General features: G+C 67.8%; 52 protein-coding genes, 2 tRNA genes, 3 rRNA genes and 1 riboswitch (2 of these 58 only partly in view). Of the genes, 17 read left to right on the top strand and 40 right to left on the bottom strand.

Going from position 1 to position 55710, the window contains the following annotated elements; genetic code table 11:
- On the top strand, nucleotides 1–272 hold the final stretch of the coding sequence (locus tag FOZ74_RS13855) for an HD-GYP domain-containing protein (RefSeq protein WP_146913600.1). It extends 1069 nt beyond the left edge of the window; the window shows 272 of its 1341 coding nt (coding positions 1070–1341); its start codon lies beyond the left edge, outside the window; the stop codon is at nucleotides 270–272.
- Nucleotides 273–301: 29 nt separating this feature from the next.
- On the opposite strand, the gene hisA is transcribed toward FOZ74_RS13855, so the two are convergent.
- The 4 genes from hisA to hisC all read right to left on the bottom strand — a co-directional run bounded on the left by hisA (nucleotide 302) and on the right by hisC (nucleotide 3771).
- The gene (hisA, locus tag FOZ74_RS13850; RefSeq protein WP_146913599.1) at nucleotides 302–1045 is read right to left on the bottom strand and encodes a 1-(5-phosphoribosyl)-5-[(5-phosphoribosylamino)methylideneamino]imidazole-4-carboxamide isomerase; all 744 of its coding nucleotides are present in this window, start codon (nucleotides 1043–1045) and stop codon (nucleotides 302–304) included.
- A gap of 256 nt (nucleotides 1046–1301) precedes the next feature.
- The gene (gene hisH / locus FOZ74_RS13845) at nucleotides 1302–1970 is read right to left on the bottom strand and encodes an imidazole glycerol phosphate synthase subunit HisH (protein WP_146913598.1); all 669 of its coding nucleotides are present in this window, start codon (nucleotides 1968–1970) and stop codon (nucleotides 1302–1304) included.
- A 50-nt stretch (nucleotides 1971–2020) separates the two neighbouring features.
- Nucleotides 2021–2644 (bottom strand): imidazoleglycerol-phosphate dehydratase HisB, encoded by a 624-nt coding sequence (hisB, locus tag FOZ74_RS13840; protein ID WP_146913597.1) that lies wholly within the window; start codon nucleotides 2642–2644, stop codon nucleotides 2021–2023.
- A complete protein-coding gene (gene hisC, locus FOZ74_RS13835) occupies nucleotides 2641–3771 on the bottom strand; it encodes a histidinol-phosphate transaminase (RefSeq protein WP_146913596.1) in 1131 nt (376 codons plus the stop codon). Before hisC ends, hisB begins: the two co-directional genes overlap by 4 nt.
- A gap of 275 nt (nucleotides 3772–4046) precedes the next feature.
- On the opposite strand from hisC, the gene flhD reads away from it, so the two are divergent.
- Complete coding sequence (flhD, locus tag FOZ74_RS13830; RefSeq protein WP_146913595.1) at nucleotides 4047–4376, top strand: flagellar transcriptional regulator FlhD; 330 nt, start codon at nucleotides 4047–4049, stop codon at nucleotides 4374–4376.
- Between the two features lie 13 nt (nucleotides 4377–4389).
- Nucleotides 4390–4929, top strand: coding sequence for a flagellar transcriptional regulator FlhC (flhC, locus tag FOZ74_RS13825; RefSeq protein ID WP_146913594.1), 540 nt, complete (start codon nucleotides 4390–4392; stop codon nucleotides 4927–4929).
- 115 nt (nucleotides 4930–5044) lie between these two features.
- Here flhC and FOZ74_RS13820 read toward each other — a convergent pair whose 3' ends face one another.
- The 3 genes from FOZ74_RS13820 to ppc are packed head-to-tail and all read right to left on the bottom strand — an operon-like array spanning nucleotide 5045 to nucleotide 9267.
- Nucleotides 5045–5608, bottom strand: coding sequence for a FlgO family outer membrane protein (locus FOZ74_RS13820; protein WP_146913593.1), 564 nt, complete (start codon nucleotides 5606–5608; stop codon nucleotides 5045–5047).
- Entirely contained in the window at nucleotides 5605–6393 is a 789-nt protein-coding gene (locus FOZ74_RS13815) for a hypothetical protein (RefSeq protein WP_255437636.1), read from the bottom strand. Before FOZ74_RS13815 ends, FOZ74_RS13820 begins: the two co-directional genes overlap by 4 nt.
- Before the next feature lie 36 nt (nucleotides 6394–6429).
- Nucleotides 6430–9267 carry a phosphoenolpyruvate carboxylase gene (gene ppc / locus FOZ74_RS13810; RefSeq protein ID WP_146913592.1) on the bottom strand — a complete coding sequence of 946 codons (2838 nt, stop codon included), beginning with the start codon at nucleotides 9265–9267 and terminating at the stop codon, nucleotides 6430–6432.
- Between the two features lie 118 nt (nucleotides 9268–9385).
- Here ppc and hemC point away from each other — a divergent pair, with 118 nt between their 5' ends.
- The 6 genes from hemC (at nucleotide 9386) to FOZ74_RS13780 (ending at nucleotide 15408) form a co-directional block, all read left to right on the top strand.
- Nucleotides 9386–10324 (top strand): hydroxymethylbilane synthase, encoded by a 939-nt coding sequence (gene hemC / locus FOZ74_RS13805; RefSeq protein ID WP_146913591.1) that lies wholly within the window; start codon nucleotides 9386–9388, stop codon nucleotides 10322–10324.
- Nucleotides 10317–11138, top strand: coding sequence for a uroporphyrinogen-III synthase (locus FOZ74_RS13800; RefSeq protein ID WP_146913590.1), 822 nt, complete (start codon nucleotides 10317–10319; stop codon nucleotides 11136–11138). Before hemC ends, FOZ74_RS13800 begins: the two co-directional genes overlap by 8 nt.
- Nucleotides 11128–12216, top strand: coding sequence for a uroporphyrinogen-III C-methyltransferase (locus FOZ74_RS13795; protein WP_146913589.1), 1089 nt, complete (start codon nucleotides 11128–11130; stop codon nucleotides 12214–12216). The genes FOZ74_RS13800 and FOZ74_RS13795 overlap by 11 nt, the downstream gene beginning before the upstream one ends.
- A 12-nt stretch (nucleotides 12217–12228) precedes the next feature.
- Entirely contained in the window at nucleotides 12229–13494 is a 1266-nt protein-coding gene (locus tag FOZ74_RS13790) for a heme biosynthesis protein HemY (protein ID WP_146913588.1), read from the top strand.
- Between the two features lie 111 nt (nucleotides 13495–13605).
- On the top strand, nucleotides 13606–13935 hold the full coding sequence (fdxA, locus tag FOZ74_RS13785) for a ferredoxin FdxA (protein ID WP_146913587.1): 330 nt from the start codon (nucleotides 13606–13608) through the stop codon (nucleotides 13933–13935).
- Between the two features lie 28 nt (nucleotides 13936–13963).
- Nucleotides 13964–14056, top strand: a riboswitch (TPP riboswitch).
- 65 nt (nucleotides 14057–14121) lie between these two features.
- Nucleotides 14122–15408 (top strand): purine-cytosine permease family protein, encoded by a 1287-nt coding sequence (locus FOZ74_RS13780; RefSeq protein ID WP_255437635.1) that lies wholly within the window; start codon nucleotides 14122–14124, stop codon nucleotides 15406–15408.
- 82 nt (nucleotides 15409–15490) lie between these two features.
- Here FOZ74_RS13780 and thiD read toward each other — a convergent pair whose 3' ends face one another.
- Entirely contained in the window at nucleotides 15491–16345 is an 855-nt protein-coding gene (thiD, locus tag FOZ74_RS13775) for a bifunctional hydroxymethylpyrimidine kinase/phosphomethylpyrimidine kinase (protein WP_146913585.1), read from the bottom strand.
- A gap of 231 nt (nucleotides 16346–16576) precedes the next feature.
- Here thiD and FOZ74_RS13770 point away from each other — a divergent pair, with 231 nt between their 5' ends.
- The 4 genes from FOZ74_RS13770 to thiE are packed head-to-tail and all read left to right on the top strand — an operon-like array spanning nucleotide 16577 to nucleotide 19619.
- Nucleotides 16577–17695, top strand: coding sequence for an FAD-dependent oxidoreductase (locus tag FOZ74_RS13770; protein WP_146913584.1), 1119 nt, complete (start codon nucleotides 16577–16579; stop codon nucleotides 17693–17695).
- Nucleotides 17692–17889 (top strand): sulfur carrier protein ThiS, encoded by a 198-nt coding sequence (gene thiS, locus FOZ74_RS13765; protein WP_146913583.1) that lies wholly within the window; start codon nucleotides 17692–17694, stop codon nucleotides 17887–17889. The genes FOZ74_RS13770 and thiS overlap by 4 nt, the downstream gene beginning before the upstream one ends.
- 3 nt (nucleotides 17890–17892) lie before the next feature.
- Nucleotides 17893–18711, top strand: coding sequence for a thiazole synthase (locus tag FOZ74_RS13760; RefSeq protein ID WP_146913582.1), 819 nt, complete (start codon nucleotides 17893–17895; stop codon nucleotides 18709–18711).
- Nucleotides 18708–19619 carry a thiamine phosphate synthase gene (gene thiE / locus FOZ74_RS13755; RefSeq protein WP_146913581.1) on the top strand — a complete coding sequence of 304 codons (912 nt, stop codon included), beginning with the start codon at nucleotides 18708–18710 and terminating at the stop codon, nucleotides 19617–19619. The genes FOZ74_RS13760 and thiE overlap by 4 nt, the downstream gene beginning before the upstream one ends.
- Before the next feature lie 20 nt (nucleotides 19620–19639).
- Here the strand turns inward: thiE and FOZ74_RS13750 are convergent, their stop codons facing one another.
- From FOZ74_RS13750 to surE, 29 genes are all read right to left on the bottom strand, one after another.
- On the bottom strand, nucleotides 19640–21730 hold the full coding sequence (locus tag FOZ74_RS13750) for a type IV pilus assembly protein FimV (RefSeq protein WP_146913580.1): 2091 nt from the start codon (nucleotides 21728–21730) through the stop codon (nucleotides 19640–19642).
- A 150-nt stretch (nucleotides 21731–21880) separates the two neighbouring features.
- Nucleotides 21881–21993, bottom strand: a 5S ribosomal RNA gene (rrf, locus tag FOZ74_RS13745).
- A gap of 136 nt (nucleotides 21994–22129) precedes the next feature.
- Nucleotides 22130–25013, bottom strand: a 23S ribosomal RNA gene (locus FOZ74_RS13740).
- 377 nt (nucleotides 25014–25390) lie between these two features.
- Nucleotides 25391–25466: transfer RNA gene (locus FOZ74_RS13735), tRNA-Ala, on the bottom strand.
- 130 nt (nucleotides 25467–25596) lie between these two features.
- Nucleotides 25597–25673: transfer RNA gene (locus FOZ74_RS13730), tRNA-Ile, on the bottom strand.
- Nucleotides 25674–25841: 168 nt separating this feature from the next.
- Nucleotides 25842–27375, bottom strand: a 16S ribosomal RNA gene (locus FOZ74_RS13725).
- The 16S, 23S and 5S rRNA genes sit together here with 2 tRNA genes alongside, the layout of an rRNA operon.
- Before the next feature lie 365 nt (nucleotides 27376–27740).
- A complete protein-coding gene (locus FOZ74_RS13720; protein WP_146913579.1) occupies nucleotides 27741–28265 on the bottom strand; it encodes a phosphoribosyltransferase in 525 nt (174 codons plus the stop codon).
- Nucleotides 28266–28321: 56 nt separating this feature from the next.
- On the bottom strand, nucleotides 28322–29695 hold the full coding sequence (locus FOZ74_RS13715; RefSeq protein ID WP_146913578.1) for an adenylosuccinate synthase: 1374 nt from the start codon (nucleotides 29693–29695) through the stop codon (nucleotides 28322–28324).
- A gap of 38 nt (nucleotides 29696–29733) precedes the next feature.
- Nucleotides 29734–30882, bottom strand: a complete 1149-nt coding sequence (locus FOZ74_RS13710; protein ID WP_146913577.1) for an ATP phosphoribosyltransferase regulatory subunit — start codon at nucleotides 30880–30882, stop codon at nucleotides 29734–29736.
- Nucleotides 30883–30942: 60 nt separating this feature from the next.
- Nucleotides 30943–31128 (bottom strand): DUF2065 domain-containing protein, encoded by a 186-nt coding sequence (locus FOZ74_RS13705; protein ID WP_146913576.1) that lies wholly within the window; start codon nucleotides 31126–31128, stop codon nucleotides 30943–30945.
- A gap of 11 nt (nucleotides 31129–31139) precedes the next feature.
- Nucleotides 31140–32039, bottom strand: coding sequence for a protease modulator HflC (gene hflC, locus FOZ74_RS13700; protein WP_146913575.1), 900 nt, complete (start codon nucleotides 32037–32039; stop codon nucleotides 31140–31142).
- Nucleotides 32040–32048: 9 nt separating this feature from the next.
- The gene (hflK, locus tag FOZ74_RS13695) at nucleotides 32049–33443 is read right to left on the bottom strand and encodes an FtsH protease activity modulator HflK (protein ID WP_146913574.1); all 1395 of its coding nucleotides are present in this window, start codon (nucleotides 33441–33443) and stop codon (nucleotides 32049–32051) included.
- 57 nt (nucleotides 33444–33500) lie between these two features.
- Complete coding sequence (hflX, locus tag FOZ74_RS13690) at nucleotides 33501–34670, bottom strand: GTPase HflX (RefSeq protein ID WP_255437634.1); 1170 nt, start codon at nucleotides 34668–34670, stop codon at nucleotides 33501–33503.
- A 52-nt stretch (nucleotides 34671–34722) separates the two neighbouring features.
- Nucleotides 34723–34977, bottom strand: coding sequence for an RNA chaperone Hfq (hfq, locus tag FOZ74_RS13685; protein WP_146913573.1), 255 nt, complete (start codon nucleotides 34975–34977; stop codon nucleotides 34723–34725).
- Nucleotides 34978–35066: 89 nt separating this feature from the next.
- The gene (gene der / locus FOZ74_RS13680) at nucleotides 35067–36413 is read right to left on the bottom strand and encodes a ribosome biogenesis GTPase Der (RefSeq protein ID WP_146913572.1); all 1347 of its coding nucleotides are present in this window, start codon (nucleotides 36411–36413) and stop codon (nucleotides 35067–35069) included.
- Nucleotides 36414–36427: 14 nt separating this feature from the next.
- A complete protein-coding gene (bamB, locus tag FOZ74_RS13675) occupies nucleotides 36428–37564 on the bottom strand; it encodes an outer membrane protein assembly factor BamB (protein ID WP_146913571.1) in 1137 nt (378 codons plus the stop codon).
- The gene (locus FOZ74_RS13670) at nucleotides 37561–38220 is read right to left on the bottom strand and encodes a YfgM family protein (RefSeq protein ID WP_146913570.1); all 660 of its coding nucleotides are present in this window, start codon (nucleotides 38218–38220) and stop codon (nucleotides 37561–37563) included. The genes bamB and FOZ74_RS13670 overlap by 4 nt, the downstream gene beginning before the upstream one ends.
- Nucleotides 38221–38235: 15 nt before the next feature.
- A complete protein-coding gene (gene hisS, locus FOZ74_RS13665; RefSeq protein ID WP_146913569.1) occupies nucleotides 38236–39519 on the bottom strand; it encodes a histidine--tRNA ligase in 1284 nt (427 codons plus the stop codon).
- Between the two features lie 86 nt (nucleotides 39520–39605).
- Nucleotides 39606–40883 carry a flavodoxin-dependent (E)-4-hydroxy-3-methylbut-2-enyl-diphosphate synthase gene (ispG, locus tag FOZ74_RS13660; protein WP_146913568.1) on the bottom strand — a complete coding sequence of 426 codons (1278 nt, stop codon included), beginning with the start codon at nucleotides 40881–40883 and terminating at the stop codon, nucleotides 39606–39608.
- Nucleotides 40884–41831, bottom strand: coding sequence for a RodZ domain-containing protein (locus FOZ74_RS13655; protein ID WP_146913567.1), 948 nt, complete (start codon nucleotides 41829–41831; stop codon nucleotides 40884–40886). It abuts the gene before it with no gap.
- The gene (gene pilW / locus FOZ74_RS13650; RefSeq protein ID WP_146913566.1) at nucleotides 41824–42648 is read right to left on the bottom strand and encodes a type IV pilus biogenesis/stability protein PilW; all 825 of its coding nucleotides are present in this window, start codon (nucleotides 42646–42648) and stop codon (nucleotides 41824–41826) included. Before pilW ends, FOZ74_RS13655 begins: the two co-directional genes overlap by 8 nt.
- Nucleotides 42649–42677: 29 nt before the next feature.
- Complete coding sequence (gene rlmN, locus FOZ74_RS13645) at nucleotides 42678–43799, bottom strand: dual-specificity RNA methyltransferase RlmN (RefSeq protein WP_146913565.1); 1122 nt, start codon at nucleotides 43797–43799, stop codon at nucleotides 42678–42680.
- Between the two features lie 50 nt (nucleotides 43800–43849).
- On the bottom strand, nucleotides 43850–44275 hold the full coding sequence (ndk, locus tag FOZ74_RS13640; protein WP_146913564.1) for a nucleoside-diphosphate kinase: 426 nt from the start codon (nucleotides 44273–44275) through the stop codon (nucleotides 43850–43852).
- 70 nt (nucleotides 44276–44345) lie between these two features.
- Nucleotides 44346–45566 carry a 23S rRNA pseudouridine(2605) synthase RluB gene (gene rluB, locus FOZ74_RS13635; protein ID WP_432417484.1) on the bottom strand — a complete coding sequence of 407 codons (1221 nt, stop codon included), beginning with the start codon at nucleotides 45564–45566 and terminating at the stop codon, nucleotides 44346–44348.
- Nucleotides 45532–46179: an SMC-Scp complex subunit ScpB gene (gene scpB / locus FOZ74_RS13630; RefSeq protein WP_146913562.1), complete on the bottom strand. Its 648-nt coding sequence runs from the start codon at nucleotides 46177–46179 to the stop codon at nucleotides 45532–45534. The genes rluB and scpB overlap by 35 nt, the downstream gene beginning before the upstream one ends.
- 173 nt (nucleotides 46180–46352) lie before the next feature.
- On the bottom strand, nucleotides 46353–47339 hold the full coding sequence (locus FOZ74_RS13625; RefSeq protein ID WP_146913561.1) for an RluA family pseudouridine synthase: 987 nt from the start codon (nucleotides 47337–47339) through the stop codon (nucleotides 46353–46355).
- Nucleotides 47339–48196, bottom strand: coding sequence for a peptidoglycan DD-metalloendopeptidase family protein (locus FOZ74_RS13620; protein ID WP_146913560.1), 858 nt, complete (start codon nucleotides 48194–48196; stop codon nucleotides 47339–47341). Before FOZ74_RS13620 ends, FOZ74_RS13625 begins: the two co-directional genes overlap by 1 nt.
- Nucleotides 48197–48223: 27 nt before the next feature.
- Nucleotides 48224–49015, bottom strand: coding sequence for a protein-L-isoaspartate(D-aspartate) O-methyltransferase (locus tag FOZ74_RS13615; RefSeq protein WP_146913559.1), 792 nt, complete (start codon nucleotides 49013–49015; stop codon nucleotides 48224–48226).
- A complete protein-coding gene (gene surE / locus FOZ74_RS13610) occupies nucleotides 49012–49785 on the bottom strand; it encodes a 5'/3'-nucleotidase SurE (RefSeq protein WP_146913558.1) in 774 nt (257 codons plus the stop codon). The genes FOZ74_RS13615 and surE overlap by 4 nt, the downstream gene beginning before the upstream one ends.
- A gap of 142 nt (nucleotides 49786–49927) precedes the next feature.
- Here surE and FOZ74_RS13605 point away from each other — a divergent pair, with 142 nt between their 5' ends.
- Nucleotides 49928–51451, top strand: coding sequence for a GGDEF domain-containing protein (locus tag FOZ74_RS13605; protein WP_146913557.1), 1524 nt, complete (start codon nucleotides 49928–49930; stop codon nucleotides 51449–51451).
- Nucleotides 51452–51460: 9 nt separating this feature from the next.
- Here FOZ74_RS13605 and FOZ74_RS13600 read toward each other — a convergent pair whose 3' ends face one another.
- On the bottom strand, nucleotides 51461–51898 hold the full coding sequence (locus FOZ74_RS13600) for a CBS domain-containing protein (RefSeq protein ID WP_146913556.1): 438 nt from the start codon (nucleotides 51896–51898) through the stop codon (nucleotides 51461–51463).
- A 261-nt stretch (nucleotides 51899–52159) separates the two neighbouring features.
- On the opposite strand from FOZ74_RS13600, the gene gstA reads away from it, so the two are divergent.
- A complete protein-coding gene (gene gstA / locus FOZ74_RS13595) occupies nucleotides 52160–52765 on the top strand; it encodes a glutathione transferase GstA (RefSeq protein WP_146913555.1) in 606 nt (201 codons plus the stop codon).
- Here the strand turns inward: gstA and FOZ74_RS13590 are convergent.
- Nucleotides 52758–53972 (bottom strand): YbfB/YjiJ family MFS transporter, encoded by a 1215-nt coding sequence (locus tag FOZ74_RS13590; protein WP_146913554.1) that lies wholly within the window; start codon nucleotides 53970–53972, stop codon nucleotides 52758–52760. The two genes, gstA and FOZ74_RS13590, sit on opposite strands and share 8 nt — an antisense overlap.
- Nucleotides 53973–53992: 20 nt before the next feature.
- Nucleotides 53993–54757 (bottom strand): IclR family transcriptional regulator, encoded by a 765-nt coding sequence (locus tag FOZ74_RS13585; RefSeq protein ID WP_146913553.1) that lies wholly within the window; start codon nucleotides 54755–54757, stop codon nucleotides 53993–53995.
- 98 nt (nucleotides 54758–54855) lie between these two features.
- On the opposite strand from FOZ74_RS13585, the gene FOZ74_RS13580 reads away from it, so the two are divergent.
- Nucleotides 54856–55689 (top strand): SDR family oxidoreductase, encoded by an 834-nt coding sequence (locus FOZ74_RS13580; RefSeq protein ID WP_146913552.1) that lies wholly within the window; start codon nucleotides 54856–54858, stop codon nucleotides 55687–55689.
- On the top strand, nucleotides 55686–55710 hold the start of the coding sequence (locus FOZ74_RS13575) for a flavin-containing monooxygenase (RefSeq protein WP_146913551.1). The gene runs 1292 nt beyond the window's last position; the window shows 25 of its 1317 coding nt (coding positions 1–25); it begins with the start codon at nucleotides 55686–55688; its stop codon lies beyond the right edge, outside the window. The genes FOZ74_RS13580 and FOZ74_RS13575 overlap by 4 nt, the downstream gene beginning before the upstream one ends.

The following is a 55710-nucleotide window of genomic DNA, read 5'->3' as shown; positions in this document are numbered from 1 at the left end:
TGGCCCAGCGGCTGCATGCGCTGCAGAGAAGCCTGTACGACGCCGGCTGCCACCCCGACCAGCAGGAGGAGTTGATCGCGCTGCTGCACGACGACGCCCAGGGGCTCAAGGAAATGCTGTTCCTGGTGCGCGAGGCGCTGTGGCAGCTGCGCTCCATCGCCCACACCAGCGGCACCCGCTGGCCGCTGGCCGAATCCGCCGGCTCTGCCGGCGAAGCCGCAGTGCAGCAGTGGTGCGCGGCGCTCGAGAGCGCGGCCGGCGCCCAAGCGTGACCGGGCTGCGCAAGCCCGCGCGCCGCGCGTCAGGACTGGGCGAGCTCGTCGGCGCGTTCCTGGGCAGCGCTGAAGTCCAGGTCGCCGGAATAGATCGCGCGCCCGCAGATCACGCCCTGCACGCCTTCGCCCTCGACCGCGCACAGCGCCTCGATGTCGGCCATGCCGGCCAGGCCCCCCGAGGCGATCACCGGAATGCTCAGCGCCTGGGCCAGGCGCACGGTGGCTTGCACGTTGATGCCGCTGAGCATGCCGTCGCGCCCGATGTCGGTATAGACGATGGACTCCACGCCCCAGTCCTCGAACTTGCGCGCCAGGTCGACCACCTCGTGGCCGGTGAGCTTGCTCCAGCCGTCGGTGGCAACCTTGCCGTCCTTGGCGTCCAGGCCCACCATGATGTGTCCGCCAAAGGCGCTGCAGGCGTCCTGCAGAAAGCCCGGGTTCTTCACCGCGGCGGTGCCGATGATCACGTATTCGAGCCCCGCATCCAGGTACAGCTCTATCGTGTCCAGGTCGCGGATGCCGCCGCCCAGCTGCACCGGGATGTCGCTGCCCACGGCCTTGAGGATGGACTTGATGGCCGCCCGGTTTTTGGGTTGCCCGGCAAAGGCACCGTTCAAGTCCACCAGATGCAGGCGCCGCGCCCCGGCGTCGAGCCAGCGCCGCGCCATGGCGGCCGGGTCTTCACCAAAGGTGGTGGCTTGTTTCATGTCGCCTTGCTTGAGGCGTACGCAGTGACCGTCCTTGAGATCGATGGCGGGAATGAGCAGCATGGCAAACGTCGGAGCGAGGGGCGTGCAAAGAAGCGGGTGTTTCGCGGCGGGCTCATGCTGAACGCTCAACGATGAGGCGCCCGCCTTCCGGGGCTAGTACAGCAGCCTGGAAGCAGAGAAACACGATGAAAGCGATGGATTCGCCCCCGGGGCAAGGCGCAAACCGCGGCGATAGCCGTAGCTATCGCGAGGACTTGCGACGCCGCCATGGGTGCGAAGACACGCTTTCATGTTTCGATATTTCCAGGTTGCCGTACTAGGGGTTCCAGAGCAGGAAATTCCGATAGAGCCGCAGTCCCTGGGCCGCGCTTTTCTCGGGGTGAAACTGGGTGGCGAAAAGATTATCACGTGCCAGGGCGCAGGCAAAGAGGCTACCGTAGCGCACCGCGCCCGCGCAATGACCTGGATCAAGCGGACGGGCGTGGTAGCTGTGCACGAAGTAGAACCAGCTCTCGTCGGGCACGCCCTGCCACATCGGGTGCGCGCGTGCGCCGTGGTGCTGCTGGCGCACGCGGTTCCAGCCCATGTGCGGCACCTTGCAGCGGCTGCCGTCGCCCTGGCGCTGCCCGGCCACTTCCAGGCGCAGCACCTGGCCGGGGATCAGGTCCAGCCCGGCCACGTCGCCCTCGGCGCTGTGCGTGAGCAGCATCTGCATGCCTATGCACACGCCCATCAGCGGCTTGCTGGCCGCGGCCTCGCGCACCGCATCGTGCAGGCCGCCGGCGGCCAGCGCGCGCATGCAGTCGGGCATGGCGCCCTGGCCGGGCAGCACCACGCGCCCGGCGGCGCGCACCGCCTCGGGCTCGCTGGTGACCACCACCGTCCAGCCTTCGTCTTGCGCCGCGGCCCGCACGGCCTGGGCGACCGAGCGCAGATTGCCCATGCCATAGTCGATCACGGCAACGGTTTTTGCTCTTGATTGCATAGCTGTCAGCGCTTGCCAGGCAAGCGTTTTAGGCTGTTTTTACTTGAAAATCAGAGCGCGCCCTTGGTGGACGGAATCACCCCCGCGCTGCGCGGGTCGGGCTCGAGTGCGGCGCGCAGCGCGCGGGCAAAGGCCTTGAACACGCTCTCGCACTGGTGGTGGGCATTGACGCCCTTGAGGTTGTCGATGTGCACCGTGACGCCCGCATGGTTCACGAAGCCCTGGAAGAACTCATGCACCAGCTGCGTGTCAAAGCCGCCGATCATCGCCGCGGTGAACGGGATGTGCAGATGCAGGCCGGGGCGGCCCGACAGGTCCACCACCACGCGCGACAGCGCTTCGTCCAGCGGCACGTAGGCATGGCCGTAGCGGCGCAGTCCCTTCTTGTCGCCCAGCGCGCGCGCCAGCGCCTGGCCCAGCGAGATGCCGACGTCCTCCACGCTGTGGTGGCCGTCGATGTGCAGGTCGCCGTCGCAGCGCACCTCCAGATCGATCATGCCGTGGCGCGCGATCTGTTCGAGCATGTGGTCGAAGAAGCCGATGCCGGTGTTCAACTGCGACTGGCCGCTGCCGTCCAGGTTGACGCGCACGCGGATGCGGGTTTCAGCGGTGCTGCGGCTCACCTCCGCGATGCGGTCGGTGGGGGCGGCGGTGACAAGGGCGGAGGACGTCATATCGATGCACTGAGCGATTGCAGCATGGCGGTATTTTCTTCGGCTGTGCCCACCGTCAGGCGCAGGCAGTTGGCAAGCAGCGGGTGCATTGTAGAAACGTTCTTCACCAGCACCCCTTTGCTGCGCATGCCCTCGAAGGCGCGCGCGGCGTCGGGCACGCGCACCAGGATCATGTTGGCCTCGCTGGGGTAGGCCTGCACGCCGGGCATTTGCGCCAGCGCCTCGATCAGGCGCGCACGCTGGGCACGGATGTCCTGCGCCTGGGCGGCGAACACCGCTTCGTGTTCCAGAGCGAACAGCGCGCATTCGGCGTTGAGCACGCTCACGTTGTAGGGCGGGCGTACCTTGTCGATCTCGGCGATCAGCGCCGCGTCGCCCATCAGATAGCCCAGGCGTATGCCCGCCAGGCCGAACTTGCTGAGCGTGCGCAGCACCAGCACATGCCGGTGCGCCTCGGGGCGCTCGCGCACCCGCTCGATCCAGCTGCACGCGGCAAAGGGCTGGTAGGCCTCGTCCATCACCACCAGGCCGCCGTGCGCGCCCTGCGCGGCGATGGCGCGGGCAATGGCCGCCGTGTCCCACAGCGTGCCGGTCGGGTTGTTCGGATAGGCCAGGAAGAGCAGCGCCGGACGCTCGCGCTCTATCGCCCGCAGCAGCGCCGCTTCGTCGAGCGAAAAGTCCGCACGCAGCGGCACGCCGTGGTAGCCCAGGCCCTGCAGCCGCGCGCTCATGGCGTACATCACGAAACCCGGCTCGGGCGCCAGCACCGAGGCGCCGGGAAGGCCGCAGGCCAGCACCAGCAGGCTGATGAGCTCGTCCGAGCCGTTGCCCAGCATCAGCGACCAGCCCGCCGGCGGGCCCGCATGGCGCAGCAGCGCTTCGCGCAACTGCGCAAGCTGCGCGCCCGGGTAGCGGTTGACCGCCACCTGGCCCAGGCGCTGGCCCAGCCGCGCCTGCAAATCCTCGGGCAGGCGATGGGGGTTTTCCATCGCGTCGAGCTTGAGCAGGCCCTGCGCCGGCTGCACCGCATAGGCGTGCATGGCGCGCACGTCGGCGCGGATGCGCGCAAGGGGGGAAGCGTGCGCGGCAGCGGGCACGGCGGGGGTCGTCTGGTCGAGCGTGGTCATCAGGGCGCGAATTTACACGCGTTTGAATGGCGCACCGGGGCGCGCCGGCATAGACCCAGCCGTGCGCAGGCTGACCCGGTGCAACAGGGAGAAAAGGGCCGCCTATACCGCGCTCATCGCGCTTGCACGCACGCCCATGTCAGGCAACTTCCTACAGCGCCCGCGCCCTGCACCCGACGCGCTGTCGCTCCGGATGCCGACTTATTTTTCTTTTGCGCCACTTTCACAATGCATTTCAACGGATCAAGCAGATCCCGCCCTGAAAGGAATGCACCATGACCAACGAACAGTTGCTCTCCGAAATCCGCGAAGCCAACCTCACCTACCTGATGCTGGCGCAAAACCTGATTCGCCAGGACAAGGCCGAAGCGGTGTTCCGTCTGGGCCTGAGCGAAGAGGCCGCCGACATCCTGGTGACGCTGTCCACCGCCCAGGTGCTCAAGCTGGCTTCGCGCAACACGCTGCTGTGCAGCTTCCGTGTGGACGATGAGCTGGTGTGGAGCCTGCTGACCAACCACAACACGCCTACCAAGGTGGGCAACGAAACCACCAACACGCTGCACGCCAACATCCTGATGGCCAGCCGCATTGCCGAAGTGATCTGAGAGGAGCCCCGCCATGGCCACCGCCACCAAAAGCGTATTGAACGAATCACGCCAGATCGAGCGCGCCGCCATGCTCATCGAAATGGGTGCTCGCATGCAGGTGCTGGAATCGGAAACCACGCTGTCCTACGAGCGCCTGATCCGCCTGTACAAGGAAGTGGCCGGGCGCTCGCCCTCCAAGGGGCAGTTGCCGTTCTCCACCGACTGGTTCCTCACCTGGCAGGAGAACATCCACAGCTCGCTGTTCCTGAACATCTACCAATACCTCTCCAAGGGCGTGGACCTGGACGCGGTGGAGCTGCTCACCAAGGCGTACCGCCTGTACAACGAACAGGTGCAGGCCGCCGAGATCGAGCCGCTGCTGTCCTTTACCCGCGCCTGGCGGCTGGTGAAATTCGTCGACGCCGGCATGCTCACGCGCACGCAGTGCAGCCAGTGCAAGGGCCAGTTCGTCAGCGAGCTGTACGAAAACCGCCACTACACCTGCGGCCTGTGCAACCCGCCGGCGCGCGCGGGCAAGAGCAAGAGCAAGAAAGCGCTCAAGCTGCACTGAGGCAATGCTGAACGCGTCTTGGACTTCCAATGAAAAGTGGCTAGAGCGCTTGCCTGTATTGCGCTGTAAGCTCTTTTTTCCGGAGCATTCTCGGCAGCGGCCGGCCCATCCCGCCCTAGCGGCTGGCGAGCAGAGACTGGATGTCGGCGCCCATCGGCAGCGCATAGTCCTGCGCCGCCACCACCACATTGCCCTCGGGGCGCACCAGCTTGAGGCTGATGTAGAGCTGCTGCGCCGAAGCGGCGTAGGTGCCCACCAGCACCGCGCGCGCCGCATGGGCCTGGCTGACGGCCTGCAGCTCGCGCGACAGCAGCAGCTCGCCCTGCGTGGGCTGCAGCGCCAGCTGCTCGCGCAGGCGCACCTCCACCACCGGCACGCCGCGCTGCACCAGGCGCCCGGCAATCTGCTCGGAGCAGGCGCGGCCCAGGCGCGAGGATTCGCCCAGCCGGTCCACGCTGACCAGGCTGGCCACCAGCACCGGCTCGCCCGGCTGCAGCGGTGCGGTCTTGAGCAGCGCATCCACCGCCGCCTGGTTGGCTTGCAGCAGCGTGGTGGCGCCCGCACCGTGCGCGCCGGCGCGGCGCAAGCCCACCACCGGGTCGCCGTAGTAGTAGGCGGCGCAGCCCGCCGCGCTCAGCGCGTACGCGGCGATGCCGGCCAGGGCAATGCGCCGCCTCATGGGGTCACCACCTTCCAGACCTTGGCCGGGGGCGCGGGCGGCGGTGGCGGTGCTTCGTCCAGGTACAGCGGCGCGTCGGCGCGTTCGATGTAGTACATGTCGGCCGAGCCGGCCAGCAATTGCCCGCCGCTCTTGAGCCAGGTGCTCACCAGCACCTCGGTGCGCGTCGGCCCGCCGGCGGCCGCGCCCTGGGTGTGGTAGCGCGCAAGGTCCAGCGCCAGCCCCAGGCCCAGGCCTGCGCCGGTGGCCACGCCGGGCAGCAGATGGCGGTCGGCGTAGTGCGTCTGCCAGTCGTAGAGCACGCCCACGCCCGCGCCCAGCACCGTCAGGGGCAGCGGCACGGGGGAATTGAGCTGGTCGCTCGAGCCGTGCTGCACCACCTGGGTCTGCACCTCGAGCCGCACCGCCGCGGGCCCATCCGACAAGGCCACGCCCTGCTCCAGCAGATGCACGCGCAGCAGCTTGACGAAGCCCTGGTTGAAGCTGGACGCGCCGGCGGCGCCGACCTCGATCGGATGCTCGCCCGGCGGCCAGGACGCAATTTCTTCGGCCACGCGGCGCGCCACGTCCCGGGCCAGCACGTCCCAGTGGTGCAGCGCGCGCGCTTTCTTCTGCCCGCTGGCCGGGTAGTTGTCGGCGCGCGGCACGTCCAGGGTGGAGCAGCCCGCCACGGCGGCCAGGGCCAGCAGCAGGGCGGCAAGACGCAAGCGGTGGGCAAAGGGGCGCATGCGCAGATGGTAGGCGGCAAGCAGCGCGGCGATCGGCGCAAAACGCGGCCGTTTCACCGCCTGTCCGCGCGACTGCGCCGCCCAGGGGCCGCGTCAGCCGGTATTGCGCAGGCCGGCGGCAATGCCGTTGATGCACAGCTGGATGCCGGTGCGCACGCGCTCGTTGCCGGGTTCGGCGCGCCAGCGGCGGATCAGCTCCACCTGCAGGTGGTGCAGCGGATCGATATAGGGAAAGCGGTGGCGGATGGAGCGCGCCAGCGCGCTGTTGTGCGCCAGGCGCTCGCGCTCGCCGGTGATGCGGCTGAGCGCGTCCATGGTGCGCTGCCATTCCTGCTCGATGGCGGCGAACACGCGCTTGCGCAGGCGCGCGTCGGTGACCAGTTCGCTGTAGCGCTTGGCCAGCTGCAGGTCGCTCTTGGCCAGCACCATGTCCATGTTGGACAGCAGCGCGCTGAAGAAGGGCCACTGGCGCACCATCTTGCGCAAAAGCGCCCAGCGCGCCTTTTCGTCCTTGCCCGGCGCGCCGACGAAGGCCTGCACCGCGCTGCCGAAGCCGTACCAGCCGGGCAGCGTCAGTCGGCACTGGCCCCAGCTGAAGCCCCAGGGGATGGCACGCAAATCCTCGATGCGCTGGCCGGCCTTGCGCGAGGCCGGGCGCGAGCCGATGTTGAGTTCGGCAATCTCGCGGATCGGCGTGGCGCTGAAGAAGTAGTCGGCAAAGCCCGGCGTCTCGTAGACCAGGGCGCGGTAGGCGGCCATGCTGGCTTCGGACAGCTCTGCCGCGGCCTGCAGGAAGGCCTTGGTGGCGGGCTTGGTGGGCTGCAGCAGCGTGGCCTCCAGGGTGGCGGCCACCAGGGTTTCCAGGTTGCGCCGGCCGATCTCGGGGTTGGCGTACTTGCTGGCGATGACCTCGCCCTGCTCGGTCAGGCGGATCTGCCCGCGCACCGTGCCCGGCGGCTGCGCCAGGATGGCCTGGTAGCTGGGGCCGCCGCCGCGCCCCACGGTGCCGCCGCGCCCGTGGAACATGCGCATGCGGATGCCCTGTCCCGGCAGCGCGGCGTTGAGTTCGTCGAACAGCGCCACCAGCGCGATCTCGGCGCGGTACAGCTCCCAGTTGCTGGTGAAGATGCCGCCGTCCTTGTTGCTGTCGCTGTAGCCCAGCATGATGTCCTGCTCGGCGCCGCTGGCGCGCACCATGGGCGCAATGCCGGGCAGCGCGTAGTAGGCGCGCATGATGGGCGCGGCGTTGCGCAGGTCTTCTATGGTCTCGAACAGCGGCGAGACGATGAGGTCGGCGTGGCAGTCGCCATCCAGCGTGCCGTGCAGCAGGCCGGTTTCCTTTTGCAGCAGCAGCACTTCCAGCAGGTCGCTCACCGTCTCGGTGTGGCTGATGATGTAGTGGCGGATGGCGTCGCGCCCGCAGCGCTCGCGCAGGGCGCGGGCGGTCTCGAAGATGCTCAGCTCCGCGCAGGTGTGCGCGCTGTATGCGGCCCCCAGCACGCGCAGCGGCCGCGCGTCGCACAGCAGGCGCAGCAGCAGGCGCTGGCGCTCGCCCTCGTCCAGGGCGGCGTAGTCGGCCTCGAGCCGCGCCACGGCCAGCAGCTCGGCGAGCACGCGCTCGTGCTGGTCCGAGCTCTGGCGCAAGTCCACCGTCGCCAGGTGGAAGCCGAAGACCTGCACCGCACGCGCCAGCGCATGCAGGCGCTCCGCCGCCTGGGCCGCGCCCTTGTGCGACAGCAGCGAATCCTCGATCACGCGCAGGTCGGCCAAAAAAGCGTCGGCGCTGTCGTAGGCGGGCAACACGGCCACCGGCACATGGGCCGGCGCCGCGCCGGTGAGCACCGCGCACGTCGCGGCCAGGCGCGCATAGATGCCGCTGAGCGCGCGCCGGTAGGGCTCGTCGCTGCGGTGCGCGCTCACGTCGCCCGAGGCCTCGGCCAGCGCCAGCAGTGCGGGCGACACCTGCACCAGCCGGGCCGACAGCGACAGCTCGCGCCCCAGCGCATGCACCTCGCCGAGGTAGTGGCGCAGCGCCACCTCGGCCTGGCGGCGCAGCGCCAGCCTGAGCGTGTCGGCACCCACGTTGGGATTGCCGTCGCGGTCGCCCCCTATCCACTGGCCCATGCGCAGAAAGCTCGCCACCGGGCCGCTGTCGCCCAGCTGCTGCTCCAGGTCGGCATAGATCCTGGGGATTTCGCCGATGAAGGTGGATTCGTAATAGGACAGCGCGTTCTCGATCTCGTCGGCCACGGTCAGGCGCGAGACGCGCAGCAGCCGTGTCTGCCACAGCTGCGCCACGCGGGCGCGCAGGCCGGCCTCGTTGGCGGCGATCTCGCGCGGGGTGAGGATATCGCGCGCGCTGTTGTAGAGCTGGGCGCGTGCGCCGATGTCGTCGCGCGCGGCCAGCAGCTGGGCAATCTCGCGCTCGGCGTCCAGGATGCTTTTGCGCTGTACCTCGGTGGGGTGGGCGGTGAGCACCGGCACCACATAGCTTTGCGCCAGGGTCTGCACCACCGCCTGCGGTGCGATGCCGGCCCAGCGCAGGCGCGCCAGCGCCACGTCGATGCCGCCTTCCTGGCTGCTGCCGGCGCGCTCGTGGATCTGGCGGCGGCGGATGTGGTGGCGGTCTTCGGCCAGGTTGGCCAGGTGGCTGAAATAGGTGAAGGCGCGGATCACCTTGACCGTTTCCTCCCCGCTGAGCGACTTGAGCAGGCGCTTGAGCGCGCGGTCCGCCCCCTGGTCGTCGTCGCGGCGAAAGGCCACCGAGAGCTGGCGGACCTGCTCCACCAGCCCGAACACGCCCTCGCCCTCCTGCTCGCGGATCACGTCGCCCAGGATGCGCCCGAGCAGGCGGATGTCGGCGATCAGCGGGGCGTCCTTATCCTTGCGGTGCGCGGGCGCGCTGCGGCGGGGCTGAGCGGGTTCTGTCATGGGTGGGCCTTGACGAGGGTCATGCATATGTTGCATTGCAGCATGCGTGAAGTGTAAACGCCTTCGGTCGCCTGGGCGACATGGCGCCGGCAAGCACGCACTGCGACACAATCGCGCCATGACGGCAAGCAACGCAAACCCCCTGTCCCTGACCATCGCCACGCGCGAAAGCCAGCTGGCGCTGTGGCAGGCCCGGCATGTGCAGGCCCTGCTGCAGGCGCGCGGCCATGTGGTGCGGCTGCTGGGCATGACCACGCGCGGCGACCAGATCCTGGACCGCGCGCTCTCCAAAGTCGGCGGCAAGGGCCTGTTCATCAAGGAGCTGGAAGTGGCGCTGGAAGAAGGCCGCGCCGACCTGGCGGTGCATTCGCTCAAGGACGTGCCCATGCAGCTGCCGCCCGGCTTTGCGCTGGCCTGCGTGATGGCGCGCGAAGACCCGCGCGACGCCTTCGTCTCACCGCGGCACGCCAGCCTGCAGGAGCTGCCGCCGGGCGCGGTGGTCGGCACCTCCAGCCTGCGCCGCCAGGTGCTGCTGCACGCGCTGCGCCCGGACCTGCGCATCGAGCCGCTGCGCGGCAACGTCAACACCCGACTGCGCAAGCTCGACGAGGGGCAGTACGCGGCCATCGTGCTGGCGGCCGCGGGGCTCAAGCGCCTGGGCCTGGCCGGGCGCATCCGCGCCACCTTCGAGCCGGCCGAGATGCTGCCCGCCGCCGGCCAGGGCGCACTGGCCATCGAGGTGCGCAGCGAGCGCAGCGACGTGCTGGCCGCGCTGGCGCCGCTGGCCGACGAGCGCACCTGGCTTGCGGTGACGGCCGAGCGCGCGGTCAGCCGTGCCATGGGCGGCAGCTGCTCCATGCCGCTGGCGGCGCACGCGCAGTGGCAGGGCGCGGTGCTGCAACTGCAGGCCGCCTGGGGCGCCGTGCAGGGCGGTCAGCCACTGGTGCGCGCAGGCGGCAGTGCCAGCGCCACCACTTTGGCGCAAGCCGATGCGCTGGGCCTGGCCGTCGCCGCCCAGTTGCAGGCGCGCGGCGCCGTGGCCGAACGCGATGCCTGAGCGCTGGCTGCGGCGCACCATCGTCACGCGCGCGGCGCCGGACGCCGAACGCTGGGTGGCCGCCCTGCAGCAGCAGGGCATCGCCGCCCTCGCCCTGCCGCTGCTGGCGATCCGCGCCTTGAGCGTGCCGGCGCTGCGCCAGGGACTGCAGCAGGCGCGCCAGCGCTCTGGCGACTACCAGGCGCTGATGTTCGTCAGCGGCAATGCGGTACGCCATTTTTTTGAACAAAATACGGCTCAAACGCTTGCTGGACCAGCGCCAGCAGCTATCAAAACGCGATGCTGGGCGCCCGGCCCGGGCACGGTGCGCGCGCTGCAGTCCTGCGGCGTGCCGGCGGCGCTGATCGACGGGCCGCACGACCATGCCGCGCAGTTCGACTCCGAGGCGCTGTGGCAGCAGGTGGCGCCGCAGATCGGTCCGGGCACGCGCGTGCTCGTCGTGCGCGGCACCGGCGACCCGCAGTGCGCCCAGGGCCAGGGGCGCGACTGGCTGGCGCGCCGGCTGGCCGCGGCGGGTGCGCGGGTGGACCTGATCGCCAGTTACGAGCGCTGTGCCCCGCCGCTGGACGAGAGCGCGCAGGCCCTGGCCCGCGCCGCCGCGGGCGACGGCTCGCTGTGGCTGTTCAGCAGCAGCGAGGCGCTGGCCCACCTGCCGGCGCTGGCGCCAGGGCAGGACTGGAGCGGCGCGCGCGCCCTGGCCACCCATCCGCGCATCGCCGAGGCCGCGCGCCGGGCGGGCTTCGCCCAGGTGCGCGACTGCCGCCCGGCGCTGGCCGACGTGGCGGCATCGATAAAATCCTGGCATGAGCACTGAGCACCCTTCCCTTCCCGCCGGTGATGCGGTGCCCGTGGCGCCGCAGCCTCCGGCCGCCGCCGCGCCGTCCCGCGCCGGCGCGCTGCTCACCAGCGTGCTGGCTCTCGTGGCGCTGGCGGCACTGGTCATGTCGGGCATGCTCTGGCAGCGCCTGTCCAACATTCAGGAGCAGCTGGCGCGCCAGAGCGCCGACGCCGGCGCACAGGCCACCGAGGCGCGCACCCTGGCGCGCGAGGCGCAGGACCAGGCGCGCGACGCCAGCGCCCGCATGAGTGTGATGGAGTCGCGCGTGGCCGAGGTGGCGCTGCAGCGCAGCCAGCTCGAGGAGCTCACGCAAAGCCTGTCGCGCACGCGCGACGAAAACCTGATCGCCGACGTGCAGGCCAGCATCGCGCTGGCGCAGCAGCAGGCCGAGCTCACCGGCAGCCTGCAGCCGCTGGTCGGCGCGATGAAAAACGCCCACCAGCGCGTGGAGCGCGCCGCCCAGCCGCGCCTGGCGCCGGTGCTGCGCGCGCTGGAGCAGGACACCGAAAACCTGGAGCGCGCCAGGGTCACCGACACCGCCGGGCTGCTCGGGCGCCTGGACAACCTGGTGCGCCAGGTCGACGAGCTTGCGCTGAGCAACGACGTGGCCCTGGCCAGCGACATGCGCCCCGCGGGGGCCTCCGTCACCCGCGCGGGCGCCGATGCCGCCAGCGCCCGGCCGGCCTGGCAGGCGGCGCTGCAGACCCTGTGGAGCGGCGTGCGCGACCAGGCGCTGAGCCTGGTGCGCATCAGCCGCGTGGACCGGCCCGACGCGGTGCTGCTGGCGCCCGAGCAGGCCTGGTTCCTGCGCCAGAACCTGAAGCTGCAACTGGCCAATGCGCGCCTGAGCATCCTCGCGCGGCGCCTGGACAACGCACGCACCGAGCTGGCCGCGGCGCAGCGCGGCTTCGTGCGCTACTTCGACGCGAGCGGGCGGCGCTCCCAGGGCTTTCTTGCCGCGCTGCAGCAACTGCAGGCCAACCTGCACGACACCGAAATCCCCCAACCCACCGACACCTATTCCGCGCTCGCCACCGCGGCGGCCGGTCGCTGAGCGGGAGCGGACATGCGCGCGGCACTGTGGTTCCTGGCACTGTTTGGCGCGGCCGTCGCGGTCGCGGTGTTTGCGGGCAACAACCAGGGCACGGTCACCGTGTTCTGGCCGCCCTGGCGCATCGACCTGTCACTGAACCTGGTGCTGGTGCTGCTGTTTGCCGGCATCTTGCTGATCTACGGCGCGCTGCACGGCCTGTCGGCGCTGCGCGAGCTGCCGCGCCAGGCGCGGCGCTGGCGCCAGCAGCAGAAAGAGCGCGCGATGCACGGCGCGATGCTCGACGCCATCGCGCAGCTGCTGGCCGGGCGCTTCGTGCGTGCGCGCAAGGCCGCGCAGGCGGCACTGGTCCAGCAGGAGGCGCTGGCCGCGGCGGACAACCCGCCCCCGCACGGCGGCCAGCTGCGCACGCTGGCGCACGTGGTGGCGGCCGAAAGCTCGCACGCGCTGCAGGACCGCAGCGGCCGCTCCGAGCACCTGGCGCTGGCGCTGGAGGCGCTGGGTGAACACCCCGACAGCGCCGGGCAGGAGCTGCGCGAGGGCGTGCAGCTGCGCTCGGCGCGCTGGCTGCTGGACGAGCGCGACGCCGAAGGCGCGCTGGAGCGCCTGGCCGCCCTGCCCCAGGGCGCGGCGCGGCGCACGCTGGCGCTGCGCACGCGGCTGAAGGCCGCCCGCCTGGCCGGGCGCACGCGCGACGCGCTGGAAACCGCCCGCCTGCTGGCCAAGCACCGCGCCTTCTCGCCCGAGGTCGCGGCCACGCTGGTGCGTACGCTGGCCACGGCGCTGCTGGACGAGGCCCGCGACGACAGCCAGCTGCACGGCGCCTGGCAGGCGCTGGAGCCGCAGGAGCGCACCATGCCCGAAGTGGCCATCCACGCCGCCCGGCGCCATCTGCAGCTCGGTGGCAGCGCAGCCCAGGCCCGCCAGTGGCTGCTGCCCGCCTGGGAGCAGTACGACACGCTGCAGGAACACCAGCGCCACAAGCTGGCGCTGGCTCTGGAAGCCGGGCTGGACGGCATGGACGGCCACTGGCTCGGCCTGATCGAGGCGCGCCAGCGCGCCCAACCACGCGACGCCGCGCTGCAATACCTGGCGGCCAGCGCCTGCCGGCACATGCAGCTGTGGGGCAAGGCCGAGCAGCTCTACAGCGACGCCGGCCAGAACGCCAGCGCCGCCGGCCTGCGCGCGCGCGCCTGGTGCCAGCTGGCCGAGCTGGCCGAGCGACGCGGCGACGCGAGCGCCGCGGCCCAGGCCTGGAAGCGCGCCGCGCAGCTGCATTGAGAAGCCGCTTCACTCTTTTTCCATTGCGCTGATAGGGACGGCCCGCGGCCGGCCCCTGCCAGCGCCACCTAAAATCAGAGCGTTGATTCGTTCCCCCTTGCTGGTAGTGCCATGACCCACGTCGTCTCCGACAACTGCATCAAGTGCAAATACACCGACTGTGTGGACGTTTGCCCGGTCGACTGCTTCGTCGAAGGGCCCAACATGCTCGTGATCAACCCGGACGAGTGCATAGACTGCGCCGTCTGCGTGCCCGAGTGCCCGGCCAATGCCATCTTTGCGGAAGAGGATGTGCCGGCCGATGAGCAGCACTTCATCGCGCTCAACGCCGAGCTGACCAACGCGCCGGGCTGGAAGACCCTGGCGCGGCGCCACGAACCCATGCCGGACGCCGACGAATGGAACGGCGTGCGCGAAAAGCTCAAATACCTGGAGCGCTGACGGCGCGCTGCGCCACTGGCCTACAATCGGCCGCTGCTGGGGGTGCCGAGCGATCGGCTGAGACAGTCCCTTTGAACCTGATTGAGATCATCCTCGCGCAGGGAAGCACGCTCACGACACGGCTGCGAATTCTTCGCCACTGCTTTCTTGTGCGGCTGCCCGCGCGCACGCACAAGGAGCATGCCAGTGAGCACACCATCACCCGCCCGCGCGGCAAACAATGAAGCCCTGACACCGCTGGCCAGCGGCGCACGCGCCTTTGGCTGGCGCGACCACGCCTCGCTGTGGTTCAGCCTGGGCGTGGGCCTGCTGGTAATGCAGGTGGGCGCCTACCTGATACCGGCGCTGAGCACGCGCGAGGCGCTGGCGGCCATCGTCGTCGGCTCCCTCATCGGCGCGGGGCTGCTGGGCTGGGTCGGCAAGCTCGGCTGCGACAGCGGCCTGGCCAGCGCCGGGCTGATGCACGTGGTCTATGGCCGGCGCTTTGCCAGCCTGCCCATCGTGCTCAACATCGTGCAGCTGCTGGGCTGGGGTGCGTTCGAGCTGGTGGTGATGCGCGACGCCACCGTCGCCATCGGCCGGCAGGCGGGCATGCTCACCAGCAGCCAGGGGCCGCTGCTGGCCACGCTCGCCTGGGGCGCGGTGGTGCTGGCGCTCATCAGCGGCTCGATGGTGGCGCTGGTGCGCAAGCTGATCGCGCGCATCGCGCTGCCGCTGGTGGTGCTGTCGCTGTTGTGGCTGAGCTGGCAGTTTTCCGGCATGGCGCAGGCGCAGGGCTTGAGCGCGCTGTGGGAGCGCAGCGGCGACGGGAGCATGGGCGCGCTGTCAGCCATCGACCTGGTGATCGCCATGCCGGTGTCCTGGCTGCCGCTGGTGGCCGACTACGCGCGCCACGGCAGGAGCGGGCGCAGCACGCTGCACGGCACCTGGCTGGGCTACGCGATCGCCAACATCTGGTGCTATGGCCTGGGCGTGCTGGTGGCGCTGGTGCTGCCCAGCGAAAACCTGGTGACCGCGCTGCTGCTGGCCCAGGGCGGCCTGATCGCGCTGTCGCTGATCCTGATCGACGAGATCGACAACGCCTACGGCGACGCCTATTCCGGCTCGGTGTCGCTGCACAGCCTGCAGCCGCGCTGGAGCATCCGCCGCTGGGGCGTGGTGATGGCGCTGGCCTGCACCGGCTTTGCGCTGGTGCTGCCGATGCACAGCCTGGAGCCCTTCTTGCTGCTGCTCAGCTCGGTCTTCGTGCCGCTGTTCGGGGTGATCCTGGGCCGCCTGGCCTTTGGCGTGCCGGCGGCCGCACTGCTGTCGCGGGCGCGCGCCGTGCACTGGGGCGCAACGCTGATCTGGCTCGTGGGCATCGCCTTCTACCACGCGGCGCCGCGCTTCCTGCCGGCGCTGGGCAGCTCGGCGCTGCCCACGCTGGCGCTGTGCTTCGTGCTCGCGCTGCTGACCCGGCGCCCAACAAAATGAGAGCTGCCAGCGCTTTCCAGCCAAGGTTTTACAAATGAAAACTATCGCAAACCCTTTGCTGGCCTGCGCCAGCAGCTATCAATCAGCTAGTCTGCACGATATGCTGAAGCCGCGGCGCATAAGCGTGGTTCAGCGGCCCGTGCCCCTGGCCGGTGCGCACCCGGGCCCCCGCGGTGATCGCGCCCAGGATGTAGCCGCGCGCGTGGCGCACCGCCTGCGCCAGCGGCTGGCCCTGGGCGAGGAAGGCGGCAATCGCCGACGACAGCGTGCAGCCCGTGCCGTGGCCGTTGTGCGTGGCGATGCGCGCCGACTCCAGCCGCTCTTGGCGGCCATCGGCCGTCGCCAGCACGTCCACCACCCAGTCGCCGGGCAGATGCCCGCCCTTGAGCAGCACCGCCGGCGCGCCCAGCGCGCGCAGCGCCTGCGCCGCACTGGAGAGCGCCGGCACGCCGTCGATGCCGTGGCCCAGCAGCAGCGCGGCCTCGTCCAGGTTGGGCGTGATCACCTCGGCCAGCGCGAACAGCTCGGCCACCAGCGCATCCACCGTCTCGCGCGCTATCAGGCGGTCGCCGCTGGTGGCCACCATCACCGGGTCCAGCACCACGCGGCGCAGGCCGTGGCGGCGGATGGCGTCGGCCACCACGCGCACCACCTCGGGCGTGGCCAGCATGCCGATCTTGACCGCGTCCACGCCGATGTCCTGCACCACCGCGTCGATCTGCTCGCGCACCATCTGCGCCGGCACCGCATGGATGGCGCGCACGCCCTGGGTGTTCTGCGCGGTGATCGCGGTGATCGCCGTCATGCCGTAGCAGCCCAGCGCGCTGAAGGTCTTGAGGTCGGCCTGGATGCCGGCGCCGCCGCCGCTGTCCGAGCCGGCGATGGAGAGCACGCGCACGTAGCGCGGCGCGGCGGGGGTGGGTGCGGCTTGCGTCATGGCGGCAAATTATCGGGCAAGCCCGCAGGCGGCCCCGGGACGCGGCGCGGCAGAGCCCTTGCTCCAAAGCCCGCTTTTCGACGAAACGAGGGTGTCCCGGTCGGCCCAGGCGCCGGGGCCGATGAATTCCCTGAAGCGCAGGGCGCTCCATCACCCGATCCAGGCCCTGCCTGCCCGGGGGGGCTTCGCAGCGCGCCGTCTTGTCCCCGGATTTGACCATCCATGGACACGATGTACTTGCCCGCCCTCTCCCCTGGCCACGGCCGCATCGCCATTCTGGGCGCCGGCCTGATGGGCCGCCTGCTGGCCGTCGCTCTGGCGCGCGAGGGCTGGAGCGTGCAAGTGCACGACGCCGGCGGCCCCGAAGGCGAAGCATCGGCCGCGCGCGTGGCTGCCGCCATGCTGGCCCCGCTGGCCGAGGCCGCGGTGAGCGAGCCCGCCGTCGTGCGCATGGGGCGGTACGGCATGCGCCGCTGGCCCGAGCTGCTCGGCGATTTGGGCCGGCCGGTGTTCTTGCAGCAAAACGGCACGCTCATCGTCTGGCACTGGCAGGACGGCGCCGAGGCCGCCCGCCTGCGGGACAAGCTGGCGCGCACCCAGGCGCTGCTGCCCGATCTGCCCGCCGCGCAGATGCTGGATGCAGCCGGCATCGCGCGGCACGAGCCGGCGCTGGCCGGGCGCTTTCACGCCGGCCTGTACCTGCCGGGCGAAGGCCAGCTGGACAACCGCCAGCTGCTGGCCGCGCTGGCCACCCGCATGCAGGAACTGGGCGTGGCGACACACTGGCACAGCCGCAAGGCGCTGGCGGACTTTGCGCCGGGCAGCCCCGGCCAGCCCGACCTGCTGCTCGACTGCCGCGGTCTGGGCGCACGCGCCGACTGGCCCGCACTGCGCGGCGTGCGCGGCGAAGTCGTGCGCGTGCACGCGCCCGAGGTCACGCTGGCGCGGCCCACGCGCCTGGTGCACCCGCGCTACGCGGTCTACGTCGTGCCCAGGCAGGAGCACGTGTTCGTCATCGGCGCGACCGAAATCGAGTCCGACGACCTCTCCCCCGCCAGCGTGCAGTCCGTGCTGGAGCTGCTGAGCGCCGCCTACGCGCTGCACAGCGGCTTTGCCCAGGCGCGCATCCTCGAAGTCGCCACGCAGTGCCGCCCGGCGTTGCCCGACAACAACCCGGCGCTGCGCATGCCGGCCGCGCGCACGCTGCAGATCAACGGCCTGTACCGCCACGGCTACCTGATCGCGCCCGCCCTGCTGGACGTGGCGCTGCAGTTCATCCGCGAAGGGCGCTCCAGCCTGGCTGCGCAATTCGGCCTGCGCCTGCAAATGGGGCCGGAGACATCGCCATGAAAGTCACCTTGAACGGCCAGAGCGCCGAACTGCCCGAAGGCGCCCGTGTGAGTGACGCCATCGCCCACCTCGCGCCCACGCCGCCCTTTGCGGTCGCGGTCAACCTCCAGTTCATTCCCCAGTCGGCCTGGGCCAGCCAGCCTCTGCGCGCCGGCGACCAGATCGAAATCATTGCGCCCGTGACGGGCGGTTGAGCCATGTCCCACCCCGCCTCCCCCGACGACGCGCTCGTGCTCTACGGCGAGCATTTCTCCAGCCGCCTGCTGCTGGGCACCTCGCGCTACCCCTCGCCCGCCATCCTGCAGGCGGCCGTGGCGCGTGCGCGCCCGGCCATGCTCACCGCGTCGCTGCGCCGCCAGGGCGCCAAGCCGGATTCAGGCCGTGGTTTCTGGCAACTGCTGCAGCAGATGGGCTGCAGGGTGCTGCCCAATACCGCCGGTTGCCGCAGCGCGCAGGAAGCGATCACCACCGCCCAGATGGCGCGCGAAGTCTTCGCCACGCCCTGGATCAAGCTGGAAGTGATAGGCGACGACTACACCCTGCAGCCCGACACCCTGCAGCTCGTCGACGCCGCCCACGCGTTGGTCGAGGACGGCTTCAAGGTGCTGCCCTACTGCACCGAGGACCTGGTCGTCTGCCAGCGCCTGGTGGACGCCGGCTGCCAGGCCGTCATGCCCTGGGCCGCGCCCATAGGCACGGGCCACGGCCCGGTCAACCCGCACGGTCTGCGGCTGCTGCGCGAGCGCCTGGCCGTGCCCATGCTGGTGGACGCCGGCCTGGGGCTGCCGTCGCACGCCTGCCAGGTGATGGAGTGGGGCTTCGACGGGGTGCTGCTCAATACCGCGGTGGCGCTGGCCACCGACCCCGCGCAGATGGCCGGCGCCTTCGCCGATGCGGTGCAAGCCGGGCGCGCGGCCTTCCTGGCCGGCGCCATGCAGCCGCAAAAATCGGCGCAAGCCAGCACGCCGGTGCTTGGAACCCCTTTCTGGCACCAAGGCAGCGGGGCCGGCGCATGAACGAAGCCGCCATGCAGCAGGCCATCGTCTCGCAGCACCGCGCTCGCCTGGCCGGCTTCCCGGCCCAGCCCGTGCCCGCCGGGCATTCGATGGGCCCCCCCGTCCACCGCGCAGCCCTGGCCGCCTGCAGCGCGCTGGGCTTCATCGCCCCCGACGCGCTCGTCCTGGCCAGTGCCTGGCAGGCGCAGACCGACCGGCTCGGCCATTTCGACGCCGCGCGCTGGCCCAACGCACCGCAGGACTTCGGCCTGCAGCCGCGCCCGCAACCCCACGCCTTCGCGCCCTGCCCCAAGGCCCTGGGGCTGTACGCCGTGGTGCCGGACGCCGCCTGGGTAGCACGCATGGCCGGGGCCGGCGTCCCCACGGTGCAACTGCGATGCAAGCACGCGGATGCCGCCCTCATCGGCGCCGAGGTGCAGGCCGCGGTGGCCGCGGTCGCGGGCAGCGCGACACGGCTCTTCATCAACGACCACTGGCAGGCAGCCATCGCCGCCGGCGCCTACGGCGTGCACCTGGGCCAGGAGGATCTGCAGCAGTTGCAGCCCGCGCAACTCGCCACCTTGCGCGCCAGCGGCCTGCGCCTGGGCGTCAGCACCCACGGCTACGCCGAGATGCTGGCTGCCGACCGGCTCGGCCCCAGCTACATCGCCCTGGGCGCGGTCTTTCCCACCACGCTCAAGTCCATGCCTACCGCCCCCCAGGGCCTGGCGCGGCTGGCCGACTATGCCCGGCTGATGTGCGCCTACCCGCTGGTGGCGATCGGCGGCATCGGCGCGGAGCAACTGCCGGCGGTGCGCGCCTGCGGGGTCGGCTCGGTCGCGGTCGTGCGCGCCATCGTGCAGGCGGCCGACCCGCGGGCGGCCGCGCAGCAGCTCATGGCGCTGATGCAGACGCCCCGGGTGCAATAACGGTCAGGCCGCGCCCCGGGTCAGAACTTGTCCGCCCGCTTGCCACCGTCCTGGGGCTCCAGCGTCAGCTGCACCAGCCCGTCCTCGAAATGCAAGGGCGCCGCCGGAGAGGGCGTGTCCACATTGCCCGCCACATCGGCTTCCGAGTCGGGCTCGTGTCCGCGCGCCGGCATCTGCTCGGAAGGTTGCAGCATCAGGTCGCCGGCCAGGGTCTCCACGCCGGGGCGCTCCGCCGCAGGCAGGTCATGCCGCGGCTGCGGCACTTGCAGGCCACCCTGGATCGGGCCGCGGCCCGCCTTCGGCTGGCCGTTGCCAACGGTCGTATCGGCAATCGCCAGCAGCAGCAGCAGGTCTTCATAGGCGGGCACCTCGAAGCGCTGCGCTTCGGCCGCCCCACCCTCACGGAACATGAGGCGGTGGATCTCGTCGAGCACTTCGGCACTGCCCCAGAGCGCTTCGATGCGGGCCAGGTGCCGGGGATAGTCCTCGAGCAAGCGCCCGCCGCGTTGAAAGGTCGCAAACGGTGGAATGTCGGCATTGAAGCGCTCTTCGAAGGCTGCGCGCAGCTCGTCGAAAGCCGCCACGCGGCCCAGCGTGTGGTACAGGCGCAGCAATTCCAGATACGCCAGCGGCGACGAAGCGCGGTGCTGAGCGATATGGCGGCGCAGCGCATCCACCGCGTCCTCGTGCTCACCGATCGAAATGAAGAACTCGGCCTGCTGCAGCACATCGAACAGCTCTTCCGGGTGTTCAATCTCGCGGGCATACCCCTCCTGCGCCCCGGGCATGACCGCCGACAAGGGCGGCGTCAGCGTCTGGGCAGCGAGGCTTGCAGTGGCCGGCGGGACAGGCTTGGGCAGATCACCAGCCGCCGGTGCCGGGAGCGGTGCCTGCACCGCCGCGCGGGGCAAGCCGCCTTGTTCGCCCGGCGCCTCTGCCTGGGGCCAGACCGTGGAGCCGCCCTCATCCTCGTCGTCCAGTTGCGTGCCCAGATCCTCGGCCAGTCCCCGCTCAGGCTCGTGCCAAGCGGCGGGTTGCGGCCGGCGGCGCTGCCAGAGCAGCCAGCCTGCGGCCGCGAGTGTCAGGAGCCACAAAGCCAGCAGGCCATACACCACCTGCGGGGCGTAACGCTCCTCGCGCAGCGCCTGAACGCGCGCGGCAAGCTCGGCCCTCGCCGCCTGCTCGGCTTTCAACTGCGTCTGCAGCTGCGCAAGTTGTGCCTGAGCCTGGCTGGCCTGCACCGTCTGTTGCGCCAGCGCCTGCGGATCGCTCAGGGCACGCCAGAGCTGCCGGCTTTGCTCAGCATCCGGCCCCGGCGGGGTGGCCGGCGCCGGCGTCGCAAGCTCCATGGTCAAGCGCAGCAGGGGCGGCGTCTCCAGCCAGCTATCGAGGGGTTCCATCACCAGGCGCGGACCGCGCTCGGGCAAGGCCTGCGCGCCCGGCGCCACCTCGGCCTGCCGAGCCGCCGCAGGCGCTGCTTCGGCCCGCCTGGCCGCCGGAGGTGGGCGCTCACGTGATGGCGAGGGAGCAGCAAGACCGTCCCGCTGGGGTGCCCGGCGCTGGCGCGCCGCAGCTCTGGTTTCGCGCCGTGCACGAGCGGGAGCAGCCAGGGGACGTGCGCGCTGGGCGGGGAGCGCCTCAATCTCGGGGGCAGCTGCTTCTGCCGAGCTCAGCGGCGAGGGTGGCGACGCGGCGGCAGTACTCGGCGTGGTGGATGACGCGGGCTGCGACTGATCCGTTGCAACCGGTGCTTCCACCAAAAACGTGTAATCGCGGGCGACACTTCCAGAGCAACGCGTCTGCAATGACACCGAAAGGACGGGCTCGTTGATGGCAATGGCGGTCTGCAGGCGCAGGCGAAATCTGCCTGCGCCTGCAGGCACGGTGCTCAGCTGCACTTCGCGATCGGGCAGGAGCACATCGCCCATGCGAACCTGAGCGGAAACGCAGGTGGTTTCGGTATCGCGCGCAGAGTCCGAGCGGACATCGAAACTCAGATCGACGGGCAATCCCAGCGTTGCCCGCCCGCTTGCCGCCCCCAGAGTCAAGGCATTGGCCGACGACAGCGCGGCAACAAAGACCAGGCCGGGGAGGAATGTGCGCAATCTCACGGTTTCACAGTTGCAATTTGAGAACATTTTGCCATGGAAACCATTTCTGACCGTACGTCTTCGCAGTCCGGCTGCATGCCCCTCAAACACCAACCCCCTGCTGTCTGCACCTGTAGGGTGCTTTTGGCAGGGGGTTGTTGATCAAATGGTGCCTGACGATGACCTACTTTCACACGGGATTCCGCACTATCATTGGCGCGAAGCTGTTTCACGGTCCTGTTCGGGATGGGCAGGGGTGGTTCCGGCTTGCTATTGTCATCAGGCGTAAAGGGTAGCTGCACGGGGGGGCGTTGTGGTGCCTTTTTTGTGCAGCTGATTCACAGCAGTCGAATCGGTTGGGAATTTGATTGTGTCTTTGGCATGTACCTTGGGGTTTTTGGTTATGGGCCTCAAGGTTATAGGGTCAAGCCTCACGGGCAATTAGTACTGGTTAGCTGCGGGCATTGCTGCTCTTGCACACCCAGCCTATCAACGTTGTGGTCTACAACGACCCTTCAGGGGGGTCTAGCCCCCGGCAGATCTCATCTTGGAGGGAGTTTCGCGCTTAGATGCTTTCAGCGCTTATCTCTTCCGCACATAGCTACCCTGCGATGCCACGGGCGTGACAACAGGTACACCAGCGGTGCGTCCACTCCGGTCCTCTCGTACTAGGAGCAGGTCTCCTCAAATCTGCAGCGCCCACGGAAGATAGGGACAAAACTGTCTCACGACGTTTTAAACCCAGCTCACGTACCTCTTTAAATGGCGAACAGCCATACCCTTGGGACCGACTACAGCCCCAGGATGAGATGAGCCGACATCGAGGTGCCAAACACCGCCGTCGATATGAACTCTTGGGCGGTATCAGCCTGTTATCCCCAGAGTACCTTTTATCCGTTGAGCGATGGCCCTTCCATACAGAACCACCGGATCACTATGTCCTGCTTTCGCACCTGCTCGACTTGTCAGTCTCGCAGTCAAGCACGCTTGTGCCATTGCACTATCGTCACGATGTCCGACCGTAACTAGCGTACCTTCGAACTCCTCCGTTACGCTTTGGGAGGAGACCGCCCCAGTCAAACTGCCTACCATGCACTGTCCCCAAGCCCGATCAGGGCCCAAGGTTAGAACCTCAAACGCACCAGGGTGGTATTTCAACGTTGGCTCCAGGCACTCTAGCGAGCACCCTTCAAAGCCTCCCACCTATCCTACACAGATCCGTTCAAAATCCAATACAAAGCTACAGTAAAGGTTCATGGGGTCTTTCCGTCTTTCCGCGGGGAGATTGCATCATCACAAACATTTCAACTTCGCTGAGTCTGCGGAGGAGACAGTGTGGCCATCGTTACGCCATTCGTGCAGGTCGGAACTTACCCGACAAGGAATTTCGCTACCTTAGGACCGTTATAGTTACGGCCGCCGTTTACTGGGACTTCAATCAAGAGCTTGCACCCCATCATTTAATCTTCCAGCACCGGGCAGGCGTCACACCCTATACGTCGACTTTCGTCTTTGCAGAGTGCTGTGTTTTTATTAAACAGTCGCAGCCACCGATTTATTGCAACCGCTTTGGGCTCCACCTGTACAGGCATCACCTACTCGCGGCATACCTTCTCCCGAAGTTACGGTATCAATTTGCCGAGTTCCTTCTCCGCAGTTCTCTCAAGCGCCTTAGAATACTCATCTCGCGCACCAGTGTCGGTTTGCGGTACGGTCGTCAATGGCTGAAGCTTAGTGGCTTTTCCTGGAAGCAGGGTATCACTCACTTCAGGCACAAGTGCCCTCGTTATCACCCCTCATCTCAGATCCCCGGATTTGCCTAAGGACCACGACTACAGGCTTGAACCAACATGTCCAACAGTTGGCTGAGCTAACCTTCTTCGTCCCCACATCGCACCATTGAGCGGTACGGGAATATTGACCCGTTTCCCATCAGCTACGCATCTCTGCCTCACCTTAGGGGCCGACTCACCCTACGCCGATGAACGTTGCGTAGGAAACCTTGCGCTTACGGCGAGCGGGCTTTTCACCCGCTTTAACGCTACTCATGTCAGCATTCGCACTTGTGATACCTCCAGCATCCGTCACCAGACACCTTCACAGGCTTACACAACGCTCTCCTACCACGCACAGTAAACTGTGCATCCGCAGCTTCGGTAACTGGCTTGAGCCCCGTTACATCTTCCGCGCAGGACGACTCGATCAGTGAGCTATTACGCTTTCTTTAAATGATGGCTGCTTCTAAGCCAACATCCTGACTGTCTTAGCCTTCCCACTTCGTTTCCCACTTAGCCAATTTTAGGGACCTTAGCTGGCGGTCTGGGTTGTTTCCCTCTTGTGTCCGGACGTTAGCACCCGGTGCACTGTCTCCCGCGCTGTACTCTTCGGTATTCGGAGTTTGCCTAGGGTTGGTAAGTCGCCATGACCCCCTAGCCTAAACAGTGCTCTACCCCCGAAGGTAATACGCGAGGCACTACCTAAATAGTTTTCGGAGAGAACCAGCTATTTCCAGGTTTGTTTAGCCTTTCACCCCTATCCACAGCTCATCCGCTGGTTTTGCAACACCAGTCGGTTCGGACCTCCAGTGCCTGTTACAACACCTTCATCCTGGCCATGGATAGATCACCTGGTTTCGGGTCTACACCCAGCGACTAAAAACGCCCTGTTCGGACTCGGTTTCCCTGCGCCTTCCCTATTCGGTTAAGCTTGCCACTGAATGTAAGTCGCTGACCCATTATACAAAAGGTACGCCGTCACCCCTTGCGAGGCTCCGACTTTTTGTAAGCATGCGGTTTCAGGATCTATTTCACTCCCCTCCCGGGGTTCTTTTCGCCTTTCCCTCACGGTACTGGTTCACTATCGGTCGATGATGAGTATTTAGCCTTGGAGGATGGTCCCCCCATGTTCAGACAGGGTTTCTCGTGCCCCGCCCTACTTGTCTCTAGCCTAGTACCACCAAACGGTTTTCGCATACGGGGCTATCACCCACTATGGCCGGCCTTTCCATGCCGCTTTGCTAACCGCTTGACTATCTCTAGAAGGCTGCTGCGATTTCGCTCGCCACTACTTTCGCAATCTCGGTTGATGTCTTTTCCTCAGGGTACTGAGATGGTTCAGTTCCCCTGGTTTGCCTCGTGCATCCTATGTATTCAGATGCCGATACCCTCATCGGGTGGGTTTCCCCATTCAGAGACCTCCGGATCACAGCTCGTTTGCCAGCTCCCCGAAGCTTTTCGCAGGCTACCACGTCTTTCTTCGCCTATCATCGCCAAGGCATCCACCACATGCTCTTGTTCACTTGACCCTATAACTTTGAAGCCTTGCAGCCCCAAGGTTTGCTTTCAAGTCAACTTGCGAGGTCTCGCACCTCGCGCGTTTCATGCCGTAACGCGAATCTTTCTTCCTGGCTCTACCATTTCTGGCAGTGCCCTCGAGAACCATTCGTCATTACTTGAACAGATTTTCTTTCGAATCTCGTGTTCGTTTTGACGCAATCAAATTCTTGCCGCCGATGGCACGGCGCATCCTCTCGGATGCTTTCCATCAGCAGCGCTGATTCGACTCTGTGAATTTTTAAGGAACAGCCGGGAAGCCTTGCAGCTTCCAGTTCTTGGCATATGCCAATGTCAAAGCAGGCTCTTGTCTTGCTTTGAGATTGCCACTGCACGCCCGTGTGTGCGTTGGTGGAGGATGACGGGATCGAACCGACGACCCCCTGCTTGCAAAGCAGGTGCTCTCCCAGCTGAGCTAATCCCCCTTGGCGGGCGCCATGCTGCGTTGCTCGGCCGGCTGTGTAGCACGCTCTGCTACTTGCCCTTCCTCACGCCTTGCCTGTCATCCGCAATCTTGATCGTTCATTGTTGTCACGATCTTTTGTGCCCAGGGATTGGTGGGTCTGGTTGGACTCGAACCAACGACCCCCGCCTTATCAAGACGGTGCTCTAACCAGCTGAGCTACAGACCCCAATCGGTCAAACTGCATGCGAGCCCACCGGGGGCCCGGACCGCTGGCGACACACACCCCTTGTGCTGTCCAACAACCGATAAGTGTGGGCGCCTGGCCAGCGCTTGCGCAGCGCTGCGTGGCTCCTGCCTTGCTTTTGCTCTTGCGTTTTTTTCTGTATATGTCCAGAAAGGAGGTGATCCAGCCGCACCTTCCGATACGGCTACCTTGTTACGACTTCACCCCAGTCACGAACCCCACCGTGGCAAGCGCCCTCCTTGCGGTTAGGCTACCTGCTTCTGGTGAGACCCGCTCCCATGGTGTGACGGGCGGTGTGTACAAGACCCGGGAACGTATTCACCGTGACATGCTGATCCACGATTACTAGCGATTCCGACTTCATGCACTCGAGTTGCAGAGTGCAATCCGGACTACGACCGGCTTTATGGGATTGGCTTCACCTCGCGGCTTCGCTGCCCTTTGTACCGGCCATTGTATGACGTGTGTAGCCCCACCTATAAGGGCCATGAGGACTTGACGTCATCCCCACCTTCCTCCGGTTTGTCACCGGCAGTCCCATCAGAGTGCCCTTTCGTAGCAACTGATGGCAAGGGTTGCGCTCGTTGCGGGACTTAACCCAACATCTCACGACACGAGCTGACGACAGCCATGCAGCACCTGTGTGCAGGCTCTCTTGCGAGCACTCCTTCGTCTCTGAAGGATTCCTGCCATGTCAAAGGTGGGTAAGGTTTTTCGCGTTGCATCGAATTAAACCACATCATCCACCGCTTGTGCGGGTCCCCGTCAATTCCTTTGAGTTTTAACCTTGCGGCCGTACTCCCCAGGCGGTCAACTTCACGCGTTAGCTTCGTTACTGAAGAAATGAATCCCCAACAACCAGTTGACATCGTTTAGGGCGTGGACTACCAGGGTATCTAATCCTGTTTGCTCCCCACGCTTTCGTGCATGAGCGTCAGTACAGGCCCAGGGGGCTGCCTTCGCCATCGGTGTTCCTCCGCATATCTACGCATTTCACTGCTACACGCGGAATTCCACCCCCCTCTGCCGTACTCCAGCCTTGCAGTCACAATGGCAGTTCCCAGGTTGAGCCCGGGGATTTCACCACTGTCTTGCAAGACCGCCTGCGCACGCTTTACGCCCAGTAATTCCGATTAACGCTCGCACCCTACGTATTACCGCGGCTGCTGGCACGTAGTTAGCCGGTGCTTATTCTTACGGTACCGTCATCGCCCTCCTGTATTAGAGAAGAACTTTTCGTTCCGTACAAAAGCAGTTTACAACCCGAGGGCCTTCATCCTGCACGCGGCATGGCTGGATCAGGGTTTCCCCCATTGTCCAAAATTCCCCACTGCTGCCTCCCGTAGGAGTTCGGGCCGTGTCTCAGTCCCGATGTGGCTGATCATCCTCTCAGACCAGCTACAGATCGCAGGCTTGGTAGGCCTTTACCCCACCAACTACCTAATCCGACATCGGCCGCTCCAGTAGCGCAAGGCCCACAAGGGGTCCCCTGCTTTCATCCACGGATCTCATGCGGTATTAATCCGGCTTTCGCCGAGCTATCCCGCACTACCGGGCACGTTCCGATGCTTTACTCACCCGTTCGCCACTCGCCGCCATCCCGAAGGACGCGCTGCCGTTCGACTTGCATGTGTAAGGCATGCCGCCAGCGTTCAATCTGAGCCAGGATCAAACTCTACAGTTCGATCTCTTTGCTTTGCTCACTCAAAAACGGAAATTGAAGTGAATCCTCACTTCCTTTTCTCATGAGCGTCTGTTTGCTCGAGCACAAGGAGAGATCGCCTCCCGCAGTGAGCCAGCGCTTGCACGCCACCATCACCACAAAAGCCAAACCCTCTCCCCGCCAAGACAGGCGCACCACTGCAGGTGCATCCAACCAAACGCCCACGCTTATCGGCTGTGTGTTGTTAACGAACCCTACCCCACCTCAACCCCAAAAGTCCTACTGCAAGAACCCCGGATCAAGAAAGGCGCTGCGATCAGCGAAGCCATGAATTCTATACCAAGTTTTCGAGTCGGTGCAGAATTTTCGGAAAATCTTTCAAGGTCTCAGACCTGCCAGCGTTCCAGCAGCTTGGCCGGGGACAAGGTGTCGTAGGCTTCGAAGGGCTGGTGTATCCAGGGATCAGTCGGCAGGAACTCCACCTGGTAGTCCGGGGTAAAGGAGGACGAGCCCTTGACCCAGATGGTGGCGGTACGCATCTCCGTGATGGGAGCGTACTTTGCCTTGAGCAGGGAGACGACGGCGTTGAGCGTATGGCCCGAGTCGGCCAGATCGTCCACGAGCAAGACCCTGCCGGCAATTTCCCCATTGGGCGTGGTGATGTAGCGTGCGATGTCCAGATGGCCCTGCACGGTGCCGGCCTCGGCCCGGTATGAGCTCGTGGACATGATCGCGAGCGGCTTGTCGAAGATGCGGCTCAGTATGTCGCCGGGCCGCAGGCCTCCTCGGGCAAGGCAGAGGATGGTGTCGAACTCCCAGCCAGACTGGTGCACCTTGAGTGCCAGCTTCTCGATCAGGCTGTGGTATTCGTCGTAGCTCACATAGAGGTGTTTGCCGTCTTCGGTCAACATCGGATGCTTTTAGGGGTTGTGTTGATGGGTGGTGGAGGCGCTTTGCGACAAGCGCTTCACGAAGCAAAGGGCTGCTGCAGGACGATGGTTTGCACCCTGTCCGGGCCTGTGGAGACCATGGCGATGGGCACGCCCGTGACCTGCTCGATACGCTGCAGGTAGTTGCGCGCGTTCAGCGGGAGCTCTTCGTAGCGCGTGACCCCGAACGTGGTCTGCGACCATCCTGGCATGAATTCATAGACCGGCTTGCAGCGCGCGATGTCATCGGCACCGAGCGGCAGCAGATCGATCCGTTCACCATCGAGTTCGTAGCCGATGCACAGACCAAGCTCCTCGAGTCCATCGAGCACGTCGAGCTTGGTGATGCAAAGCCCCGAGAGACCATTGACCTGCGCACTGCGCTTGAGCAGGGCTGCGTCAAACCAGCCGCAGCGCCGGCTACGCCCTGTGGTCACGCCTTTCTCTGCACCGACGGTACTCATGTGATGGCCAGGCGTGCCCGGCACCTCCCAGTCGAGCTCGGTCGGGAAAGGGCCGCCACCCACGCGCGTGCAGTAGGCCTTGGTGATCCCCAGGATGTAGTGCAGCATGCCCGGTCCGACACCGGCACCGGCCGCCGCGTTGCCAGCTACGCAATTGCTGGAAGTAACGTAGGGATAGGTTCCGTGGTCAACGTCCAGCAAGGTCCCCTGCGCACCTTCAAACAACAGGTTGGCGCCCGCGGAAGACGCGTCGTTGAGCTCGCGCGAGACGTCCGCCATCATCGGCTTGAGCAGCTCGGCGTGGCGCATTGCTTCTTCATATACCGGCTCGAACTGCACTTCGCCCTCGCGAAGATAGGGCGCCAGCGCATCGGAAAATGCCAGATCGCGCGAACCCAGGAAGTGCACCAGCACGTGGTTGTGCAAAGCAAGGAGGGCCCGCAATTTCGCGGCGAATTGCTGCGGGCTTTTCAGATCCTGCACGCGCAAGGCGCGACGCGCGACCTTGTCTTCGTAGGCCGGACCGATACCGCGCCCGGTCGTCCCGATCTTTTCGACACCACGGCGCTCGAGCGCGGCCTCGCGCGCAACATCGAGCACCGCGTGAAACGGCAAGATCAGCGGACAGGCCTCGCTCACGCGCAAACGGTTGCGCACATCGACTCCTGCTCGCTCCAGGCCCTCGATCTCTTCGAAGAGCTTGGTTGCCGACAAGACGACGCCGTTGCCGATGTAGCAGATGACGCCCGGATGCATGATGCCACTGGGGATCAAATGCAGCGCCGTCTTGACGCCATTGATGACCAGCGTATGACCGGCGTTGTGTCCTCCCTGGAAGCGAACGACACCCTGCGCGGATTCCGTCAGCCAATCGACCAGCTTGCCCTTGCCCTCGTCACCCCACTGGGCGCCGACCACCACGCAATTGCGTCCCTTCACTGAATTCATCACTGCACAGAGCCTCGTCTGGAAGAGTTGGAAACAAACTACAGCGCTCGCACCAGCCATTGGCCGGCGACCTCCGCCAATTCGCGATCGCAGTTGAATTCATCGACCCGGCCGGCATCCCCCGGAAGTACGCAAACCACGGTCTCTCCCTGCTGGCGCAAGGCCTTGATGGTTTGACGCAGGCCTTCCTCTTGGGGCCAGGGCGCGCGGATCGCTGCACGCAGGGCAGGCAGCGCCACGACGGATGCCAGTTGCCGGACATCCAGGCTGAATCCGACGGCCGGACGATTTCGACCAAAGGCCGCGCCCACTTCATCGTAGCGGCCACCGCGCACCAGAGCGTCCGAGACGCCGGACGCATATACCGCGAAGCGCAGACCGCTGTAATACGAATAGCCACGCAAGTCCGCCAGGTCGAAAGTCACCCGGGCGTGGTGCACGGTCGACGCAATGGTGCGCAGGTCCGCCAGAGCAGCGCGCACGCCGGCCACTGAGCCGAGGACCGCCTCGGCTTCGTCGAGCACCTTGATGTCGCCGTAGAGCTGCAATAGGGCCGCAAGCCCCCGCTTGGACGACTGCGGAAAATTGCGCGTCAACTGCGCCAGCTCGCTGGCGTCCTTGGCGGCCAGGGCCGCATGCACCTGGCGCAGGGTCTGCAAGCCTGCGGGTACGCCTGCGAGGAGGCTGCGCACGATGCGCATGTCCGCCAGGTCCACGCTCAATTCCGGAGCGCGGGTGCCACGCAGACACTCCAGAGCCAGCTGAACCGATTCGACTTCCGCCTCCAGGCCCTCGTAACCATAGATCTCGGCGCCAAACTGCAGCGGCTCTCGGGTGGCGTGCGGACGATCGGGCCGGGTATGCACCACAGGCCCGCAGTAGCACAGCCGGGAGACGCCGCCGCGGTCAAGCAGGTGAGCATCGATGCGCGCCACCTGCTGGGTCATGTCCGCCCGCAGCCCCAGAGACTTGCCGGAGAGCTGGTCGACAAACTTGAAGGTCTGCAGATCAAGCTCTTCACCCGCTCCGGTCAGCAGCGATTCGAGATGTTCGAAAAGCGGCGGGATCACCAGCTCATAGCCATAGCTGCGGGCCGTATCGAGCAAGCCGCGACGCAGCTCTTCGATGCGTCGCGCTTCCGACGGCAGGACGTCGGCGATGTAATCCGGGAGTACCCAGGCAGACATGCAGGAGCCGCAGGTTGTTGAAAAAGGGATTCTACCGAGCGGGACGTACCAACCCGCCCATCACGCCAGCGCCGCCAGCAGAAGCACGCCCAGCGCCACGCTGATCAGTCCGAAAAACCGGATCTGCCCATCCCGCAGTTGCAGCAGTTGCGCGAACACGCGCCGCCAGGTGGTCGGCGCCACCAGCGGCAGCAGGCCCTCGAACACGAAGACGAACGCGAGTGCAGTCCAGAGCGACTCCGACATGCCCCGTCTGCTCAGTTGCGTGCCGGTGACAGGGCGGATGATCCGCGCAGCGCCTTGAAGAATTCCGTGCCGGCCGGATCGAGCACCATGATGTCGTTCTTGCTCTTGAAGCTGGAGCGGTAAGCCTCCAGGCTGCGATAGAACTGGGCGAACTGCGGGTCACGCCCGAAGGCCTGGGCGTAGACCTGGTTGGCCTGGGCGTCGCCCTCGCCCTTGACCTTCTGCGCATCGCGATAAGCATTGGCCAGCAGGACCTCGCGCTGGCGGTCGGCATCGGCCCGGATCTTCTCGCCCTCGGCCACGCCAGTGGAGCGCAACTCATTGGCCACGCGCTTGCGCTCGGCTTCCATGCGCCGATAGACCGATTCGGTGATCGAATCCACATAATCCACGCGCGTGATGCGCACGTCCACCACGTCCATGCCCCAGGGTTTGCCACCACGCACCGCCTCGAGCACTTCGCGCTTGACCCCCGCCATCAGCGCATCGCGCTTGTCCGAGAGCAATTCACGCACGGTGCGGCGGTTGACTTCCTCCTGGAAGGCGTTGCGTACCACCCGGTTGAGCTGCAGCGCACCAGCGCCTTCGTCCAGGCCGACGTTGCGGATGTACTCCGAGGGATCGGTGATGCGCCAGCGCACGTACCAGTCGATGACGACGCGCTGCTTCTCGGCCGTAAGCATCGACTCGGTCTCCGAGCCATCGAGCGTGAGCAGGCGCTTGTCGATGTAGCGCACGTTCTGCAGCGGCGGCGGCAGCTTCGCGTACAGGCCCGGTTCTGTGATCACTTCCTTGATCTGGCCGAGCGAATAGACCACGCCGAACTGGCGCTGGTCCACCACGAACAGGCAGGATGCCGCCAGGATCAATGCCAGCAGCGCGGTGGAGATGAAAAATCCTATGCGGTTCACACCACTCTCCTAGCGTGGTTCACGCTCGCGCGAGCGAGCAACATCGCGGGAACGGGCGTCCCCTGCAGGCGTCGTGTTGCTGGTGCTCGCAGGCACAGCCGGCACTGCGCCATGCGCCACCGACGAGGCAGCGGCCGCACTCTGGGCCTGCGGCGCCGGCGCGGCATCCGCGCCCATCAGCTTGTCCAGCGGCAGATACAAGAGGTTGGAGCCCTCGCGCGATTCGACGATCACCTTGGTCACTCCCGAGAGCACCTGCTGCATCGCATCGAGGTACATGCGCTCGCGCGTCACCTGCGGCGCCTTCTGGTATTCGGTGACCACCGATTCAAAGCGCTGCGCGTCACCCTCGGCCTGCGCCACCACCCGCGCCTTGTAGCCGGCGGCCTCCTCTTGCAGGCGCGAAGCAGCGCCCGAAGCGCGCGGCACGATGTCGTTGGCATAGGCCTGGGCTTCGTTCTTGGTGCGTTCACGCTCCTGTCCGGCCTTGAGCACGTCGTCGAACGCGGCCTGCACCTGCTCGGGCGGGCGCACCCCGCCCTGCTGCAGATTGATGCCCACGACTTCCACGCCGACCTTGTAGCGATCCAGGATGGTTTGCATCAAGGTGCGCACGCGCGGCGCGATCTGGTCGCGCTCGTCGGCCAGCGCCGAATCCATCTTCATGCGCCCGACGACTTCGCGCACGGCACTCTCGGCCGCCTGCACCACCGCATCCGCCGGACTGCGGCTCTCGAACAGCCAGGCGCGCGCGTCGTTGAGGCGGTACTGCACCGCGAATTTGATCTCCACGATGTTCTCGTCCTCGGTGAGCATCGCCGAATCACGCAGGCCCGTGGCCTTGATGATGGAGTCGCGCCCTATGTCCACCGACCGGATCTGTGTCACGAATACCAGTTCATGGCGCTCGATCGGATAAGGCAGGCGCCAGTTGAAACCCGCCCCCACGGTGCTCTTGTACTTGCCGAACTGCGTGATGACCGCCTGCTGCCCCTCCTGGACGATGAAAAAGCCGGTGGCAAGCCATACCAGCAACGCGATCGCGGCGAGCACCGCCATGCCCTTGCCAGCATTGCGCATGTCGGGCTGAAAGCCACCGCCGCCCGGCGGGGTAGAGCCACCCCTGCGGCCGCCACGTCCTGCACCACCGAACAGGCCGCCCAGCTTGCCCTGCAGATCGCGCCAAAGCTCGTCCAGATCGGGGGGATTGGCACCGCTTCCCTGGCTGGGGCGGGCAGGACGCGGCGGCTGCGCCTCCTCGGGCGCACGGTCGGGCTGCGGGGGACGCGGCTCCTGCGCAGCGTCGTCGTCGCTGCGGCCCCAACGCGGGTCGTTCAGGTTGTAGACCGGTCGTGCGCCGCGCGCTCCTGCAAGCCAGCGGGCCACACGGTGGCGTAGATCCATGCGTAGGTATCTCATTGGTAATCGGCTAAGCCTGTATTGTCCCCGGCAAAAGAGGGCTCAGGAAGAAGGGTGTGCGGCATCCGCCGGCTCGGAATGCCGCTGCGCATGCCCGGCAGCGCGCGCCGCGAGTTCGTCGCGCAACGCGTCCAGCCCTTCACCGGTCTGGGCGCTGACGAACAGGCGCTCGTACTCGCGCCCCAGCAGCTCGTAGTGGTCGCGCCCGACCGTCGGCCTGACACCGGGGGCGAAGGCGTCGAGCTTGTTGAACACCAGAATCTGGGGCAGCTCGGCCGCACCGATTTCCTCGAGCACCTGCTGCACCTGCGCCATCTGCTGGGGATGGTCAAGGCTGGCTGCATCGACGACATGCAGCAGCAGATCCGCGTCGGCCGCCTCCTGCAGCGTGGCCTTGAAGGCGTTGATCAGGCCATGGGGCAGGTCGCGGATGAAGCCTACGGTATCGGACAGCGACACCGAACCGGCGACCTCACCCAGGTAGAGGCGACGCGTCGTGGTGTCCAGGGTGGCGAACAACTGATCGGCGGCGTAGGCGCGCGCCTTCACCAGCGCATTGAAGAGCGTGGATTTGCCCGCGTTGGTATAGCCCACCAGCGAGACCTTGTAGGTGTCGCGTCGCTGGCGCTGGCGCCGCTGGGTGGCGCGTTGGCGCTGCACCCTGACCAGGCGTTCGCGCGTACGCCGCAGGGTGTCGCCGATCATGCGCCGGTCGAGCTCGATCTGGCGCTCGCCGGGGCCGCCGCGCGCGCCGATGCCGCCGCGTTGGCGCTCGAGGTGGGTCCAGCGGCGCACCAGGCGCGTGCTCAGGTATTGCAGGCGGGCCAGCTCGACCTGCAGCTTGCCCTCGTGGCTGCGCGCACGCTGAGCGAAGATCTCCAGGATCAGCATGGTACGGTCATAGACCGGCAGGCCCAGACGGCGCTCCAGGTTGCGCTGTTGCGCGGGACTCAGCGCCTGGTCAAAGATGATTTCACGCGCTCCGTGCAGCTGCGCAAGCTCGCCGATCTCGTCGGCCTTGCCACTGCCCACGAACAGCGCGGCGTCGGGCGCCTGGCGTTTGCAGGTCAGCGCCGCAGCCGGATTGAGACCGGCGCTGCGCGCCAGCAGACCGAGTTCGAGCAGCTCTGCGTCAAACCCCTCGGCGCCGAAATCCACGCCGACCAACAGCACCGGCACGCCCTCGCCTTGCACAGGCAGCACGGTACTCACGAGCGCCCTCCCGTCGGGCGCGGCAGTGTGACATGGCGCAGCAACACCGTTTTTATTGTTCGCCTCCGTCGGCGGCATCACCGGCCAAGGCCGCGAAATTGACCGCGCGCCCCGGAACGATCGTGGAGATCGCGTGCTTGTAGACCATCTGGGTGACGGTATTGCGCAGCAGCACCACGTACTGGTCGAAAGATTCGATCTGTCCCTGCAGCTTGATGCCGTTGACGAGATAGATCGACACCGGCACGTGTTCACGCCGCAGCGCGTTCAGGAACGGGTCTTGCAATTGTTGGCCTTTGTTGCTCACGATATGCTCCGTGTTCGAAAACTGTTGTTGTGGTCTGTCACCTTACCACAGCAACCCAGGCAGGGAAGTTGCGGCCGGCGCCGCCGGTTTCAAGGGCCGTTCCTGTCCACATAGGGGTTTTTCGAGGTCCGGAATTCCAGGCGCAGCGGCGTGCCGACGAGCTTGAACTGCTTGCGAAAGCGCCCTTCGAGAAAACGTTTGTAGGCGTCCGTCAGGTGCTCGAGCAGATTGCCGTGCACCACGATGACCGGCGGGTTCATGCCCCCCTGGTGCGCATAGCGCGGTTTGGGGCGCGAGCCGCCCGAGCGCTTGGGCGTCTGAAACTGCACCGATTCGAGCAGCACCCGCGTGAGCACGGGGGTCGGCATCTTGCAGGTGGCGGCCTGGTAGGCCTCGCGGATCGAGGGCCACAGCGCCCCTATGCCCTGGCGGCGCGCCGCCGAAATGAAATGGATGGTGGCGAACTTCATGAACGCCAGCCGATTTTCGATCGAACGGTGCAACTGTTCGCGCTGGTATTCGTCCACCGCGTCCCACTTGTTCACCGCCACCACCACCGCCCGGCCGCTCTCCAGGATGTAGCCGGCCACGTGCGCGTCCTGGTCGGTCACGCCCTGGGTGGCGTCGAGCAGCAGCACCACCACGTGCGCCGATTCGATCGCGCGCAGCGTCTTGACCACCGAGAACTTCTCTACCGCTTCGAACACCTTGCCGCGCTTGCGCAGTCCGGCGGTGTCTATCAGCTCGTACTTCTGGCCCTGCTGCTCGAAGGGCACGCGGATCGCATCGCGCGTGGTTCCCGGAAGATCAAAGGCCACCAGCCTTTCCTCGCCCAGCCAGGCGTTGATCAAGGTGGACTTGCCGACGTTGGGGCGCCCCGCGACGGCCATGCGTATGGTGTCGGCCTCGCCCGCTTGCGCGTCGTCCTCGCCGGGCGCCGCCAGCGCAAGGGGTTCGAGCGCCGCTTCAAGCAGGCTGCGCACGCCCTGGCCATGGGCGGCAGAAACCGGATGGACCTCGCCGAGGCCGAGCTCGTAGAACTCCGCCAGCAGGGCGCTCTCCTGCATGCCCTCGGCCTTGTTGCCGGCCAGCACGCAGGGCTTGCCCAGGCGACGCAGGTACACCGCGATGTCGTGGTCCTGCGCGGAAAGGCCGGCGCGCACGTCCACCACGAAGATGACGGTATCGGCTTCGGCTATGGCCTGGGCGGTCTGCCGGGCCATCTCGCGGTAGATGCCGCTGCCCGCGTCGGGCTCGAACCCGCCGGTATCGACGACGATGTACTCATGGCCGCCGAGCCGCCCCTGCCCGTAGTGGCGGTCGCGGGTGAGCCCGGCGACGTCCGCGACGATGGCGTCGCGCGAGCGCGTCAGGCGGTTGAACAGCGTGGATTTGCCTACATTGGTCCGCCCCACGAGGGCGATGACGGGTTTCACGGCAAACGGCCCGTTCAATCGGGCCGGAAGCCGTACACACTGCCCTGGCGCGTCACCACGACCAGGGTCTTGTCCGCGACCACGGGCGTGGCCGCCACGCCCGAGCCGTCGGTGGCGAGGCGGTTCAGCGGCGTGCCGTCCTCACGCGAGAGCAGATGCACGAGCCCGCTGTCGTCGCCGATCACCACCGAGCGGCCCAGCAGCAGCGGCGCGGTGAGCGTGCGGTAGCGCAGCGCTTCATAGCTCCACAGCGGCGCGCCGTCGGCACGCTTGAAGGCCTGCACCGTGCCGTTGGACTGCGCGCCGAACAGGGCCTGCGCGTCACCGTCGATGCCGCGCGCGCCGTGCGAGCTGCGCGTCCACAGCAGCGCGCCGCGCGCCGTATCCACGCATCCCACCGCAGCCTGGAAGGCACGGGCGCATACCACGTCACGGTCGCGCACGACGCCGCCCAGCAGTTCGACCAGACGCTCCACGTCGTTGGTGCCGCGCGCGGTGGCAATGGGGGCTTCCCAGCGGATCAGCCCCGAATCCGGGTCGAAGCCCACCATGCGCCCGGACAGACCGGCGACCAGGGTGTCTCCGACGGCCATGAGCAGGCCGTTCTCGCGCAGCACCAGGTTCTCGCCGCGGCGTTGCTGGTTCCACAGTGGATAGCCGCTCTGCCCGTCGAAGGCCATGACCGAGCGGTCGGCCGTCATGACGAAGACGCGTCCACCCGCCACCAATGGTGCGGTGAAGGTCTGGGCGGGCAGCGGCCGGCGCCAGAGCTCGCGCCCGGCCTGCAGCACGATGAGTTGCCGGTCGCGCGAGACCACGGCGGCCCTGTCGCCGTCGCTGCCCACGCCGGCCGAGAGCACCTCGGACAGTTGCGCCTGCCACAGACTGCCGCCGGTGCGCGCGTCCAGCGCCACGACGGCACCGCTGCGGGACGCCAGCACCACGGTGCTGCCGTGCACGGACGGGCTGAGCACCAGAGAGTCGACGGCGCCTATCTGCGCCTGCCAGGCCTTGTGCACCGGCAGCAGCGGCACCACCGCCCCGAGTTCGGCCGGCTTGGGGCGCGAAGAGCCGCACGCGGCCAGCACCAGGGCCGCGCCCAGCGCGACGCCCCAGGCAAGCCGCCGCAGCACGGCGGCGCGGGTGCTCATGCACCCTCCTTGGCCGCTGCGTTGCCGCCGAGGGCGTCCAGCTTGGCCTCGACGATCTGACGGTAGGCGAGCTGTTCGCCCAATGCGTCGTAGGCGCGCCGGTACTGGGCGATGGCCTCGGCCGTCTTGCCCTGCAGCTGCAGCACGTCGCCCGTCTGGTCGGCCACCACGGCGGCAAACTCGGGCGGGAAGCTGCCCGAGAGTTCAACCAGCGCCTGGTCGTAGTCCTTCTCCTGCACCAGCGCGGCCGCAAGACGCAGCCGCGCCAGCGCCACATAGCCTTCGTCCCCCGCCTTGTCCACCACCCAGCGCAGCGCCGCCTGCGCATCCTTCCAGCGCTGTGCCTTGGCAAAGGCCTGGGCGGCGACCAACGCGCCCTGCCGGGCCTGGGCGGTACGCGGATAGTCGCCACGCAGATCACCCAGGATCTGCTGCACGCGGTCCAGTTCGCCGGCCTGCGCCGCCACCTGGACGGCATCGAGCATGGCCACGGCCTGCTGCGCCTGGCGCCCCTGCCAATAACGGTAGCCGTTCCACGCCGCGAGGCTGCCCATGACCACGATCACCGCCCAGGTGATCAGGCTGCCCCAGGTGTCCCAGAAATGCTTGAACTGGGCGATCTGTTCCTGTTCTTCAAGGTCAAAGTGGTGTGCCATCGTGCAGTCTTTCTATCAGCGCGGGGATTGTAGGCTGGCGGCCAGCGCGGCCAGATCGGCCAGCGGGCGTTGCACCTGCTCGCCCGCTTCGCGCAGAGGTTTGACGGTAAGCATGCCGGCCTGCAGTTCGTCGGCGCCGAAAACCAGCGCGAACCGCGCGCCGCTGGCGTCGGCTTTCTTGAACTGCGCCTTCATGCTGCCCAGGCCCTGCGCGCCGCCGGCATGCATCTGCACCGCGATGCCGAGGCCGCGCAGCCGCTGCAGGCAGGCCATGGCGGTGGGCAGGGCGGCTGCATCGGGCACCACGGCGTAGGCGTGCGGCGCGACGGTGGCGGGGGCGCGCTGCTGCTCCTTGAGCAGCTCGAGCACGCGCTCCACGCCCAGCGCCCAGCCGACGGCGGGAGCGGGCTTGCCGCCCATCTGCTCCACCAGATAGTCGTAGCGCCCGCCGCCGCAGATCGTGCCCTGCGCGCCGAGCTGGTCGGTGACGAACTCGAAGACGGTGAGGTTGTAGTAGTCCATGCCGCGCACCAGGCGCGGGTTGATGCTCCAGGCCACGCCGGCGGCATCCAGCATGGCCTGCACCTGCTCCAGGTGCGCGCGCGAAGCCTCGCCCAGATGGTCGATGAGCCTGGGCGCACCATCGACCACGGCCTGCATGGCCGGATTCTTGGTGTCCAGGATGCGCAGCGGGTTGCTGTGCAGGCGCCGGCGGGCATCTTCGTCGAGCAGGTCCTGATGCGCCGCGAAGTGGGCAATCAAGGCCGCACGGTGCGCCTTGCGCTCCTCGGGCTGGCCCAGGCTGTTGAGCTCCAGGCGCACGCCGGCCAGGCCCAGCTCGGCCCACAGCGCATGGGCCAGCAGGATGATCTCGGCATCGACCTCCGCGCCGGGGAAGCCCAGCGCCTCGGCGCCGATCTGGTGAAACTGCCGATAGCGTCCGCGCTGTGGGCGTTCGTGGCGAAACATCGGCCCCATGTAGTACAGGCGCTTGCCCCCGTCGTAGAGCAGCGAATGCTCCACCGCCGCGCGCACCACGCCGGCCGTGGCCTCGGGGCGCAGCGTGAGCTGCTCGCCGTTGAGCCGGTCTTCGAAGGAATACATCTCCTTCTCGACGATGTCGGTGACTTCACCCAGACCGCGCACGAACAGCGCCGTGGGCTCGACGATGGGCGTGCGGATGGCCCGGTAGGCATAGCGCTGCATCAGCGAACGCACCACCTCTTCGAGCCACTCCCAGCGCGCCGAATCGGGCGGCAGGATGTCGTTCATGCCCTTGACGGCAGACAGTTTTTGCATGGTGCTGAAAATTTATATAAAAACAGGCTCCAGCCCTTGTCCAGCAAGCGCTGCCAGCTCTCTTCTCAGTAGCTAAATCAACCCGATCAAGCGGCGCCCGCGGCCAGACCGTAGCGGCGCTGCACGTAGTCCTCGACGAGTTGCTGGAACTCCTGCGCAATGTGTTCTCCGCGCAGCGTCACCGCCTTCTGGCCGTCGATGTAGACCGGCGCGGCCGGGGCCTCGCCCGTACCCGGCAGGCTGATGCCGATGTCGGCGTGCTTGCTCTCGCCGGGGCCGTTGACGATGCAACCCATCACGGCCACGCGCAGCTTTTCCACACCGGGGTAGCGCGTGCGCCACAGCGGCATCTGCGCGCGCAGGTAGTCGTCGATCTGCTTGGCCAGCTCCTGGAAGGTGGTGCTGGTGGTGCGTCCGCACCCCGGGCAGGCGGTGACGCTGGGCGCGAACGCGCGCAGGCCCAGCGACTGCAGGATCTCGGTGGCGACCAGCACCTCCTGCGTGCGCGACTCGCCCGGCTTGGGCGTGAGCGAGACACGGATGGTGTCGCCTATGCCCTCTTGCAGCAGCATGGCCATGGCAGCGGTCGAGGCCACGATGCCCTTGGCGCCCATGCCGGCTTCGGTCAGACCCAGGTGCAGCGGGTAGTCGCAGCGCCGCGCCAAACCCCGATACACCGCGATCAGGTCCTGCACGCCACTCACCTTGCACGAGAGAATGACCTGACCGGCGGACATGCCCAGCTCTTCAGCCCTTTGCGCCGAGGACAAGGCCGAGCGCACCAGCGCCTCGTACATCACCTGGCGCGCATCCCAAGGTTCGCCACGGGTGCCGTTCTCGTCCATCAGCGCCGTGAGCAGCTCCTGATCCAGGCTGCCCCAGTTCACGCCGATGCGCACCGGCTTGCCCCACTTGAGGGCCGCCTCGATCATCTGGGCGAACTGCTTGTCGTGCTTGTCGCCCTTGCCCACGTTGCCGGGGTTGATGCGGTATTTGGAGAGCGTGCGCGCGCAGTCCGGAAAATCGGTCAGCAAGCGGTGGCCGTTGTAGTGAAAGTCGCCCACCAGCGGCACGAATTCACCCATTTTGTCCAGGCGCTCGCGGATCTCGGGCACGGCCGCGGCCGCCTCCGGCGTGTTGACGGTGATGCGCACCATCTCCGAGCCGGCGATGGCCAGCTGGCGCACCTGCGCCACCGTGGCCTTGACGTCGGCCGTGTCGGTATTGGTCATGGACTGCACGCGCACCGGCGCGTCGCCCCCCACGGTCACCACCTTCTCGCCCCAGACCACGCGCGCCTGGCGCGTATGGCGCGGCGCCGGAGCGACCATGGCAATGGGCGCACCCGCTTCAGACTTCAGCATTCACTTCACCTCGAACCGCGCCACGTTGTTGCGTGCCACGGCATTCAAATTCATCGCCTCACCGCGCACGGTCACCTCGGCGGCGTCCGCACGCCCTATCACCACGGACCAGGGACCACCACCCGGGGCGGTGTAGCGCTCGCCCGGTTCCATGTTGCGCTCGATCAGCACGCCACCGACGGCGCTGCGTACCTGCACCCAAGTCTGCTGACGTGCCACGATGACCAGCGGCTCGGCGGGCGCAGCCTGACTGGCTTCGGGCGCCGCTTCGGCGGTCTCGACAGGCGCCGGCGCGGATGCTTCGCCGGGCGTGGCCGGCTGCGCCGGCGCGGGCGCTGCAGCGGCTGCGTCGCCCTGCGCAGAGCCTGCCGGCGCCGGCGAAGACTGGGGCACGGGTACCGGCACCGGTACGGGCACAGCCACGGGTGTGGAAATCTCGGCCGGTGCCAGCGGCGACGCCGGCGTGGCCGGGCTTGCTTCGCCGTCGCCGCCACGCGGCACGAAGGCCAGCACCAGCGCGGCCGCCAGCAGGACGATGACCACGAAGGCGGTCAGACGCGAGATCGGCAGACCGAGCGCGCGGCCGGATTCCGCGCGCTCGCCCGCCTCCTTGAAACGTGCGTTCAGGCCCTGCTGGTCCTTGAGCGCCACCGGCGCGCTCGCGGGCAGCAGCGCCAGCACCGGCGCCGCATCGATCTTGAGCGAACGACAGATGCTGGAGGCGAGCGCGCGCAGGAACACCACGTCGGTGAAGACCTCGTAGCGGTCTTCCTCCAGCGCCTTCAGCTTGTAGGTAGGCACCTTGAGCGCGGCCGCCAGCGCAGCCAGATGCACTCCGGCCTGCTCCCGGCTGGCGGCCAGCAGGCGTCCGGCCGTGGCCGGGCCCGACGGTGCTTCCTCGCCCCCCGCGGCCGGCCGGCCGGGCAAATCCGGCGCCGGCTCACTCATCGAAAGCCCCCTGCACCAAGGCCATCGCTTCGCGTGAATCCGGGTAGCGGCGGTTGAGCTGCTCGGCCAGCTGGCGCATGGCGTCGGCGTCCTTGAGCGCGCGCTCGACCTTGATGCCCAGCCAGAGCGAGGCGGCATTGGAGAATTCGCCGTTGTTGACGCGCCGGATATAGAACTGCGCGCCCTTGGCGTCACCCTGGGCGAACATGACGGAGGCCAGGTGGAATCCGACCACGGGGTTGGCGGCGTCGAATTCGTAGGCGTGCAGCAAGGTCTCGCGCGCCTGCGGGAAGCGCCCGGCACGTTCATGGCATACGCCCTGCGCCGTCCAGGTCTTGACGCGCGACGCATACCCCGGCGTGGCCAGTGCGCGCTGGAACAGGGCATCTGCGCTGTCGTAATCCTTGCGCTGGCAATGCAGCCAGCCCAGGTTGTGCAATACATCGGGGTCTGCAGGCTTGAGCTCCAGCGCGCGCTGGAGATTGGTTTGCGCCTTGGTCCAATCCTGCAGCGCCATGTACACCAGCCCGCGCAACTGGTAGGCCTCGGAATAGCCCGGGTCTGCGGCCAGCGCCTGGGCGGTTTCTTCCAGTGCCACTTCGGGTTTGCCCATCTGCAGGTAGTTGGCTGCCAGCTCAAGCCGGATGTGCGCGCGGTGGCGCGCATCGGTGCTCGGCGCGGTGGCGGCCAGCGCCTCCGCGTCCGAGCCCGGCGCCGGCGCGCTGGCACAGGCCTGCAGCAGCGCGAGCGCGGCCGCAAGAAGCGGCGTCAGCAACCAGCTGCCCAAGCTGCGGTGTGCCATATGCCGAGAGACCATCCCCTGCTCCTCCATGGTGATGCGGCCGTTCAGGAGCCGGCATGGCTCGCGCTCTCGCGCAGCCTGGCCATGCGTTGCCCCACACGCGTGCGATCCTGCACCTCGCCAGCCAGCTGGCCGCAGGCCGCGTCGATATCGTCGCCGCGCGTCTTGCGCACCGTGGTCACGACGCCGGCGTCGAGCAGAACCTTGGCGAAGGCCGCGATCGCGGCACTGGGCGAGCGGCGCAGGCCCGACTGCGGAAACGGGTTGAACGGAATCAGGTTGAACTTGCACGACAGCCCGGCCCAGCGCGGGTCGCGAATGAGCTCGATGAGCTGCCGCGCGTGCTCGGGCTGGTCGTTGACGCCGTCGAGCATGCAGTATTCGAAGGTGATGAAGTCGCGCGGCGCCGCCTCGAGGTAGCGCCGCGCCGCGCCCATGAGCTCGGCCAGCGGGAACTTGCGGTTCAGCGGCACCAGGGTGTCGCGCAGCGCGTCGCTGGGCGCATGCAGCGAAATCGCCAGGGCCACCGGGCAATCCGCGGCCAGGCGATCGATCATCGGCACCACGCCCGAGGTGGACACCGTCACGCGCCGGCGCGACAGCCCGTAGGCATGATCGTCCAGCATGGTGCGCAGCGCCGGGACCAGCGCGGGGTAGTTGTTCATCGGCTCGCCCATGCCCATGAAGACCACGTTGGTGATCACGCGCTCGTCGGTGCCCAGGCGTTTGCGCAGTGCGTGCTCGGCCCACCAGAGCTGGCCGACGATCTCGCCGGGGCTCAGGTGGCGGCTGAAACCCTGATGGCCGGTCGAGCAGAAGCGGCAGCCGACGGCACAGCCCGCCTGGCTGGAGACGCACAGCGTGCCGCGATCGTCCTCGGGGATGTAGACGGTCTCGATGGCGTTGTTGCGTCCCACGTCGAACAGCCACTTCACGGTGCCGTCCTGCGAGACGTGTTCCTTGGCCACCGGCGGTGCGACGATGTAGGCGCAGTCCTTGAGCTTTTCGCGCAGGGACTTGGCCAGGTCCGTCATCTGGTCAAAGTCCTGCACGCCGCGCTGGTGTATCCAGCGAAACAGCTGCGTGGCGCGAAACGGCTTTTCCCCGAGCTGACCACAAAATGCGGCAAGCGCCTGACGGTCCAGATCGAGGAGATTGGTAATCATGGCATCACTCCGCCGGCCTGCCGCATGGGCGAGCCGGCCAGGTGCGCGCCTCAGCGCGCGTGGATCGCCAGGCCGGGGAAGAAGAAGGCCACTTCCACGGCGGCGGTTTCGGGGGCGTCCGAACCGTGCACCGCATTGGCGTCGATGCTGTCGGCAAAGTCGGCGCGGATGGTGCCGGCGGCGGCCTTCTTGGGGTCGGTCGCGCCCATCAGATCGCGGTTCTTGAGAATGGCATTCTCGCCCTCGAGCACCTGCACCATCACCGGACCGGAGACCATGAAGTCCACCAGGTCCTTGAAGAAGGGGCGCTCCTTGTGCACCGCGTAGAACTGCTCGGCCTGGGCGCGCGAGAGATGGATCATGCGGGCGGCGGCAATCTTCAGGCCGGCGGCCTCGAAGCGCGCGTAGATCTGGCCGATGACGTTCTTGGCGACGGCGTCGGGCTTGATGATGGAGAGGGTGCGTTCTGTGGCCATGTGCATTCCTGATGGTGTGTTGTGAAAATGCCTGCGTCGTGCGCAAAACCGTCGATTTTAAGGTTACCGCTCACGGCCTGCGGCCACTGCGGCGTGGGCCGGGGTTTTGTTTCTGCCGGCGCTGGCGTGCAAAGCTGTCCGCGCCGATGTAGCCCACCGAGGTTTTCATGGGGTCCGGTTGAGACGATGCGCCCTGGCGGGCATCGCGCCCGGGCTCACGACCCATGCCGCGCGTGCCGCCACGGCGTTTGCCCGGCCTGGCCGTGCCGCCCTTGCGCTCTCCCCTGGCCGCACGTTCGGGCATGCCCGCCGCCTGCGTGAGTGCGCGGATGTCGCCCTCATCGAGCTCCATCCAGGTGCCGCGCTTGAGCCCGCGCGGCAGCACCATGGCGCCATAGCGTATGCGTATCAGCCGGCTGACCGCATGGCCCACGGCCTCGATCATGCGGCGCACCTCGCGGTTGCGCCCTTCGGCAATGGTCACGCGGTACCAGCAGTTGGCGCCTTCGCCCCCGCCGTCCTCGATGGCGCCGAAGGCCGCGGGGCCGTCTTCCAGCGCCACGCCGTCGAGCAGCTGGCGCTTTTCCTCGTCGCTGAGCGCGCCCAGCACGCGCACCGCATATTCGCGCTCCATGCCAAAGCGCGGGTGCATCAGGCGGTTGGCCAGGTCGCCCGAGCTGGTGAAGAGCAACAGGCCTTCGGTGTTCAGGTCCAGCCGGCCCACGGCCTGCCACTTGCCCTGTACCAAGCGCGGCAGCCGGCGGAACACCGTCGGCCGGTTCTCCGGATCGTCGGTGGTCACGACCTCGCCGGCCGGCTTGTGGTAGGCCAGCACGCGCGGCGCCGGCGGCTCGATGCGAAAGCGTATCGGCTTGCCGTTGACCTTGATCTGGTCGCCGAACTGCACGCGCTGGCCGATGTGCGCCGGCTCGTTGTTCACCGAGATGCGCCCTTCCAGGATCAGCTGCTCCATGTCCAGACGCGAGCCCATGCCCGCCTGCGCCAGCACCTTGTGCAGCTTGGGCGCTTCGGGCCGCGGCTGCAGCACGCGCTTGGGCGGGGGAAGTTCGGCGTTGTCCTCATCGTCGTCGAGCCGGCCCGAGACCACGTCCGCAAAGCCGTAGCCGGGCTTTTGCGCCGGTGCCTTGCGCCGCCCACCTTGGCGGCCGCGCCCTGGCCGAGCCTGTCCCTGCCCGGGTTGCGGCGCCGCCGGGGCGCCCTGCGCGTCCTGCCCGGAGACTGGCTGCTCCGGCTGCTCATTCATCTCGTCGTTCACCATCGTCTCCCGCAGTGATCTCGGGCGCCGCGCCCGCTTCGTACGCCCCGCCTTCGGCCAGCGGCAATTGCGCCTGCCCCGCTTGCTCTGCCTGCAAAGACCGAGGCAGCGCATCCTCTTGCGCGGCCAGCGCCGGCAACTCGGACAGCGACTGCAGACCCAGGTCGTCGAGGAACTGGCGCGTGGTGGCAAGCAGCGCCGGCCGCCCCACGGTGTCGCGATGGCCAACCACCTCGATCCAGCCCCGCTCTTCCAGCTGCTTGATGATCAGGCTGTTGACCACCACGCCGCGGATGTCTTCGATGTCACCGCGCGTCACCGGCTGGCGGTGCGCGATGATGGCCAGCGTCTCGAGCGTCGCGCGGCTGTAGCGCGCCGGCTTCTCCGGCAGCAGCCGGTCCAGCCAGGCGCGCATCTCGGGGCGGCTCTGAAAGCGCCAGCCCGTGGCCACCTGCACCAGCTCGACGCCGCGCTGCGCCCATTCGGCCTGCAACTGCGCCAGCAGGAGCTTGACGGTATCGGCGCCGAGCGCATCCTCGAACAGCGCGCGCAGCTCGCGCACCGCCAGGGGCTGGGGCGAGCAGAGCAATGCGGTCTCCAGGACCTTTTTGGCTTGCACCGTGTTCATGGGTCTGCGCCCGGTGGGTGCCGGCCGATCGCGCGGCATGCGCCCCCGTGGCGATGAAAAATCAGGTCATCGGTCCGCGCTGATGGCGGCCTGTTGCGCTGGCGCGTGCTGCAAGGCAACCGCGGGCGCTGCTGCTGGTGCTGGCGCCGCGCGCTCTCTGGCGCAGCGCCACTTCAAAAATCATTGTAGTGCAAGCCCAAAGCCTGCAAGGCCGCCTGCAGGTCTGCCGGCAAGGGCGCGCGCCAATGCAGCGCCTCGCTAGTGATCGGATGCACCAGCGCCAGCGAAAAGGCATGCAAGGCCTGGCGCCGCAGCGCGCCAGCCGGCGCACCGCCGTAGAGCGCGTCCGCCACCAGCGGATGGCCCAGCGAAGCCAGGTGCACGCGGATCTGGTGCGTGCGCCCGGTGTGCAACCGGCAGCACAGCAGGCTCACGGCGCCCTCGCTTGCCAGGCCCTGCACCTCGGTTCGGGCTGCCTTGCCAGGATGCAGGGCCAGATCCACCACTGCCATGCGCAGCCGGTTGCGCGGGTCGCGCCCTATGGGCGCATCCACGCTGCGCTGCATGCCGGGCGACCAGCGTCCCCAGCAGATCGCCAGGTAGCGGCGTTGCACCTCGCGCGCGGCGATCGCACGCGTGAGGCCATCCATGGCCGCGCGGCTGCGCGCCACCACCATGAGGCCGCTGGTGTCCTTGTCCAGCCGATGCACGATGCCGGCGCGCGGCAGGGCCGCGGCCGCTGCATCGCGCGCCAGCAGGCCGTTGAGCAAGGTGCCGCTCCAGTGCCCCGCCGCCGGGTGCACCACCAGACCCGCGGGCTTGTTGATGACCAGCAGGTGCGCGTCTTCATGCACCACCTCGAGTGCCATGGCTTCGGGGCGAAAGGCCTGGCTCTGCTCGGTGGGGCGCATCTGCACCTCCAGGGTGTCGCCCAGGCTGACCTTGTGCGCCGGCTTGGGCGCGGGGCCGCCGTTGAGCCGCACCGCGCCCTGCTGCAGCAACTGCTGCAGGTAGCTGCGCGAAAATTCCGGCACCAGCGCCGCGAGCACCTTGTCCAGACGCTGGCCGTGCTGCGCCGCGCCGAGCGTGTACTCGCGCTGTTCGATCTCAGACAGACGGGCTGGCGCCGCGTCCTGCGCCTGCCCGGGCGGAGCAGGCATCAGCGCGCCGGCAGGTAGCGCAGCGGGTCGACCGGCTTGCCTTCACGGCGGATTTCAAAGTGCAGCTTCACGCGGTCGGCGTCGGTGTTGCCCATCTCGGCAATCTTCTGGCCGCGGCGCACGTTCTGGTCTTCCTTGACGAGCAGCTTCTGGTTGTGCGCATAGGCCGTGAGGTAGGTCTTGTTGTGCTGCACGATGACCAGATTGCCGTAGCCGCGCAGGCCCGCCCCCGCATACACCACGCGGCCGTCGGCCGAGGCCAGCACCGCCTCGCCCGCCGCACCGCCGATGTCCACTCCCTTGTTGCGCCCTTCGTCGAATTTGGCCAGCACCGTACCGCTGGCCGGCCAGGAAAACTGCGGGCTGCCGGCCGGGGCCGGCGGCGGCGCGGGCGGAATCTGGGCCGGCTCTGCAGGTGCCGGCTCCGCCTGTCCGGGGGTGGCGGCCGCAGCCGGGGCCGCCGCGACAGCCGCGGGCGGACGTGCGGCGGGCGCGGTAGCGGCCTGCCCTTCGGGCGGCGCCACGCGCAGAACCTGGCCGACCTCGATCAGGTCGGGGTTTTCCAGCTTGTTCCAGCGCGCCAGATCCTTCCAGGACTGGCCGTGGTCCAGGCCAATACGGATCAGCACGTCGCCGGGCTTGACGGTGTAGTAACCGGGTTTGCCGGCGTTTTCCGCACCAGGCAGCGGCTGGGCGGGCTGGGGCATGACCGCGGTGGCCTCGGCCCCGATGGTGGTAAGTGCCGTGCCCCGGCTCTCCACCGGCGCCTGGTTGACCGACGTGCTGCCGCACGCCGCCAGCAGCAGGGCTGCGCCCAGCACCCCGGTGCATGACCACCCGAAACCGATTTGACTCATACGTCAGCCTGCGTCCATGGAAAGAAATTACGCGATGCCCGATTTTAGGGGGACGAAATGCACCGCCTCCAGCACGCTGTGCACATAGCCCTGCGCGGTGCGATCCACCACCTGCAGCGCCTGCACGCCGCCGCTGCCCGCCACCGGCGCCACCAGGCGCCCGCCCACGGCCAGCTGCTCCTGCCAGGCGGGTGGCAGTTGCTCCCCGCCGGCCGCGCTGATGATGCCGGCATAGGGCGCGCCTGCGGCATACCCCAGCATGCCGTCGCCCAGTATCAGATGGACGTTGGCCAGGCGCAGCGGGCGCAAGCGTTCGCGCGCGCGCTCGTGCATCGCGCGCAGGCGCTCGACGGTATAGACCTCGCGCACCAGGCAGGAGAGCACCGCCGCCTGGTAGCCGCAGCCGGTGCCGATCTCGAGTACGCGCCCAAGCTGGCCGCCGGCCTGCACGCAAGGCGCCTGCAGCAGCAGCTGCACCATGCGCGCCACCACCGAGGGCTTGGAGATGGTCTGGCCCCAGCCTATGGGCAGGCTGGTGTCTTCATACGCCTGGGTGACCAGCGCGGTATCGACGAACAGGTGGCGCGGCACGCCGCCCATGGCCCGCAGCACCTCGGCCTGGGCCACGCCGGCCTGCGCCAGGCGCTGCACCATGCGCTGGCGCACCGCCACCGAATCCAGCCCCAGCCCCTGGGGCGCGGCTGCGCGTACAGCGGTGCTGCGCGGGCCGGCGGCTGCCGCTCCCGCGGCCGCGCTGCCCTTGGCCAGGCCACCCAGGCGCGCGGGAAAGCCCGGCCTGCCGCCCGGCGCCGGGCTCATGCCGGCGTCTCCGCGGCGGTCAGCCGCGCCAGGGTCTGGGCCCAGTAGCCCAGGTTCTGGTGGTCGGTCAGGTCGATCTGCAGGGGCGTGATCGCGACGTGGCCGTGGGCGGTGGCGTGAAAGTCGGTGCCCTCGCCCGCGTCCTTGGCCTCGCCGGCCGCGCCTATCCAGTACATGGTTTGGCCGCGCGGGTTTTCCTGGCGGATGGCGCTTTGCGCCGCATGGCGCCGGCCCAGGCGGCACAGCTTGGGCGCACGCAGCGCCGACAGCGGCAGGTTGGGAATATTCATGTTCAGCAGCCAGGCGGCCGTCCCTATCAGCTTCTGCCCGTCCATCTGGCCGACGAAATCCGCCACCGTGCGCGCCGCCGCTTCCAGTTCCGCCCAGCCCTTGTCCACCTGCGAGACCGCAAGCGAGGGGATGCCGAACAGATAGCCCTCCATGGCCGCGCCCACGGTGCCCGAATACAGCGTGTCGTCGCCCATGTTGGCGCCGTTGTTGATGCCCGAAATCACCATGTCCGGGCGCGCGTCCAGCAGACCGGTGAGGGCGATGTGCACGCAGTCGGCCGGCGTGCCGTTGACGTAGCGAAAACCGTTGGCCGCCGTCTGCACGTACAGCGGCGCGTTGAGCGTGAGCGCGTTGGACTTGGCGCTGTTGTTGTGTTCCGGCGCGATCACGTCGACCTCGGCGACCGTCGACAGGGCGGCGTGCAGGGCGATCAGCCCGGGCGCCTGGTAGCCGTCGTCGTTGGACAGGAGAATTCGCATGCTGGCCTGCTGGGGAAGCTGGCCATTGTAGGCGGCGCGAGGCAGCGCGCAGCGCGCCGTCGGTGCCCGCGCAACGGGCCATTGCGGCGGCGCGCGCTCACCGGGGACAATCGGCCGCACCGCCCCTTCATGCCCGAGTTCCATGGTCAGCAAACCCGCCTCCGAATACGCGCGCGAGACCCTCAAGCAGATCGCCGCGCGCCGGCTGCAGCCCACGCCGGACAACTACCAGGCGATCTACGACGAGATCTCGGGCCAGCTCACGCAGCCGGCCTTCCCGCAGATGCGCCTGCGCCAGATCGCCCGGGTGATGCCGGGGCAGACACCGGGCCAGCAACGCCTGCTGGGCCAGCTGGAAGCAGCCGTCGAAGCGCAGGACTGGACGGCGCTGCAGAGGACGCTGGTGGGCTACGCGGCGCTGGGGGTCACGCCCGTGCCGGTGGCGGTGGCCGACAAGCCGGGCGAGAGCGACGCGCTCAACACCGTCTTTGCCGAACACCTGGCGCGCCTGATCGACAACGTGACCGCCAGTCTGGGCGAAGACGATGAGCGCGTACGCCAGCTCGGCCAGGAGCTGATCGCCTGGCTGCGCCAGCCCATGCCGGCGCTGCCGGAGACGGAAAAGCTGCTGTCCAACTTCAGCTACCGCCTGAGCTTTGCCGCCGAGGACCAGAGCGCCATCCGCGCGACCTTGCTGATGCTGCTGCACATGGTGTTCGACAACGTGGCGGTGCTCAGCCAGGACGACGCCTGGCTGCAGGGCCAGGCACAGGCGCTGCGCGACGCGGCTGTGCCGCCGCTGACGCTGCGCCGCCTGGACGACGTGCAGCAGCGCCTCAAGGACGTGATCTTCAAGCAGTCCGAGTCGAAGGCGCGCGCCATCGAGGCCCAGCGCCAGATGCGCGAGCTGCTGGCCACCTTCATCGACCGCCTGGCGCAGATGGACGAAAGCAGCGCCGCCTACCACAGCCAGCTGAGCCACTGCGCAGAGCGCATCAGCCAGGTGGCGGACCTGCAGGCGCTGCGGCCGGTGCTGCAGGATGCCATGTCCGCCACCCAGGCGATGGCGCAGAAAAGCCAGGCGATGCGCACCGAGCTGCACGAGCTGCGCCAACGCGCCGACACCGCCAATGCCGAGATCGAGCGCCTGCGCCAGGAGCTGGAGCGCACCAGCGCCCAGGCGCGCCACGACCCGCTGACCGGCGCGCTCAACCGCAAGGGCATGGAAGAGGCGCTCAGGCGCGAGATCTCGGGCAGCCAGCGCCACGACGCACCGCTGTGCGTGGCACTGCTGGACCTGGACAACTTCAAGGCCCTGAACGACCGCTACGGCCATGCGGCGGGCGACGGCGCGCTGCTGCATCTGGCCAACGTTACGCGCAGCGCCATGCGTCCGCAGGACCAGCTGGCGCGCTATGGCGGCGAGGAGTTCGTGCTGGTGCTGCCCGGCACCACGCTGGAGCAGGGCGTGGAGGCGCTCAAGCGCCTGCAGCGCGAGCTGAGCACGCACTACTTCCTGAGCAACGAAGAGCACGTGCTCATCACCTTCAGCGCCGGCGTGGCCCAGCTGGCGCCCGAGGAAGAGCCGGCCTCGGCGCTGCGCCGTGCCGACCAGGCGATGTACCTGGCCAAGCGCGCGGGCAAGAACCGCGTGGTGGCCGCCTGAGCGCGTGCGCTACCAGCCGCCGGTGATGTACTGCTCCATCTGCTCGATCACGAACTGCTGCTGCGACATCACGTGCTTGACCAGGTCGCCGATGGAGACGATGCCCACCAGCGTGTCGCCATCGACCACCGGCAGGTGGCGCAGGCGGTTTTCCGTCATCAGGGCCATGCATTCCTCAGTGCTCTGGGTGGAGTGCACGTAGCGCACCGCGCGCGTCATGATTTCGCTGACCGGCGTATGCCCCGAGCTGCGCCCCAGCAGCACCACCTTGCGCGCGTAGTCGCGCTCGGTGAAGATGCCCGCCAGCTTGCTGCCGTCCAGCACCACCAGCGCGCCTATGCCCTTGTCGGCCATCAGGCGCAGGGCATCGAGCACCGTGTCCGTCGGCTTCACGTGATGCACCTCGGCACTGGCCTTGGAGCGCAGGATTTCAGCAACCGTCGTCATGGCACACCTTCCTTTTCTGCGAGGGGAAAACCGGCAATACGCATGCCTGATGTCAACACAAGGGGAGGCGCGCTGCAATAGGGCCTTGCCAGCACTTGCCGGATTGCAGTCAAATATGCCTCTAACGCCCTATGGGTATGCGCTGACAGCTATACTTTCGATACCTATCCGGCGGCTACGCCCCCACGCGCTTTCTGCTACGCTGGCCGCCTCCCGCTTGTGCCAGCCGCAAGCGCCGTTTCAACCCTCGAGGATCTGACCATGAAGCTCTACTACTCCGCGGGCGCCTGCTCGCTCGCTCCGCACATCGTTCTGGAAGAAAGCGGCCTGGCCTACGAAGCCGTCTCCGCGCCCACCAAGACCAAGGTGCTGCCCGACGGTTCGGACTACCGCAAGGTCAACCCGCTGGGCTACGTGCCCTACCTGGTGCTGGACGACGGCAGCGGCATCCGCGAATGCGCGGTCATCGTGCAATACCTCGCCGACCGCGTGCCGGAAAAGAAGCTCGCCCCCGCCATGGGCACGCGCGAGCGCTATGAGCTCATGAGCTGGCTCAATTTCATCGCCACCGAGGTGCACAAGAGCTTCTCGCCGCTGTTCCAGCCCGGCATGCCCGACGCGGCCAAGGATCTGTCCAGGGAAAAGCTCGCCGCGCGCCTGAAGTGGGTGGATGGCGAACTGGCCGGCAAGCAGTACCTGATGGGCCAGGAGTTCTCGGTCGCCGACGCCTACCTGTTCACCGTGACCAACTGGACCAAGCCGATGCACATCGACCTCTCGCCCTACCCCAACGTGGTGGCCTGGCGCGAGCGCATGGCCGCGCGCCCCGCGGTGCAGCGCGCGATGAAGGCCGAAGGGCTCATCTGAGAGCCAGAGGGCGCTGGCGCCAGGCCACCAGCGCGCCCAGCCAGAGCGCGGCGGCCGAATAGACGAAGCCGCGCGCCAGGCCCCCTGCGCCGTCGGCAATCCAGCCGACCACCGTGGGGCCGACGATCTGGCCGAAGGCAAACAGAATGGTGAAGGCGCTGATGCCCGCGGCCCACTGCGCCTCGGGCAGGTTGTGGCGCACGAAGGCGGTGGTGGACGCCACCAGCGACAGAAACACCGCGCCAAACAGCAGGCCCGAGGCCAGCACCACCGGCCAGGCGCTGGTGAGCACCGGCAGGATGGTGGCCAGCCCTAGCAGCGCATTGAGCAGTGCCAGCGCCCCGCCGCCGCGCGCGCGGTCCAGCAGCCGCGCCCAGATGCGCGCCGAGGCGATCACCGCCAGACCCAGCAGCGTGAAGAACGCCGTGACCGCGGCGCCGCTCGCGCCCTGGTCGCGCAAGAGCGCGATCACGAAGGTCATGTAGCCGATGTAGCCCACGCCAAACAGCGTGTAGCCCGCCAGCATCGGCGCCATGGCCAGCCAAGGCAGTTTGGAAGCCAAATCGGGCTCCAGCCCTTTACCCGATTTCGCTGGCAGCTCCTTTTCAGGGAGCATCCTGGCCGGCCACAGCAGCACCAGCGTGGCCAGCACGCACAGCCCCGCCAGCCCCCACCAGGCCCAGCGCCAGCCGTGCGCCGCGCTGCTGGCCGCATCCAGCAGCAGCGGGATCGCCAGCGTGGACAGCGCGATGCCCGTGCCCACCCCGCCGTAGTACAGGCCCAGCACCAGCCCCGCGCGGCGCGGCACGCGATTGCCCACGCGCGCGGCCAGCAGGCCGCCGGCGATGAACACCCAGGCGCTGGCCACGCCGGCCAGGAAGCGCTGCAGCAGCAGCGGGTTGGCCTCGATGAAAAAGCCCGACAGCGCCATGAACACGCTGGCCAGCGCCGAGCCCCAGAGCAGCAGCGCCGCCGCGCCCAGGCGGCGCATCAAGAGCGGCGTCACCAGGGCGCCGGCCAGATAGCCGGCCGCATTGAGCGTGTTCATGGCCCCGGCCAGCGTGTAGCTCCAGGCCAGGTCGTCCCGCATCACCGGCAGCAGCAGCGCATAGGCGAAGCGGGTGATACCCAGGGAAACGGCGGCACCCAGCGACAGGGCCAGGGCCAGCGCGACCGGATGGCCGCGCGCGGGGGAAGCATCAGGCATGGGCGGATTCTTGCGCCGAATCACGACCAGGTCCGCGCCAGCGCGGTGGCCGCCTGTCGCAGATGCGGCAGGTGCTGCAGCGCCTGCTCCAGGCTCATCCTGGCCACCGGCGCCTGCAGCGCCAGCGCGCAGCGCACCGCCTTTTGCGTCGGGATGCGCACCGGCACGGCCACGCAGACCAGGCCTTGCACGAATTCCTCGGCATCGAGCGCGTAGTCCTGGCGCGCGATGCCCGCCAGCTCGGCCTCCAGCGCCTTGCGCTCGGTCAGCGTGGTGGCGGTGTAGCGCGTGAGCGGCAGCGTGCGCAGCATCTGCTCGCGCCTGCCCGGCGTGAGCGAGGCCAGAAAGAGCTTGCCGCTGGCAGAACAGTGCAGCGGTACGCGCGTGCCGGGGCGCAGTTCCATCTGCAGCGGAAAGGCCGACTCCACCCGGTCCAGATAGTGCACCTGGGCGCCCGAGAGCGCCGTGAGGTTGCAGCTCTCGCCCACCTGCGCGACGAGCTGGCGCAGCACCGCATGGCGCACGCCCTGCGGGATGCTGGCGGCCTGCACGCTGTCGGCCAGCTGCAGCAAGCGCGGGGCCAGGGTGAAGCGGTGGCTGCCCGGCTCGCGGCGCAGCAGCTCGGCGGCCTCCAGCTGCACCAGCAGGCGGTGCACCGAGGGTTTGGGCCAGCCCAGCAGTGCCACCAGCTCGGCCGTCGTCAGCGGCCGCGCCGCACCGGCCAGGGCTTCAAGCAGCTCGAACGGGCGCAGCAGCGGCCTGCTGGCGGCAGAGTCATCGTTCATCTGTTGAAAATCTCGTTTTTCGAGACGTTTTCATATAAAAACCAGAGACGGATTTTACGGCGATCTACATTGCGATTCCATTTGCAGCCGCCATCGCCATGCCTTCGCGCTTTCACAACGTCGTACTCACCGGTGCCTGCGGCGGCCTCGGCCAGGCGCTGGCGCGCAGCCTGCTGGCGCAAGGCAGCGCGGTGGCGCTGGTGGGGCTGCAGCACCCGGTGCTGCGGTCGCTGGCCGCGCTGGCACCCGGGCGCACCGCCATCTACACCCCGGACGTGGCCGACAGCGCCGCCATGCAGGCCATGGCCGCCGACTGGATGGCACGCCACGGCCTGCCCGACCTGGTGATCGCCAACGCGGGCGTGGCCGGCGGTTTCGATACCGCGCAGGCGCAAGACCTCGCGGTACTGCGCCGCATGCTGGAGATCAACCTGCTGGGCGTGGCCACCACCTTCCAGCCGTTTCTCGCCGCCGCCGGCGCCCGCCCGGACGAGCCGCTGGCGCTGGTGGGCGTGGCCAGCATCGCCGGCTGGCGCGGCCTGCCCGGCAACGGTGCCTACTGCGCCAGCAAGGCGGGCCTGATCGCCTACCTGCAAAGCCTGCGCGCCGAGCTGCGCGGCGCCGCCGCGACGGTGCACACCGTCAGCCCCGGCTACCTGCGCACGCCGCTGACGGCCGGCAACCGCTTTGCCATGCCGGGGCTGCTCGAACCCGATGCGGCGGCGCGCATGCTGCTGGCCGGCGTGGCCGCGGGGCGCGAGCACATCGTGCTGCCGCGGCGCACCGGCTGGCTGGCCAGCGCCCTGGCCTGCCTGCCCGCGCGCTGGCACGATGCCCTCCTGCTGCGCCAGCCGCGCAAGCCGCGCCCGGGCGAAGCCGGCGCCACGCCCATCCCTGGCCTGCCCCCTTCCACGCACAAGAAGCACCCATGAACCCCGCTCCCACCACGCAAC

Origin of the sequence: Comamonas flocculans (assembly GCF_007954405.1) — a bacterium.
In the GTDB taxonomy this organism is placed as follows: Bacteria; Pseudomonadota; Gammaproteobacteria; order Burkholderiales; family Burkholderiaceae_C; genus Comamonas_C; species Comamonas_C flocculans.
The sequence above is the reverse complement of the archived record's forward strand: the minus strand, read 5'-3'. Positions and strand labels throughout refer to the sequence as shown.

Excerpts from the sequence above, each read along its gene's own strand:
- hisA (WP_146913599.1), bottom strand. The coding sequence starts at position 1,045 with ATGCTGCTCATTCCCGCCATCGATCTCAAGGACGGTCACTGCGTACGC.
- hisH (WP_146913598.1), bottom strand. The coding sequence starts at position 1,970 with ATGCAATCAAGAGCAAAAACCGTTGCCGTGATCGACTATGGCATGGGC.
- hisB (WP_146913597.1), bottom strand. The coding sequence starts at position 2,644 with ATGACGTCCTCCGCCCTTGTCACCGCCGCCCCCACCGACCGCATCGCG.
- hisC (WP_146913596.1), bottom strand. The coding sequence starts at position 3,771 with ATGACCACGCTCGACCAGACGACCCCCGCCGTGCCCGCTGCCGCGCAC.
- flhD (WP_146913595.1), top strand. The coding sequence starts at position 4,047 with ATGACCAACGAACAGTTGCTCTCCGAAATCCGCGAAGCCAACCTCACC.
- flhC (WP_146913594.1), top strand. The coding sequence starts at position 4,390 with ATGGCCACCGCCACCAAAAGCGTATTGAACGAATCACGCCAGATCGAG.
- FOZ74_RS13820 (WP_146913593.1), bottom strand. The coding sequence starts at position 5,608 with ATGAGGCGGCGCATTGCCCTGGCCGGCATCGCCGCGTACGCGCTGAGC.
- ppc (WP_146913592.1), bottom strand. The coding sequence starts at position 9,267 with ATGACAGAACCCGCTCAGCCCCGCCGCAGCGCGCCCGCGCACCGCAAG.
- hemC (WP_146913591.1), top strand. The coding sequence starts at position 9,386 with ATGACGGCAAGCAACGCAAACCCCCTGTCCCTGACCATCGCCACGCGC.
- FOZ74_RS13800 (WP_146913590.1), top strand. The coding sequence starts at position 10,317 with ATGCCTGAGCGCTGGCTGCGGCGCACCATCGTCACGCGCGCGGCGCCG.
- FOZ74_RS13795 (WP_146913589.1), top strand. The coding sequence starts at position 11,128 with ATGAGCACTGAGCACCCTTCCCTTCCCGCCGGTGATGCGGTGCCCGTG.
- FOZ74_RS13790 (WP_146913588.1), top strand. The coding sequence starts at position 12,229 with ATGCGCGCGGCACTGTGGTTCCTGGCACTGTTTGGCGCGGCCGTCGCG.
- fdxA (WP_146913587.1), top strand. The coding sequence starts at position 13,606 with ATGACCCACGTCGTCTCCGACAACTGCATCAAGTGCAAATACACCGAC.
- thiD (WP_146913585.1), bottom strand. The coding sequence starts at position 16,345 with ATGACGCAAGCCGCACCCACCCCCGCCGCGCCGCGCTACGTGCGCGTG.
- FOZ74_RS13770 (WP_146913584.1), top strand. The coding sequence starts at position 16,577 with ATGTACTTGCCCGCCCTCTCCCCTGGCCACGGCCGCATCGCCATTCTG.
- thiS (WP_146913583.1), top strand. The coding sequence starts at position 17,692 with ATGAAAGTCACCTTGAACGGCCAGAGCGCCGAACTGCCCGAAGGCGCC.
- FOZ74_RS13760 (WP_146913582.1), top strand. The coding sequence starts at position 17,893 with ATGTCCCACCCCGCCTCCCCCGACGACGCGCTCGTGCTCTACGGCGAG.
- thiE (WP_146913581.1), top strand. The coding sequence starts at position 18,708 with ATGAACGAAGCCGCCATGCAGCAGGCCATCGTCTCGCAGCACCGCGCT.
- FOZ74_RS13720 (WP_146913579.1), bottom strand. The coding sequence starts at position 28,265 with ATGTTGACCGAAGACGGCAAACACCTCTATGTGAGCTACGACGAATAC.
- FOZ74_RS13715 (WP_146913578.1), bottom strand. The coding sequence starts at position 29,695 with ATGAATTCAGTGAAGGGACGCAATTGCGTGGTGGTCGGCGCCCAGTGG.
- FOZ74_RS13710 (WP_146913577.1), bottom strand. The coding sequence starts at position 30,882 with ATGTCTGCCTGGGTACTCCCGGATTACATCGCCGACGTCCTGCCGTCG.
- FOZ74_RS13705 (WP_146913576.1), bottom strand. The coding sequence starts at position 31,128 with ATGTCGGAGTCGCTCTGGACTGCACTCGCGTTCGTCTTCGTGTTCGAG.
- hflK (WP_146913574.1), bottom strand. The coding sequence starts at position 33,443 with ATGGATCTACGCCACCGTGTGGCCCGCTGGCTTGCAGGAGCGCGCGGC.
- bamB (WP_146913571.1), bottom strand. The coding sequence starts at position 37,564 with ATGAGCACCCGCGCCGCCGTGCTGCGGCGGCTTGCCTGGGGCGTCGCG.
- FOZ74_RS13670 (WP_146913570.1), bottom strand. The coding sequence starts at position 38,220 with ATGGCACACCACTTTGACCTTGAAGAACAGGAACAGATCGCCCAGTTC.
- hisS (WP_146913569.1), bottom strand. The coding sequence starts at position 39,519 with ATGCAAAAACTGTCTGCCGTCAAGGGCATGAACGACATCCTGCCGCCC.
- ispG (WP_146913568.1), bottom strand. The coding sequence starts at position 40,883 with ATGCTGAAGTCTGAAGCGGGTGCGCCCATTGCCATGGTCGCTCCGGCG.
- FOZ74_RS13655 (WP_146913567.1), bottom strand. The coding sequence starts at position 41,831 with ATGAGTGAGCCGGCGCCGGATTTGCCCGGCCGGCCGGCCGCGGGGGGC.
- pilW (WP_146913566.1), bottom strand. The coding sequence starts at position 42,648 with ATGGTCTCTCGGCATATGGCACACCGCAGCTTGGGCAGCTGGTTGCTG.
- rlmN (WP_146913565.1), bottom strand. The coding sequence starts at position 43,799 with ATGATTACCAATCTCCTCGATCTGGACCGTCAGGCGCTTGCCGCATTT.
- ndk (WP_146913564.1), bottom strand. The coding sequence starts at position 44,275 with ATGGCCACAGAACGCACCCTCTCCATCATCAAGCCCGACGCCGTCGCC.
- scpB (WP_146913562.1), bottom strand. The coding sequence starts at position 46,179 with ATGAACACGGTGCAAGCCAAAAAGGTCCTGGAGACCGCATTGCTCTGC.
- FOZ74_RS13625 (WP_146913561.1), bottom strand. The coding sequence starts at position 47,339 with ATGCCTGCTCCGCCCGGGCAGGCGCAGGACGCGGCGCCAGCCCGTCTG.
- FOZ74_RS13620 (WP_146913560.1), bottom strand. The coding sequence starts at position 48,196 with ATGAGTCAAATCGGTTTCGGGTGGTCATGCACCGGGGTGCTGGGCGCA.
- FOZ74_RS13615 (WP_146913559.1), bottom strand. The coding sequence starts at position 49,015 with ATGAGCCCGGCGCCGGGCGGCAGGCCGGGCTTTCCCGCGCGCCTGGGT.
- surE (WP_146913558.1), bottom strand. The coding sequence starts at position 49,785 with ATGCGAATTCTCCTGTCCAACGACGACGGCTACCAGGCGCCCGGGCTG.
- FOZ74_RS13605 (WP_146913557.1), top strand. The coding sequence starts at position 49,928 with ATGGTCAGCAAACCCGCCTCCGAATACGCGCGCGAGACCCTCAAGCAG.
- FOZ74_RS13600 (WP_146913556.1), bottom strand. The coding sequence starts at position 51,898 with ATGACGACGGTTGCTGAAATCCTGCGCTCCAAGGCCAGTGCCGAGGTG.
- gstA (WP_146913555.1), top strand. The coding sequence starts at position 52,160 with ATGAAGCTCTACTACTCCGCGGGCGCCTGCTCGCTCGCTCCGCACATC.
- FOZ74_RS13590 (WP_146913554.1), bottom strand. The coding sequence starts at position 53,972 with ATGCCTGATGCTTCCCCCGCGCGCGGCCATCCGGTCGCGCTGGCCCTG.
- FOZ74_RS13585 (WP_146913553.1), bottom strand. The coding sequence starts at position 54,757 with ATGAACGATGACTCTGCCGCCAGCAGGCCGCTGCTGCGCCCGTTCGAG.
- FOZ74_RS13580 (WP_146913552.1), top strand. The coding sequence starts at position 54,856 with ATGCCTTCGCGCTTTCACAACGTCGTACTCACCGGTGCCTGCGGCGGC.